Origin of the sequence: Burkholderia sp. AU30280, assembly GCF_020420125.1 — a bacterium.
Taxonomy (GTDB): Bacteria; Pseudomonadota; Gammaproteobacteria; order Burkholderiales; family Burkholderiaceae; genus Burkholderia.
Window position 1 is genome coordinate 57,672 of sequence record NZ_JAIZRY010000007.1, and the last position, 55,821, is coordinate 113,492.

A 55,821-nucleotide genomic window follows, 5' to 3' on the forward strand; every position below is an offset into this window, starting at 1 on the left:
CGCACGCGGAACAGATCACGCGGCACATCTGCGTGGAGGGGTGGAGCGCGATCGGCCGCTGGGGCGGCACGCCGTTCGGCGCGTTTCTCGCACGCGCCGGCGCCGATACGCAGGCGAAGTACGTCGGCTTCAAGTGCGCGGACGATTACTACGAGAGCATCGACATGCCGACCGCGCTGCATCCGCAGACGCTGCTCGCGTTCGACTACGACGGCCAGCGGTTGCCGCCGGAATTCGGCTTCCCGATGAAGCTCAGGATGCCGACCAAGCTCGGTTACAAGAACCCGAAGCACATCATGGAGATCTTCGTGACCGATACGTTTCCGGGCGGCTACTGGGTTGACCAGGGGTACAACTGGTTCGGCGGGTCGTAGGCGGCGCTGCGCCCGCGCGTCAGAACGTCTCCCAGTCGGCCGGCCCGGCCGCGCCTGCCGTCGCCAGCGCCGGCCGGGCCGCAGCGCGGCGCGGGGCGGGGCGCTGCGGCCGGTGCGCGGCGGCGGAGGCCGCCGCCGGGATCGCGCCGGCCTCGCCGGTTTCGCCCGTTTCGCCGGACAGCCTGAATACGGAGATCGCGCGCTTCTGCTCCGCGGCCTGCTGTTCGAGCGACTGCGCCGCCGCGGACGCTTCCTCGACGAGCGCCGCGTTCTGCTGCGTGACTTCGTCCATCTGGCCGACGGCCACGTTGACCTGTTCGATGCCGCGGCTTTGCTCGTCGGATGCGGCGGCAATCTCCGCGTTGATGTCCGAGACGCGGCGGATCGCCTGCTGAATCTCGCTCATCGTGCGGCCGACTGCCTCGGCCTGCGTCGAACCCTCCCGGACGGTCGTCGCCGAGCGCTGGATCAGGTCCTTGATCTCCTTCGCGGCGCTCGACGCGCGCTGTGCGAGGCTGCGCACCTCGCCGGCGACGACGGCGAAGCCGCGTCCCTGTTCGCCGGCGCGGGCCGCCTCGACGGCCGCGTTCAGCGCGAGGATGTTCGTCTGGAACGCGATGCTCTCGATCAGGCCGGTGATGTCGGCGATCTTCGTCGAGCTCGTGCTGATCTCCGTCATCGTCGCGAGCATCTGCCCGACCGCTTCGCCGCCCCTGTCCGCGATCTGCGATGCGTTCGTCGCGAGCGTCGTCGCCTGGAGCGCGTTCTCCGCGTTCTGTTTGACCGTCGCGGTCAGTTCGTCCATGCTCGCCGCGGTCTGCTCGAGCGACGCGGCCTGTTCCTCGGTACGCGACGACAAATCCATGTTGCCCGCCGCGATCTGTTTCGACGCGACCAGGATCGACTCGCTCGACGTCTTGATGCCGCGCACGATGCCGGCGAGCTGCGTGTCCATCTGGCGCAGCGCGCTCAGCAGGCGGCCGAATTCGTCCGTCGAGCGGGTCTCGAGCCGGTTTTCAAGCCGTCCGTCCGCGATGCGCCGGGCAGCCGTCATCGCGATTTCGAGCGGCTGTGTGATTGCGCGCTGCAAATAGAACCACGCGCCGATCGCCACCGCCACGCCGATGGCAAGCACACCGAACGACACCCACTGCAGCAGGTGGAACGTATCGCTGCCTTGCGCGGCGGCGTCCTTCACCTGCGCCACGTTGATCGCGATGTCCGAATCGACGCTGTCGCTCAGTGCGTTGCCGACCGGGTGCAGCTTGTCGAGTGTCGCACCGACGGCCTCGGCGTTGCCGGCCTCCGCCGCGGCGAGCGCGGTGTCGGCGAGCGAACGGAACGCGGCGAGCTGGCTCGCGATCTGGTCGGCGATCTTGCGCTCGTCGTCCGCGGTCACCTTGGCCGGGTAGTAGTCGTTCCACGCGGCGGTCAGCTTCTTGTCGGATTCGCGCACGCGCTCGACGTCGCGCTTCGCGTCGCTCGGGTTCGTTTGCGCGGCGAGACTGTCGAGCATCACGCGCATCTGCAGCGACGCGCTGTGCGTCGTCGCCAGGTCCTCGACCGGAATGGTGCCGAGCGCGTACATCCCGTCCATGTCCGTGCTCAGCTTCGCGAGTCCGCGGACCCCTGTCAGCCCGATCGCGACCATCACGAGAAAGCACGCGCCGAATGCGAGCGCGATCTTGAATTTGATTGTGCCTGTCAGCTTGCTCATCCACCGTCACCCATGTCGAAACGAGAAACCCGCCATCCCCGAGCGCCAGCCGATATGTCTGACAAATCCATGCTGGGATCAGGGTTATAAAAAGGTAAACGGCAATGTCGATTGTTAACTTGAGGCGCAACGAACCGTTCGCGCACGCGTGACGGCCTGCGTCGAATCCGGCACACGAACGAGGCGGTGCGCCCGGCGTGCGGCGGGCGCGGCGTGCATCGTCGCCGGAGGCACTGTCGTGCGGATGCGTCATTCCCGATGCTTTCAGACAGGTCCGACGTTGCTTTCGAATCCGTGATGCCATAATGCCGAGCGTGCGCAGCCGAAACGGTTGCGCGCGTTTTTTTGTCCCTCTGCCGCCGCTTGCCGGTTCTCTTTCGCCGCCGTTCGCACTGCCATGTCGTTCCGCACGTTCGCTCTGCCTTCCCGGTCCCGCCAGGGCCGTTTGCCGGCATCGCCGGTATCTTTCAGCGGAGCACGCGGCGTGACGTGCGGGCAGGCTGCGCAATGACGCCGCTCGACCGCCTTCTCGACTTCCTCGCCCGCTTCTCGTTCCGGATCCGCCTGCCGCAAAGCCGCGGCGGCCGCGTGGCGCTGGCGCTCGTCTTCATCTATTTCGTCTGGGGTTCGACCTACAGCGGCCTGCATTTCGCGCTGCAGTCGTTCCCGCCGCTGCTGCTGTCGGGGCTGCGCAACCTGCTTGGCGGGATCGGCCTGTTCATCTTCGCGCTGCGGCGCAAGCCCGAATGGCCGACGCTGCTCGAAATCCGCAATGCCGGGATCGTCGGCACGATGCTCGTCGCGCTGTCGTCCGGCACGATCGCGCTCGGGATCAGCTCGGTCAGCAGCGGCTCCGCCGCGGTGATGGTGGCCACGGTGCCGCTGTTCGCGACCGTGATCGCGGCGGTCGCCGGGCGGCCGGTCACGAAAGGCGAGTGGGGCGCCGTCGCGCTCGGGATGGTCGGCATCGTCGTGCTGAACTCGGGCGGCGCGGCCGCGCAGAATTCGGCGCTCGGCACGATCTGCGTGCTGGCCGGCGCATTGTTCTGGGCCGGCGGCGCGCATCTCGCGACGCGGCTCAAGCTGCCGTCCGACCTGTTTCTGTCGACGTCGCTGCAGATCGGCCTCGGCGGCATGATCTCGACGCTCGTTGCCTGGCTGATCGGCGAACGCATCGAGCACGTGATGGCGGGGCCAGTGTTCGCGTTCCTGTACCTGATGGTGTTCTGCACGATGGCCGCGTATGTCGCGTACGGCTACCTGATCCGCCACACGAGCCCGATCATCGCGAGCAGCTGCATGTACGTGAACCCGATCGTCGCGGTTGCGCTCGGTGCGCTGCTGCTTGGCGAGCCGGTGACGATGGCGACCGTGGTCGCGACCGTCGCGATCCTGGGTAGCGTCGGGCTGTCGTTCGTGTTCGATCCGGCGCGCCGGCCCGCGGCACGCGCGGCAGCCGCCAGCTCGGCTGCCGCGGCTGCCGCGTCGACGGCGGAGGCTGCATCGGCGCCCGAGCAGATCGAGATCCCGGATGCGGCGCCGATCCTGGCGCCTTCCGCCGTTCCGATGGCCGTGCCGGTTCCGGCTGCCGTGATGGATCCTGCCGCGGTCGTCGATCCGGCGCCGGCGTTCGCCACGCCGCCGGCCGCCGAACCGGCAGCGCCCCGCGCCGACGCGTGACGCCGCCGTGGCCGGTCGCGCTCAGCCGCGCCGGCCGCCGCGATGGTGGAACCAGCCCCCGAGCGCGGTGAACACCAGCCCGGTTGCGCACATGCCGATCCAGCCGAACGCGTGCCATGCGGCGACGCCGGCCGACGAGCCGAGTGCGCCGCCGATGAAATAGCACACCATGTACACGGTGTTGACGCGGCTGCGCGCGTCGGGCTTCAGCGCATAGATGCGCGACTGGTTCGAGATCTGCGCGGCCTGCACGCCGACGTCCAGCACGACGACGCCGATCACGAGCCCGACGAGGCTCGTGCCCGACAGCGCGAAGATCACGAACGACAGCGCGAGCAGCGCGATCGCGAGCGAGATGATCGCGCGCGGGCCGCGCGTGTCCGCGAAGCGGCCCGCGTACGGTGCCGCGAGCGCGCCTGCCGCACCGACGATCCCGAACAGGCCGGCTGCCTGCGGGCCGAGATGGAACGGCGCGCCGGCGAGCAGCAGCGTGAGCACGGGCCAGAACGCGCTGAATGCCGCGAACAGCGCGGCGCCCGTCAGCGATGCCTCGCGCAGCCCGCGCAACTCGACCGCCAGATGCCACATCGAGCCGAGCAGCTTGCCGTACGACAGCGTCGACGTCGGCGAGCTGCGCGGCAGTCGCAGCACGATCACGGCGGCCAGCGCGACGAGCGCCGCGACCGACGCGGCGAACACCGCGCGCCAGCCGAAATACTCGGCGACGAAGCCGGCAGCCGTCCGCGCGAGCAGGATGCCGAGCAGCAGGCCGCTCATCACGGTGCCGACCGCGTGCCCGCGTTCGGCCGGCGGTGCGATCTCGGCGGCGAACGGCACGGCCTGTTGCGCGATGGTCGCGAGTACGCCGATCGCGAGGCTCGCGACGGCGAGCACGGCCAGCGACGGCGCGGTGGCCGCGACGATCAGCGCGACCGACAGGCCGGCGATCTGCATCAGGATCAGCCCGCGGCGGTCGAAGCGGTCGCCGAGCGGCGCGAGCAGGAACATGCCGGCCGCATAGCCGAGCTGCGTCGCGGTCGGCACGGCGCCGATCCACGAAGCGCCGTCGGGAAACGCCGAGCGGAAGCTGTCGAGCAGCGGCTGGTTGTAGTAGATGTTCGCGACGGACACGCCCGCGATCGTCGCGAGCAGCAACAGCAGGCTGCGCGAATAGTGGGGCGAGGCGGCGTCGGTCGGACGGTCGGTGGAGGCGGTGGACATGGCAGCGCGGACGGAAGTGGGGCGGCGCGGCGCGCGGCGCACGCGTCGGGTGCGCAGGCGGGCAGGGCAGCCGCTCAAGGCTGCCGATCATACCGGAGCGACGTGAATCCTGCCGGACGGGGGCCAATCGGCCCACCCGGCCCACCCGGCGTAACCGGCGTAACCGGCATAACCGGCATAACCGGCATAACCGGCCGGCCGCCGCCCTTCATCGTGCGTGCTTCAACCCGTCAGTCGACCAGCTCGCCCGTCGGTTCATAAAACGGATAAGGTCCGGCCCCTTCATCGACATACACGTGATGCGACGTCATCCCCGTATCGGGCGCATAGCGATGGACCGCGAACGCCGGCGGTTCGAGCCGGAAGGCGGACGGCGCATCGGTCCGCAGGTCGAAAGCGACCTGATGCGCGGGCGACGGCACCGCGGCTGCGATCGTGCCGCCGAAGCGCGTGAACATCGTGCGGTGCACATGGCCGCACAGCACGCGCTCGACGTTCGGATGGCCGCGCAGCAGCGCGTCGAGTTGGGCGGAAGCGGCGGGTGCGAGGCGCAGCTTGTCCATGTGGCCGATTCCCGCCACGAACGGCGGGTGATGCAGCGCGACGATCACGGGCCGGTCGCGCGCGGCGTCGAGCTGTGCGGCGAGCCACGCGAGCCGTGCGTCGCACAGGTCGCCATGGCTGGCGCCGGGAACCTGTGAATCGAGCGCCAGAACGCGCACCGCGCCGACGTCGAGCGCGTACTGCACGAATTCGCCCTCCTGCAGCTCGGCGCGATCGGCGAACGCGCGGCGCAGCCCGGCGCGGTCGTCGTGATTGCCGATCATCAGGTAGTACGGAATCTCGAGGGTCGCGAGCAGCCCGCGCAGGTGGCCGTACTCTTCATCGTGGCCGAAGTCGGTCAGGTCGCCGGTGACGAGCACGGCGTCGGGGCGCGGCTCGAGCGCGTTCAGTCTTGCGATGCAGCGCGCGAGCGCGGCCGCGGTGTCGACGCGCCGGTACGCGAGCTGGCCCGGACGCTTGATGTGGAGATCGCTGATTTGAGCAAGCAGCATCGTCGTTCCTCGGAATCGTCTGATTGTTGTCGCGGCGTCGTGCGCCGCGGTGGGGGGCTGCATGAATGATGCCGGAAGGACGGATTACGCGCCGAGCGCGATCAGGCCTTCCGGTGCGATCGCGAGGCCGACCGCCGTGCCGCGTGCGAGCGCGATGCGGCCCGGCACGTCGATCACGAGCGCGTCGGGGGCCGCATGCTCGATCGTGAGTCGCGTGCGCTCGCCGAGGAACGCGCACGCACTGACCGCGCCGCGCAGCGGCGCATGCGCGAGGTCGGCGAGTTGCGCATCCTCGGGGCGGAAGAACCACTCGTCGGCGGCGTGCGGCGTCGCGATCGCACCGCCCGTGGTCACCAGCGCGCCGTCACGCCATTGCCCGGCGAGCCGGTTCAGCGTGCCGATGAACTGCGCGACGGTGCGGTTTGCCGGGTGGTAGTAAATGTCGCGCGGCGTGCCGATCTGCTCGATGCGGCCCGCGCCCATCACGACGATCCGGTCGCCGAGTTCCATCGCTTCGGCCTGGTCGTGCGTCACGTAGACGGTCGTCACGCCGAGTTCGCGCAGCAGCGCATTCATCTCGCGACGCAGCGTGTCGCGCAGCTTCGCGTCGAGCGCGGTCAACGGCTCGTCGAGCAGCAGCACGCGCGGCCTCACCGCCAGCGCGCGGGCCAGTGCAACGCGCTGGCGCTGGCCGCCCGACAGCTGGTCGATCGGCTTGTCCGCATGCGCGTCGAGCCGCATCATCGCGAGCAGCTCGTCGACGCGTTCGCGCAGCGCGCGCGGCTCGGTCTTGCGGATCTTCAGCCCGTAGCCGACGTTGCCGCGCACCGTCAGGTTCGGAAACAGCGCGTAGTTCTGGAACACCATGCCGACCTGGCGGCGCTCGATCGGCAGCGCGGTCACGTCGTCATTGCCGAACGCGATCGTGCCGCCGGCATCCGGCGTGTCGAGGCCCGCGATCAGGCGCAGCGTCGTGGTCTTGCCGCAGCCGGACGGTCCGAGCAGCACGAGCGTCTCGCCCGCGCCGATTGACAGGTCGAGCGGTTCGAGCACGCGCGTGCCGCGGAACGTCTTCGCGCAGCGGGTCAGGGTGATGGGGGTGGAATCGAGTTTCATGTCTGCGAGAAATTCAGCGCGGGCGCTTCTTGAGCGCGCGCGTGCCGGACGGATCGACGCCGAGCCACTGCATCGCGACGAGCAGCGGCAGTGTCATCAGCAGGAACAGGATCGTGTACGCGCTGCCGACTTCGAGGCGCAGCGATGCATAGGTATCGGCGAGCCCGACGGGCAGTGTCTTGGTGTCGGGCGTATGCAGCATCCACGTGAGGTTGAATTCGCCGATCGACAGCGTGAGCACCGCGAGCGCACCCGCGACGATGCCGGGGCGCAGGTTCGGCAGCACGATCGTGACGAAACGCGTGACGAACGACGCACCGAGGCTGGCCGCGCCTTCCTCGAGCGTGCGCAGGTCGGCGCCGGCCGCGACGGCCGCGACCGCGCGCACCATGAACGGCAGCGTGAACACGACGTGGCCGACCACGATGAACCACGGGCTCATCCGGAACGCGGTGAAGCCGCCGTACACGACCAGCAGCGCGAGCGCCGACGCGAGGCCGGGGAGTGCGACCGGCAGCACGAGCGCCTCTTCGATCGCGCGCGCGACACGGCTCTTGCTGCGCGCGAGCGCATAGCCGGCCGGCACGCCGACGACGAGCACGATCGCGAGCGTGGCGAACGCGACGTAAAGCGACAGCGCGATCGAGCCGTGATACTGCTGCCACACCTGTTCGAGCCAGCGCAGCGTGAGGCCGCTCGACAGGCCGCGGAAATAGTTGACGGTGAGACCCGCGAGCACCGACATCACGACGGGCACGATCAGGAAGGCACACAGCAGCAGCGTGACGCCCCATTGCAGCGCGGCGATCGCGCGCGCGCCGGTGACGTGCGGCGTGCGGCGGGCGACACCGTTCGCCTGCGCGGGAGCGGGAGCGGGGGCCGGCGACGGCGTGGAAGAGCCGGAAAGCGATGGCATGCAGGAATCCTCAGGCCGCGGCGGCGGCGGTGTGGCCGGTGAAGCGGCGCGCGAGCGCAAGCACGGCCCAGGTGACGATGCCGAGCACGATCGACAGGCCGGCCGCCGTCGCGATGTTCGCGTTCAGCGTGAACTCGGTATAGATCGTCATCGGCAGCACGTTCAGGTCGGTGGCGAGCGTAAACGCGGTGCCGAATGCGCCCATCGCGGTCGCGAAGCAGATTGCGCCGGCCGCGATCAGGCCCGGCGCGAGCGCGGGCAGCACGATGTCGACGAAGATGCGCCACGGCGATGCGCCGAGCGAACGCGCGGCTTCCTCGAGCGACGCGTCGAGCTTGGAGGCCGCCGCGATCACGGTGACGATCACGCGCGGAATCGAGAAGTACAGGTAGCCGATGAACAGCCCCGCGACCGAGTACGCGAATACCCACTTGTCGCCGGTGAGCTTTGCGGACAGCATGCCGATCAGCCCCTGCCGACCGGCCAGCATGATCACCATGAAGCCGACGACGACGCCCGGGAACGCGAGCGGAAACGTGAGCAGCGCGAGCAGCACGCGCTTGCCCGCGAATTCGCGGCGCGCGAGCAGGAGGCCCGAGATCGTCGACAGCGCGAGCGTCGCGAGCGTGACGCCCGCGGACAGCGCGACGGTCTCGCCGAGGCTCTTCATGTAGCGCGCATTGCCGAGCAGCGCCGCGTAGTGCGAGAAGAACGCGCCGTCGGCGGACACCTGCACGAGCGCCGCCATCGGCAGTAGCCAGAACGCAGCGAACACCGCGAGTGCCGGCGCGACGAGCGCGACGCGCCAGCGCAGCGGGAAAGTCAGGTCGAGCATTTACTGCATCACCTGCAGGTATTGCTGGCCGAATGCCTGCTGACCGGCCGCCATCTTGCCGAAGTCGACCGATTTGGCCCGTGCGTACTCGCTTGCCGGCAGGAATTTCGATGCGATGTCGGCGCTGAGCGCTTGGGCGCGCACCGGACGCAGGTACGCATTGGCCCACAGCTTCTGGCCTTCGTCCGACAGCACGAAGTCGAGCACCTTCCTGCCGTTCGCGTCGTGCGGTGCGCCTTTCACGAGACTCATCACGTACGGCACCGCGATCGTGCCTTCCTTCGGAATCACGAACTCGACGTTCGCGTTGTCCTTGTACTTCGCGCGATACGCGTCGAAGTCGTAGTCGAGCAGGATCGGAATCTCGCCGGACAGCACGCGCGCATACGCGGTCTGCTTCGGCACGATCGGCGCGTTCGCCTTCAGCTTGCGGAACCAGTCGAGCGCCGGCTTGAAATTGTCGAGGCTGCCGCCGAGCGCCTGGTTGACGGCCACCGCGCCCGCGTAGCCGACGAATGCGCTGGACGGATCGAGATAGCCGACCATGCCCTTGTATTCCGGCTTCAGCAGATCGGCCCACGAGCGCGGCACCGGCTTGCCGTCGAGCGCGTCCTTGTTCACGAAGAAGCCGAGCGTGCCCGAGTGGATCGCGAACCAGTAGCCTTGCGGATCCTTCAGGTTCGCGGGGATATCGTTCCAGTGCGCGGGCTTGTACGGCGCGATCACGCCCTTGTCCTTCGCCTGGAACGCCGACGACACGCCGAGGTACACGACGTCGGCGACCGGGCTCTTCTGCTCGGCGATCAGCTGCGCGATCGCCTGGCCCGAGTTCTTGTTGTCGAACGGCACGCGGATGCCGGTCTTCTGCTTGATCGCCGCGATCTGCGCGGCCCAGTCGGCCCATTCGGGCGGGCAGTTGTAGCAGATCGCCGTTTCGTCGGCGTGGGCGGCGGGTGCGCCGGCGACGAGCGCGGCGCAGGTGAGCGGCGCGGCAAGCGCGCGCAGCAGCGAGGTCAGGCGAAAGGACACGGTAGGTCTCCGGGCGAGGGTGAGGCGCTGGGGTGGCGTGGTGGTGTGCGTATGTCGTGGTGCGGTGCGCGCGTTCAGGCCTTGCGCAATTGCAGGTCGGTGGCTGGCGGCGCGACCGTCGCGCCGTCGCGCACCACGTGCGGCAGGATCAGCGACGTGCGTTCGATCGCTGCGCCGCCGATGCATTCGACGAGGCGCTGCCATGCGTGGCGGCCGATGTCGCGGTTCGGCGTCGCGACGCTCGCGAGCGGCGGCGCGAGCAGTTCGCCGATCGCGATCCCGTCGAAGCCGAGCACCGACAGGTCGTCCGGGATCGAGAAGCCCGCGCGGCGCAGGCCGCGCATCACGACCATCGCGAGCAGGTCGTTGCTGCAGAAGAGGGCGGTCGGGCGCGTCGCTTGCGCGGTGAGGTGTGCGAGCACCGCGTCGGGCAGCTCGGGCGCGGTGAAGTCGACTTCGACCGGCGGCAGCGTGGCGACGCCGCTTTCCTCGAGTGCCTGCGCATAACCGAGATGGCGCTGGCGCGCACGGTCCGACGCGGCGAGCGAGCCGGCCAGCATCAGCACGCGGCGGTGGCCGCGTGCGGTCAGCATCCGCACGCCGTCATATGCGGCACGGCGGTTGTCGACCGATACCGACGGGCGGCGTTGCGTGTCGTTGTGCATCAGCACGTAGTGCGGGCCGTCGCGGTCGAGCATGTCGAGCAGCGGGTGCGTGTCTGCGTCCGCGACGGTGAGGATCAGCCCTTCGACGCGCTGCTCGCGCAGCGTCTCGATCGCGTGACGCTCGCGCGCCGCGTCGTATTCGGTCGTCATCAGGATCAGCTTGAAGCCGGCTGCGGTCGCGCGCTCGTCGATGCCTTGCAGGCAGTCGGCGAACACGGGGTTCGACAACGTCGGCACGACGACCCCGACGAGCCGCGTGCGCTCGCCGCGCAGTTGCCGGCCGAGCGGGCTCGGGCGGAACTGCAGCGTGTCGATCGCGGTGCGGATCGTTTGCAGCGTGGCGGGGCTGACGGTATGCGGTGCGTTGATCGCGCGCGAGACGGTAGCGATCGAGAAGCCCGCGAGGGCAGCGACGTCCTTGATGGTCGAGGTCATGAAATAACGCGATGTAAACGTTTTCGGCCGGAAAATTATCGAAAACGTTTGTGACTCCGCGATGACGCAGGCGACGCTTGTTTCGCAAAAAGCGCGATACAAACGTCTGACGGATAGGGCCGCCGGACGACGCGGCTCGATTGTATCGGGGATGGTGCGGCGCGGGAGGAAATCGCCGGCGGCGGCGTGGCGGCGTCGATTACAAACGATGAATCCGTGGGGCGGCGGGGCGCGTCGCGACGTGGCGCCGCAGAATAAGGGAACGCATGCGCAAGCAATGGTAGAATCCCGTCCGCCCTCTTGCCGGGGTGATGAAATTGGTAAACATAGCGGACTTAAACGATTGAGTGCCCGGTCGGAAACGGTCGGTGCAGAACCCTTCAAATTCGGCGAAACCCCTGATGCGCGCATCGAGGCAACGCCGAGCCAAGCCTCGCGGTATCCGCGAGGAAGGTGTAGAGACTAGACGGGGGGCGCCTAAGGCGCACGGGCAGCAGGCACGCCCGCGCGCGACGGCGAAGGCATAGTCCAGCGCACGAACGGCAACGCGCACGCGACGCCGGCTTTGAAAGAAGCAGTGTGACGAAAATCCGCCGCCTTAACTGGCTTGCCGGTTCGAGTCCGGTCCCCGGCACCACGATCGCGTCCAGCGCGATTCGATGAAGGCACGAAAGCCCGCGAAAAGCCATGCGCTCGCGGGTTTTTTATTGCACGCGGGTATTGCCCGGTGCGGGTGTCATCCAGGCGATTCATGCGCGCTCGCTTGCCGCGTCGCTGCGACGAAAGCAGCGCCATGCAATACTCGGCACGCACGTCCCGCCAATTGACTTCACGCGCATTGTGTTGCGCGCGACCACCCGCCATGACCCAATCGAGCTATCACTTTTACGAACCGTCGCAAGGCCACGGCCTTCCGCATGATCCTCTGAACGCGATCGTGGGTCCGCGCCCGATCGGCTGGATTTCGTCCCGCGGCAACGACGGTACGGTCAACCTCGCACCGTACAGTTTCTTCAACGCATTCAACTACCATCCGCCGATCATCGGCTTTTCGAGTGTCTCCGCGAAGGACAGCCTGCGCAACGCACAGGAGACGGGGGAGTTCGTCTGGAACCTCGCGACTCGCGATCTTGCCCACCGGATGAACCAGACCTGTGCCGCGGTACCGTACGGTGTCGACGAGTTCGAACTCGGCGGCCTGACCGCGATCCCGTCGCGCCTGGTCGACGTACCGCGCGTTGCCGAAAGCGGCGTGAACTTCGAATGCAAGGTGACCGATGTCATTCGGCTGCGTGACCACCGGGGTGTCGAGACGGCGGCTTCGCTGGTATTGGGCGAGGTCGTCGCGGTGCATATCCGCAACGATTTGCTGAAGGACGGGATCTTCGACACCTTTGGCGCGGGCATCATTCTTCGTGCTGGCGGCCCGTCCGCTTATGCCCATGTCCGGCCCGACAGCCGGTTCGACATCGCCCGCCCCGGCGCGTGACGCAGCGCGTGCCGTAACGCACCCCGAATCGCGCGCGACCCGCGCGATCGTCCGCCTCGATCGCATCCACGAAGGCCCCGCAGGAATCCGGAATTCCGCGGGGTCTTTTGCGTTGTATCGTCGGACTTGATCCGGCGGGCCCGCTCCCTCCATGCGTCGTTCGACCCCGATCCCCGCAAGCCGGAGCCATGGGCCGACCGCGCGGCAGCATGGCAAATCTGCTCACCGCGGTCGAGCGGCTTGGTCATCGACGTCCGCCGCCACAGGGCATAAATTTCCAAGGTTGACGTGCCTATCCGCACGCCAGCTCGCGCGCAGGCCGGCAACCGGCCGCGCGTTCCCAATCAGCGTGAGACACAATCGAGCGTGGAGACGACACGATGAGCCTGTCAGAGCCATTGCGTCTGCATGTGCCGGAGCCCACCGGGCGCCCGGGCTGCAAGACGGACTTTTCCTATCTGCATCTATCGCCGGCCGGCGCGGTTCGCCGCCCGCCGATCGACGTTGCCGCGGCGGACACCGCCGATCTCGCCCGCAGCCTCGTGCGCGTGCTCGACGACAGCGGCAAGGCCGTCGGCCCGTGGGCGCCGGATCTCGACGATGCGCGGCTGATCGCCGGCCTGCGCGCGATGCTCAAGACCCGCATTTTCGACGCGCGCATGATGATCGCGCAGCGTCAGAAGAAAATCTCCTTCTACATGTTGAGCCTCGGCGAAGAGGCGATCGGCACCGCGCACACGATGGCGCTGCGCGACGGCGACATGTGCTTCCCGACCTACCGCCAGCAGAGCATCCTGATCGCGCGCGACGTACCGCTCGAACGGATGATCTGCCAGCTGATGTCGAACGAAGGCGACCCGTTGAAAGGCCGCCAGCTCCCCGTGATGTACTCGGACCGCGACGCGGGCTTCTTCTCCATTTCCGGCAACCTCGCGACGCAGTTCATCCAGGCGGTCGGCTGGGCGATGGCGTCGGCGATCAAGGGCGATACGAAGATCGCGTCCGCGTGGATCGGCGACGGCGCGACAGCCGAATCCGACTTCCACACCGCGCTCACGTTCGCACACGTGTATCGCGCGCCGGTCGTGCTGAACGTCGTCAACAACCAGTGGGCGATCTCGACGTTCCAGGCGATCGCGGGCGGCGAAGGCACGACGTTCGCGGGGCGCGGCGTCGGCTGCGGGATCGCGTCGCTGCGCGTCGACGGCAACGACTTCCTCGCGATCTACGCGGCGTCGAGCTGGGCGGCCGAACGCGCGCGCCGCAATCTCGGCCCGACGCTGATCGAGTGGGTGACCTACCGGGCGGGTGCGCATTCGACGTCCGACGATCCGACCAAGTACCGGCCGAGCGACGACTGGTCCCATTTCCCGCTCGGCGATCCGATCGAGCGCTTCAAGCGCCACCTGATCGTCAAGGGCATCTGGTCCGACAGCGCGCACGAAGCGTTGACGGCCGAGCTCGAGGCCGAGGTGATCGCCGCGCAGAAGGAAGCGGAGAAATACGGCACGCTGGCCGATGACAGGATTCCGTCGCCGGCTTCGATGTTCGACGACGTGTACAAGGAGCTGCCCGCGCACCTGCGCCGTCAGCGCCAGGAACTGGGAGCGTGATCATGGCGCAACAAGAGACAGGCACGGCAACGCAGCCGATGACGATGATCCAGGCGCTGCGCTCGGCGATGGACGTGATGCTCGGGCGCGACAGCGACGTGGTCGTGTTCGGGCAGGACGTGGGCTATTTCGGCGGCGTGTTCCGCTGTACCGAAGGATTGCAGAACAAATACGGCAAGTCGCGCGTGTTCGATGCGCCGATCTCCGAAAGCGGGATCGTCGGCGCGGCGGTGGGGATGGGCGCCTACGGGCTGCGCCCGGTGTGCGAGATCCAGTTCGCCGATTATTTCTACCCGGCGTCAGACCAGATCGTGTCGGAAGGCGCGCGGCTGCGCTATCGCTCGGCCGGCCAGTTCATCGCGCCGATGACGATCCGCATGCCCTGCGGCGGCGGCATCTACGGCGGCCAGACGCACAGCCAGAGCCCGGAGGCGATGTTCACGCAGGTGTGCGGGCTGCGCACGGTGATGCCGTCGAACCCGTATGACGCGAAGGGGCTCCTGATCGCATCGATCGAGAACGACGATCCGGTGATCTTCCTCGAGCCGAAACGGCTGTACAACGGGCCGTTCGACGGCCATCACGATCGGCCGGTGACGTCGTGGCTCAAGCATCCGGCAAGCGCGGTGCCCGAGGGCTACTACACGGTGCCGCTCGACACGGCCGCCGTGGTGCGGCCCGGCAACGACGTGACGGTGCTGACCTACGGCACGACGGTGCACGTGTCGCTCGCCGCGGCCGAGGAGACGGGCATCGACGCGGAGGTGATCGACCTGCGCACGCTGTGGCCGCTCGACCTCGACACGATCGTCGCGTCGGTGCGCAAGACCGGGCGCTGCGTCGTGGTGCACGAGGCGACGCGCACCTGCGGTTTCGGTGCGGAACTGGTGTCGCTGGTCCAGGAACATTGCTTCTACCACCTCGAGGCGCCGGTCGAGCGCACGACGGGCTGGGATACGCCGTATCCGCATGCGCAGGAGTGGGCGTACTTTCCGGGCCCGGCCCGGGTCGGTGAAGCGTTGCGACGCGTGATGGAGGCGTGAGATGGGGATTCATGTCATCAAGATGCCGGATATCGGCGAAGGGATTGCCGAGGTCGAGCTGGTGGCCTGGCACGTGGAAGTCGGGCAGACGATCAAGGAAGACCAGCCGCTCGCCGATGTGATGACCGACAAGGCGGCGGTCGAGATTCCGTCGCCCGTGACGGGCAAGGTGATCGAGCTCGGCGGCCGGATCGGCGAGATGATGGCGGTCGGCAGCGAGCTGATCCGCCTCGAGGTCGAAGGGGACGGCAACCTGAAGGCCGGCGCACCGGTGCGGGAATCAAAGGTAGAAACCGTACCGGTCGCGGCGGCGCCGTCGAAGGCCGTGGCCGAGGCGCCGGCGGAATCGTCCGCAAAGCCGGCCGCGAAGCACGCACCGGCGGAACCGCGTCGTGCGAAGCCTGCCGAGCACGCGGCGCACGTGGAACCGCCGCGCGCGGCGCTCGCGCCGGGTGAACGGCCGCTCGCGTCGCCGGCCGTGCGCCAGCGCGCATGGGACATGGGCATCGAGCTGCGCTATGTGCGCGGCAGCGGTGAGGCAGGGCGGATCCTGCATGCGGACCTCGATGCGTATGCGCGCACCGGCAGCGGTGCGGCGCGCGGGTCACGCGCAGCGCAGGCGCATGGCTACGACGAACGCAACGATGAGACGGAAGTACCGGTGATCGGCTTGCGGCGTGCGATCGCGCGCAAGATGCAGGAAGCGAAGCGCCGCATTCCGCACTTCAGCTACGTCGAGGAGATCGACGTCACCGAGCTCGAATCGCTGCGTACGGATCTGAACCGCCGCTACGGCGATACGCGCGGCAAGCTCACGCCGCTGCCGCTGCTGATCCGCGCGATGGTGATCGCGTTGCGCGACTTCCCGCAGATCAACGCGCGTTTCGACGACGAAGCGGGTGTCGTCACGCGCTACGGTGCGGTGCACATGGGTGTTGCGACGCAGACGGACGGTGGCCTCACGGTGCCCGTGCTGCGTCATGCCGAAGCGCGCGACGTGTGGTCGATTTCCGCCGAAATCGCGCGGCTCGCCGAAGCAGTGCGTGCGAACCGCGCGCAGCGCGACGAGCTGAGCGGCTCGACGATCACGATCTCGAGCCTCGGCGCGCTCGGCGGCATCGTGTCGACGCCGGTCATCAATCATCCTGAAGTCGGCATCGTCGGCGTGAACCGCATTGTCGAGCGGCCGATGATCCGCGACGGCGCGATCGTCGCCCGCAAGATGATGAACCTGTCGTCGTCGTTCGACCATCGCGTCGTCGATGGCGCGGACGCGGCCGAATTCATCCAGGCCGTGCGTGCGGTGCTCGAGCGCCCGGCACTGCTGTTCGTGGAGTGAGCGCGATGAAGAATGAACACACCACGCTGCTCGCGATCGGCGGTGGACCGGGTGGCTACGTCGCCGCGATTCGCGCCGGCCAGCTCGGCATTCCGACCGTGCTCGTCGAGCGCGACCGGCTCGGCGGCACGTGCCTGAACATCGGCTGCATTCCTTCGAAGGCGCTGATCCACGTGGCCGACGCATTCGAACAGGCCCGCGGCCACGCGGGCGAGGGCGCGCTCGGGATTCGCGTGCGCACGCCCGAGATCGACATCGCGAAAAGCGTCGCGTGGAAGGACGGTATCGTCGACCGGCTGACGCGCGGCGTCGGCGCGCTGCTCAAGAAGAACGGCGTGCGCGTGCTGCACGGCGATGCGCACGTGGTCGACGGCAAGACCGTCGATGTCGTCGCCGGTGGCCACACGACGCGAATCAGCTGCGAGCACTTGTTGCTTGCGACCGGCTCCGAACCGGTCGCGCTGCCGTCGATGCCGTTCGGCGGCCATGTCGTGTCGTCCACCGAGGCGCTGTCGCCCGAGACGTTGCCGAAGCGGCTGGTCGTCGTCGGGGCCGGTTACATCGGGCTCGAACTCGGGATCGTCTACCGCAAGCTCGGCGTCGACGTCAGTGTCGTCGAAGCGGCGGAGCGCGTGTTGCCTGCATACGATGCCGAACTCGCGCGGCCGGTTGCCGATTCGCTCGCGCGGCTGGGCGTGCGGCTGCTGCTCGGCCACACGGTGCTCGGGCTCGCGGAACACGGCGCGGTGCGCGTGCAGGCCGCCGATGGCGCGGAGCAGACGCTGCAGGCCGATCGCGTGCTGGTCGCGGTCGGCCGCCGGCCGCGGGTCGACGGCTTCGGGCTCGAGTCGCTGCCGCTCGATCGCAACGGCCGCGCACTGTGGATCGACGACGAATGCCGAACCTCGATGCGCAACGTCTGGGCGATCGGCGACGTGGCCGGCGAGCCGATGCTCGCGCATCGCGCGATGGCGCAGGGCGAGATGGTGGCCGAGCTGATCGCCGGCAAGCGCCGCAAGTTCATGCCCGCGTCGATCCCGGCCGTGTGCTTCACCGATCCGGAGATCGTTACGGCGGGCTGGTCGCCGGACGACGCGCGTGCGGCCGATGTCGATTGCGTGAGCGCGTCGTTCCCGTTCGCGGCAAACGGGCGTGCGATGACGCTGCAGGCGACCGACGGCTTCGTGCGCGTCGTCGCGCGGCGCGACAACCACCTGATCGTCGGCTGGCAGGCGGTCGGGCGTGGCGTGTCGGAACTGGCCGCGGCGTTCTCGCAGTCGCTGGAGATGGGCGCGCGGCTGGAGGACATCGGCGGCACGATCCATGCGCACCCGACGCTCGGCGAAGCGCTGCAGGAAGCCGCGCTGCGTGCGCTCGGGCATGCGTTGCACGTCTGACGCGTCCCGCGCACGGCATCGCAGACGTAGCAAAGCCCGTGAGCATCCGGATGCTCACGGGCTTTTTCGTTGCTGTGGCGGGGCGGGCCTGGACCACGTCATGCGCCGGCCCGCATCGCATCACCACGAATGCCCGATGCTGCCGTCGACCATCAGACGAATCAGATGAATCTTACGGAGTGAAATATAGGCGTAATGCAAAGCAGCGAAAAATGAATGCGCTTTCTTTCGTTGGTTGATATTGAGATATCGTGTGAATATCCAAGAAACTTTTGTTTCTAGAGATTAGATGCGATTAAGGATGCTAAATCAATTGTGAAAATGCGACGAATCGAGGCGTGGATGAACTGCGGCCGATGGCGTGCCGCATCAATTTAGCGATCCGGATCGGGCGCGGTCTGTAACTTTTCGAGATGTTGGAAGGTTGTCGGCGCCGGGGCGGCCGACGATCATGTGGGAAGCCGGAAACCGGGCCGTTCCCGGCCCGCCAACGCAGGCTCCACACGGAAGAACCGGACATGAAACTGCTGCTCGTCGGCGCGACCGGACTCGTCGGGCGTCACGTCCTCGAAGTCGCGCTCGCCGATGCGCGGGTCGATCAGGTGATCGTCCTCGCGCGCCGCCCGTTGTCGCCGCATCCGAAGATGCGCGCGCTCGAGGTCGATTTCGACCATCTGCCCGACGCAGCCGACTGGTGGCATGCCGATGCCGTGATCTGCACGCTCGGCACCACGATGCGGGCCGCCGGCTCGCGGGCGGCATTCCGGCGTGTCGACCACGACTATCCGCTCGCGGTCGCGCGGCTCGCACACCGCTACGGCACACCGGTTTACGTGCTGAATTCCGCACTCGGCGCAGATGCGGCGTCGCGCATCTTCTACAACCGCGTGAAGGGCGAGGTCGAGCAGGCGCTCGCCGGCGTCGGGTTCGCGTCGCTCACTTATGTGCGGCCCGGCCTGATCGGCGGCAGCCGCGACGAATTCAGGTTCGGCGAGCGGTTGCTGGTGTCCGTGTTGAACCTGGCCCGCCCCATGTTGCCGGCGAAGTGGCGCGTGAATCACGCGTCGCGGATCGCCCGCGCGATGCTCGATGCGGCAATCGACGCGCGGCCGGGCGTGCAGGTCATCGCGTCGGACCAGCTCGCGTGACGGCACGCGTCGGGCAACGCGCGGCGCGTCATCGCTTCGTAAAACTGTTTCGTCATACCAAGCAATAGCGCGAGCATGGCACCCACGCTGACCTACGATGGAAACATGGCTTCCCATCGTCCGCCGAGCCGTGTGCACTCACTACCGCGCCCCTGACGAAGACCCGGGCATCAGCGAACTGAAGATCGGCATCGGCGATCTGTATCGCCGCGACCCGTGGGCACCCGACGTGTATCCCGACTACGCGGCGCCGGTCGCGCGCGCCAATGGCGACGGCCTGGAAGTCGTCGCGGCCGTGTTCGGCTTCTGGCCGAAATTCATGCAGCCGGAGCGAGTCGACGAGAACGGCCGTCGAAGGAAGAAACTCGACACGATGAACGCGCGCGCGGAAACGGTCGGCTCGTCGCGGCTCTACGGCAATGCGTGGCGCAACGGACAGCGCTGCCTGATTCCGGTGCGCTGGATCGTCGAACCCTGCTACGAAACCGGTCGCAACGTGTGGCAGCGGATCGGCATCGACGGCTGGCAACCATGCTGCGTCGCTGGCATCTGGCGGCGCTACGAAGGCGACGACGGCCGTGAACGCGTGGGCATGGCGATGCTCACGGTCAACGCCGACTCGCACCCGCTGTTCGCGCGGATGCATCGGCCGGGCGAAGAGAAGCGGGGCGTCGTGATGCTGCGTCGCGACGACTACGACGAATGGCTGCATGTGCGTGACGTCGAGGCCGCCCGACGCATGCTGAACCTGCTTCCCGCCGCCGACATGACGGCCGAGCCCGATCAGGCATCGCCCGCACGCAGCTGAGCTTTCATTCATCCGACATTCCGCTTTCGATCAAACCGGTCGAACGTATCCCGATGGTTCGAACAATTTCGAAAATCGGCCGATTTCGGGTAATCACCGATACCTCGCAAGTTGTATATACAAGATCATCCGCTGGCAATGTCGGCACACGTCGTGCCGCTTGCGTGCCCGTGCGCAGACCATGCGTGCGCGGCGCATGCCGGCGATCCACGGCGCCCCGCACCCGCAGAGCCGAAAGGGCGGCTCGCAGATTCCCGTCTCGTTCAAACCATTTGTGATCCTGAGTATTTTGGAGATTTCCCCGTGTCAACGAATCCCAGTGGAAAAGCCGGCGGCCTGATCGAGGTACGTTCGATCGACTTCATTCCCGACGCCGAGCGCCACGGCGGCTTGCTGAGCCAGTTCACGCTGTGGCTGTCGGCCAACATGCAGATCACGGCGATCGTCACGGGCGCACTCGCCGTGGTGCTCGGCGGTGACGTGTTCTGGTCGCTGGTCGCGCTGCTGCTCGGCCAGTTCATCGGCGGCGCGGTGATGGCGCTGCATGGCGCGCAGGGGCCGCAACTCGGGTTGCCGCAGATGATCTCGAGCCGCGTGCAGTTCGGCGTCTATGGCGCGATGATCCCGATCGTGCTCGTGTGCTTGATGTACATCGGCTTTTCCGCGAGCGGCTCGGTGCTGGCCGGGCAGGCCGTCGCGCAGTTGCTGCACGTCGACGACGCGGCCGGCATCCTGCTGTTCGCGGCCGTGATCGTCGTGCTGACCGTGTTCGGCTATCGCGCGATCCATGCCGTCGGCCGGATCGCGAGCGTGGTCGGCATCGCCGCGTTCGTCTACATGTTCACGCAGCTGTTCGCGAACCATGATATCGGCGCGCTGCTGGCGAACAAGCATTTCACGCTCGCAAGCTTCCTGCTGTCGATGTCGCTGTCGGCGTCGTGGCAGATCGCGTTCGGCCCGTACGTCGCCGACTATTCGCGCTACCTGCCGCGCTCGACGTCGTCGGTCGCGACGTTCGTCGCGGTCGGCCTGGGTTCGGTGATCGGCGCGCAGGCGGCGATGGTGTTCGGCGTGTTTGCGGCAGCACTCGCCGGCAGCCAGTTCGCGCACCATGAGGTGTCGTATATCGTCGGCCTCGGTTCGACCGGCGCCGTGGCCGCGCTGCTGTACTTCAGCATCGCGTTCGGCAAGGTGACGGTGACGGCGCTCAACGCATACGGCAGCTTCATGTCGATGGCGACGATCGTCAGCGGCTTCCGCGGCAAGGGTGCCGTGTCGTCGCGCAGCCGCCTCGTCTACATCTTCGGGATGATCTGCGTATCGACGCTCATCGCGCTCGCGGGCCGCCATTCGTTCCTGAAGGAATTCACCGCATTCATCCTGTTCCTGCTCGCGTTCTTCACGCCGTGGAGCGCGATCAATCTGGTCGACTACTACTGCTTCACGCGCTCGCGCTACGACGTGCCGGCGCTGTCCGATCCGGACGGCCGCTACGGCCGATGGAACATGATGGCGATCACGATCTACGTGGTCGGCATCCTCGTGCAGTTGCCGTTCATGTCGACGCACCTCTACACGGGGCCGCTCGTCGACGCACTCGGCGGCACCGACATCTCGTGGATCCTCGGCCTGGTCGTGCCGGCCGTGCTGTATTACATCGGCGCGCGCGCGTCGCGTCGCAGCATTCCCGAACGCCTGATCCTGCCGCTCGAGCGCGGCGAAGTTCACCACTGACGACACGTCGCGCGCATTCGGGCCGGCCGGCGGCCGGCTCGAATGCGGCGCGAGCCGGACGCTGCCTGCGCCGGGCTCCTCCCCAGGTTTCCTTTCCCGCGATGCCGGTGCGGCGCAACTGCCGCGCGCGGTGTCGTTTCATTCTCTGACTATTGAATAGTATGACTAAACAAATGAAAGCCAGCGGGAGCGATTCCCGGGCGCGGAGGGCGCACGCCGGTCTTCGCATGACGGTCGCGGTGGCGTGCGTCGCCGGGCCAGGCGCCGCGTTCGCGCAGGACGGCGTCACGCTGTACGGCGTGATCGACGAGTTCGCGCAGGTCGTGAATACGGGCAACGGCTATACGGCGGCGATCAATTCGGGCGGCCAGTGGGGCAGCCGGTTCGGGCTGAAGGGCGGCGAGGATATCGGCGGCGGGCAGAAGATCGAGTTCGCGCTGGAGAACGGCTTCAACCCGAACGACGGTTCGCTGGCGAGTTCGGGCAGCCTGTTCAACCGGCAGGCGTGGGTTGGCATCGCGGGGCAGTGGGGCAAGGTGCGCGCGGGCCGCCAGAATTCGCCGTTGTTCAACGACCAGGGCGGCCAGGATGCGTTCGGCGGCGTCACGCAGGCGTCCGGCATGGACAACCTGACCGTGTTCGCGTTCCGCACCAGCAACACGCTGTCGTACCAGAGCCCGGAGATCGCGGGCTTCCAGGGCGGGCTGTACTTCGGGTTCGGCGATGCGGGCGGCGTGCGCTCGGCGGGCTCCAGCCAGCAGTTCGACCTGACCTACGAACACGGGCCGTTCGGCGCGTTCGTCGCGGGCCAGTGGCTGAAGAACGCGACGGCGAGCACCACCGATCGCACGATCATGGCCGGCGCGTCGTACGAGATCGGCAAGGCAACCGTGTACGGCGGCTTCTCCGCGGTGAAGTGGGCCGATCTTGGCATCGATTCGCGCGTGTACGGGCTGTCGGTCAAATACCAGTTCAATCCGGCCAACTACGTGGCGCTCGGCTACGCGTATCTGCACGACCAGTCGTCGCAGGGCAACAATGCGGACCAGCTCGGGCTGATGTACGAATACGACCTGTCGAAGCGCACGAGCTTCTACGGCGCGCTGTCGTACCTGCGCAACCGCAACCAGGCCGGCTATACGCTCGCCGGCGCGGCGAACCCCGGCCTGCCGCTCGCGTATCCGGGTGCGAATGCGCGCGGTGTGCAGCTCGGCATCGTGCATCGCTTCTGACGTCGTCGACGCGCCGGGCCGTGTGCGCCCGGCGCTTTCCCCGGGCGCGTTCGCGCCGTCATTTCCCCAGCCGCTCCGCGAGCGAATAGCGCTGCATGCAGCGCTCCATCGCGTCGAGAAACGCCTGCTCGGCCGCGTTCATCTTGCGGTCGCGATGCCACAGCAGGAACACGTCGACATCGACGAGCCCGTCGTCGGGCGGCAGCCGCCACAGCCGCTGCTGCGCGATGTCGTCGCGCACGATGTGCTCGGGCAGGCAGCCGATCCCGTAGCCGGCGAAGATCAGCCGCCGCACTTCCTCGAGGCTCGGCGACGACGCGACGATGCGCCCCGTGAAGCCTCTCTGGTCGCGAAACACGGTGAGCGGCGACAGGCTGTCGCCGATCTGGTCGCTCGTGAACGACACGAAATTCTCGGCGAGCAGATCGTCCATCCGCAGTTGCGTCTGCCCGAACAGCCGGTGGTGGCGGCCGCAGTAGATCGCATAGCGCTGGCGCAGGAAGCAGCGCATCTCCAGCTTGTCGTGCGGCGTGCGGCACAGGCCGAGCCCGGCCGTGGCCGTCTTCTGCAGCAGTGAAGACAGAATGTCCGACGAGCGCATCACCTCGATCTGCAGGTCGATGCGCGGATACGCGCGATGGAATTCCGCGAGGAATTCGTCGTAGACGGGCGACTCGATGCGGCTTACCGTCAGCAGCCGGATCGAACCGGTCAGGTCGGCCGTGCTGTCGTCGATTTCGGTTTCGAGACGCGAGATACCGCCGTAGATGTCGCTCGCGATCCGGTAGACGGCTTCGCCGGCAGGCGTCGGTGCGAAGTGCGTGCCGCGCCGCTCGATCAGCTTGCGTTCGAGGGTGTCCTCGAGCCGCCGCAATGCCTGACTCACGGCCGGCTGCGTCACGTGCAGGCGCGCGGCCGCGCGGCTTACGCTGCGCTCCTGGATGATCACCAGATACGTGCGCAGCAGGTTCCAGTCGAGGCGGTCGTTCAGGAACGGGGCAAGGTCGGGGCGCATCGGGTCTCCGGGCGAGGCGTCCAGATGGACATTAGTTGAATTTATACAGCGAATAATAACTTGAAATTTGACTAATGATTTGCGGTCGCCGATAAAGGAGGGGCGCCGCAGCGTGCGGCGCAAGGCCGCGACAGACGGCCGTCACACGATATTGCGCGCCGCCCCGCGGTGGCGCGCGCCAGGAGCCCCCATGACCCAGTCCCTTCCTTCCGCCCGCCAGCCGGGGCGTGCCGCGACGGCCGCGTTCATCGGCACGATGATCGAGTGGTACGACTTCTACATCTACGCAACCGCCGCCGCGCTCGTGTTCGGCGAACTCTATTTCCCGTCGCATGATCGCTTCGTCAGCACGATGGCGTCGTTCGCGACGTTCGCGGTCGGCTTCTTCGCGCGGCCGCTCGGCGGTGTGATCTTCGGCCATCTCGGCGATCGCATCGGCCGCAAGAAGGCGCTGATGACGACGCTGATGATGATGGGCGTCGCGACCGTCTGCGTCGGGCTGCTGCCTGATTATTCGAAGGTCGGCATGCTCGCGCCGGTGCTGCTCGTCGCGCTGCGCGTGGTGCAGGGGATCGCGGTGGGCGGCGAATGGGGCGGCGCGGTGCTGATGGCGGGCGAGCATGCGCCGCAGGGGCGCCGCACGTTCTTCGCGTCGTTCGCGCAGCTCGGCAGCCCGGCCGGGCTGATCCTGTCGCTGATCGCGTTTCGCGCGGTCACGTCGATGGACAAGGCCGACTTCCTCGCGTGGGGCTGGCGCCTGCCGTTTCTCGCGAGTTCGGTGCTGCTCGTGGTCGGCATCCTGATCCGGCTCGGCGTGAACGAGTCGCCGGAATTCGCGCGCGTGAAGGAAACCAACCGCACGGTGAAGCTGCCGGTCGCGGAAGTGTTCCGCTCCGCGTCGGGGCTCGTGGCGCTCTGCATCGGCGCAAACACGATCGGCATCGCGGGCGTCTATTTCACGAACACCTTCATGATCGCGTATACGACGCAGTACGTCGGCGTCTCGCGATCGCTGATCCTCGACAGCCTGTTCGCGGTCGCGATCATCCAGTTCGTCGCGCAGCCGATCGCCGCATGGATCGCCGAGCGCATCGGCGGCGCACGCTTCCTGAAGCTCGCGGCGCTGTTCGCGATGCTGTCGCCGTATCCGATGTTCATGCTCGTGCAGGGCGGCACGTCCGCCTCGCTGATCGCAGGCATCGCGCTCGCGGTGGTCTGCATGGCCGGCTTCTATTCGGTGATCGCGGGGTTCGTGAGCGACGTGTTCCCCGCGCACGTGCGCTATTCGGCGATCTCGCTCGCTTACCAGATCTGCGGCGCGATCGCGGGCGGGCTGACGCCGCTCGTCGGCACGTGGCTCGCACATCGCTTCGCGGGCCAGTGGTGGCCGCTCGCGGTCTTCTACACGTGTCTCGCCGGCATCTCGCTGCTCTGCATCGTCGCGCTCGACGCACGCCGCGCGGCAAGGCCTGCCGCCGCCGAAGCGCTTGGCTCGCAGTGAACCTCGACGAACGAATTCATCCGGAGTGCACATGAAAGACCTGCTGGAAATCGACGGCGCCCGTTTGTGGCGGAGCCTGGCGGATATGGCGCGCGTCGGCGCGACGCCGCGCGGCGGCGTGCGGCGCCTCGCGCTTACCGAAGACGACCGTCGCGGGCGCGACCTGTTCGCGCAGTGGTGCCGCGACGCCGGGATGACGGTGAGCGTCGACGCAGTCGGCAACCTGTTTGCGCGGCGCGACGGCGCCGATGCGCAGGCCGCTCCGGTGCTGATCGGCAGCCATCTCGACACGCAGCCCGAAGGCGGCCGCTTCGACGGCGTCTATGGCGTGCTCGCCGCGCTCGAACTCGTGCGCACGCTGAACGACGCGGGCATCGCGACCGCCAAGCCGCTGGAGATCGTGTCCTGGACCAACGAGGAGGGCGCGCGCTTCGCGCCGGCGATGCTCGGCTCGGCCGTGTTCACCGGCGCGTTGGCGCTCGACGATGCGCTCGCGAAGCAGGACGCCGACGGCGTCACGCTCGGCGCGGCACTGGACGCATGCGGCTATCGCGGCACGCGTGCGACCGGCGGCCCGGTCGATGCGTACTTCGAAGCCCATATCGAACAGGGCCCCGTGCTCGAGGCGAACGGCACGACGATCGGCATCGTCACGGGCGGGCAGGCGATCCGCTGGCTCGACGTGACGGTGACGGGCGTGGCCGCGCATGCGGGCACGACGCCGATGCCGTATCGCAAGGATGCCTATTTTGCGAGTACGCAGATGGCGCTCGAACTCGAACGGATCGTCACCGGCTATGCACCGCGCGGGCTCGCGACGATCGGGCAGGTCGGCATCCGAAATGCATCGCGCAACACCATTGCCGGCGAGCTGACGTTCACGGTCGACCTCCGCCATCACGACGATGCGCAAGTCGATGCAATGGAGCGCGAATTACGCGATGCATGCACGCGTGTGGCCGCCGCGCGGGGCGTGCGGGTCGCGATCGACACCTGCTGGCGCAGCCCGGCGACGCCGTTCGATCGCGACTGCGTCGAGCAGGTCGCGCAGGCGGCCGCCGCGTTCGGCTATACGCACGAGCGGATCGTCAGCGGTGCCGGGCACGACGCGATCCTGCTCGCGCGCCGGGTCCCGACCGCGATGGTGTTCATTCCGTGCGTCGACGGCCTGTCGCACAACGAAGCCGAGGATGCGCTGCCTGCCGACGTGACGCGCGGCGCGAACGTGCTGCTTCATGCGGTGCTCGCGCGCGCCGGCGTGGCGGCGGGCGTTGCCGCGGCCGCCGCCACGCAGGATGCATGACGCGGCGAATCGATAAACCGACGAGGGCGAACGATGAAAACCTATTTCCATCCCGAGCAGTTGCTGCACCATCCGCGCAGCTACCTGTCGCGTGGCCGGATGCGTGAACCGCAGGAAGTGCCCGAGCGCGCGGCGCGACTCGTCGCGGCTGTCCGGTCACTCGACTTCGACGTGCGCGAGCCGGCGGACCGCGGCACCGCACCGATCGCGGCCGTGCACGACATGAACTACCTGCGCTTTCTGGAAGAAGCGCACCGCGACTGGAAGCAGATGCCCGACGACTGGGGCGACGAAGTGATGTCGAACGTGTTCGTGCGCGACCCGAACCCGCTGCGCGGCGTGCTCGCGAAAGCCGCGCGCTACCTCGCCGACGGCAGCTGCCCGGTTGGTGCGAACACGTGGCGCGCCGCGTACTGGTCCGCGCAGGGCGCGCTTGCGGCCGCGGCCGACGTCAACGACGGCGCACGCGAGGCGTACGCGCTGTGCCGGCCGCCCGGCCATCACGCACGTCGCGACGCGGCCGGCGGCTTCTGCTACCTGAACAATGCGGCGATCGCCGCGCAGTCGCTGCTCGGCCGCCACCGCCGGGTCGCGATCCTCGACACCGACATGCATCACGGGCAGGGTGTGCAGGAGATCTTCTACGGCCGCGACGACGTGCTGTACGTGTCGATCCACGGCGACCCGACCAACTTCTACCCGGTCGTCGCGGGCTATGAGGAAGAGACGGGCACGGGGGCCGGCGACGGATTCAACCTCAATCTGCCGATGCCGCACGGTGCGCCGGAGTCGGCGTTCTTCGAGCGGCTCGACGACGCGTTGCGCGCGCTCGCCCGGTTCCAGCCCGATGCACTCGTGCTCGCGCTCGGCTTCGATATCTACAAGGACGATCCGCAATCGCAGGTGGCCGTCACGACCGACGGCTTCGGGCGGCTCGGCGGCGCGATCGGCGCACTCGGGTTGCCGACGGTGATCGTGCAGGAGGGCGGTTATCACCTCGACAGCCTCGACGCGAACGCGCGTGCATTTTTCGGCGGATTCGCCGCCGCGCGCTGACGCTTCCGGACGGCTGGCAGGTCCGAAGCTCACATTGGTCGCATTGATGTTGCAGTTGTCGACGGCGTTCGCCGTCGCACTGAACGGGAAGGTGCCGCTCGACGTCGTCAGCGACGCGCAGGCCGGCGCGCCGAGCAGGTAGAGCCCGGTGTTGAGCGGCGTCATGGTGCCGCCGACTGTCTGTGAACAGGTGGCGGGCATGCCCCCCGAGCGAACGTCGCACCGTCGCTGAAAACCCTTTTCAGACAAGGCACACGGGCAAAAAAACCCCGATCACAGGGGGACCGTGACCGGGGCGGAAACGCATCCTCTCTTTGGCACGAGGGCTGGATGCGCGCGAAGTATATTTCGAACCATGACAATTCGAACCGGCGTTAAACGGCCGTTTTGGGTGTCAATTTAAAAACACCGGCGCTGCGACGTCCGGCGTCATCGTTTTGAAAGAATTTTCGCGGCAAAGATGCGGCTGTTTAGCGTGTTTCAGCAGCCAAGGCGACGGTTTGACGGAACGGGGTCGCCCGTCGTTCGGGCGCCGCGGATCGTGTCGCTCAAGTACCGGGCGAGGTCGCCGTATCGGCTGCCCGCTCAGCCCGGTTGGCGCGCTTCGCCGGCGGCATCGCGCACGGCTTCGAGAAATCGCGCGACGACGGGCGATGGCGGCATTGCCGCGCCGTCGAACACGAACTCGATGTCGAAGCGGCTGGCGAGCTCGTCGAGCGCGACGAGCCGGACCGTGCGCGGGCAGGTCGGCGACGCGCTTTCCGGCACGAATGCACAGCCCATCCCGGCTGCGACGAGGCCGATCAACGTCGGAATGTCGCTGCCGACCTGCGCGATGCGTGGCGTGAAGCCGGCCTGCCGGCATTGCGCCATCAGGAACCGGTGGTGCGCAGCGGAGCGCTGCGCGTCGAACCAGACGAACGGCTCGTTCGCGACGTCGGCCAGCGTGCGCGGCGCGGTGAAGCGTCCACCCGGCGGCGCGGGCATCGCGAGCACGAAGCGGTCGCTCAGCAGCCGTACGCCCGACAGGTGCGGCGCCTCATCTTGACGCCACGCCATGATCCCGCCGTCGAGCTGGCCGCGCATCAGCGCGTTCGCCTGTTCGGCCGACAGCATCGGCGCGATCGACAGCTTCACGTCCGGGCACGCGTCGCGAAACGCCTTGAGGACGTTCGCGACGACGGGCAACGGCAGGCAGTTCGGCAACGCACCGAGCCGCAACTCGCCCAGCTGACCGGCCGCGCTGCGCAGTGCGCGCTCACGGCTGTCCTGCAGTGTCGCGAGCAGGCCGGTCGCATCCTGCAGGAAGCTGGCGCCGGCCGCCGTGAGCGTGACGCCCGTTGCGCGGCGCACCAGCAGCGGCGTACCGATCGCGTCCTCGAGTTCGCGGATCTGTCGCGACAGCGCGGGCTGGACGATGCCGGCCGCGCGGGCGCCGGCCATCACGCTGCCGGCTTGCGCGACGGCCACGAAGTAGCGCAGGTGACGCAGCTCGATCTTGCGCATGCAGTATTCGTTCCGGTTCGTCGATATACCTGTGGAGCATAGCAAACGCCATCCGATGGTATTGGAAAGCATGGGGGGCGTGCCGTACGATGGCCGTCATTGCCGCTCGCAATTGCGCGTCGCGTGCGTTCCCTCCGTTCCCATTGGTCCCGTCCCATGCCGCTTCATATCCCGACCCCTTATCTCCGCTCGCAAATCGCGTCCCGCCGGCTCGGCAAGGCCATCCGGCTGAAGCTCGATGCGCTGCAGCCGTCGGGCTCGTTCAAGCTGCGCGGCATCGGCGCCGTCTGCGAAGCACGACATGCGGCCGGCGCGCGGCGCTTCGTGTCGTCGTCGGGCGGCAACGCGGGCATCGCGGTCGCGTATTGCGGCCGCGAACTCGGCGTGCCGGTGCTCGTCGTCGTACCCGAAAGCGCGTCGGCCCGTGCGCGCGAGCTGATTCGCGTCGAGGGTGCGGAGCTCATCGTGCACGGCGCGAGCTGGGCCGAGGCGAACGCGTTCGCGCAGTCGGCGCTCGGCGAGCACGATGCGTTCGTGCATCCGTTCGACGATCCCGTGCTGTGGCAGGGCCACGCGACGATGATCGACGAGATGGCGGCGGCCGGCCCCAAGCCCGACGCGATCGTGCTCGCGGTCGGCGGCGGCGGGCTGTTGTGTGGCGTGCTCGAAGGGCTCGCGCGCAACGGCTGGCACGACGTGCCGGTGGTCGCGGCCGAAACGGAAGGCGCCGACTGCTATGCGCGCTCGCTGGCGCAGGGGCATGGGGTCGAATTGCCGGCGATCACGAGCATCGCGACGTCGCTCGGCGCGAAGCGTCCGTGCGATGCGGCGGTCGAATGGGCAGCGCGACACGAGATTCACCCGGTCGTCGTGTCGGATGCCGATGCGGTGGCCGCGTCACTGCGATTTCTCGACGAGCACCGGATCGTCGTCGAACCCGCGTGCGGTGCCGCGCTGGCCGCGCTCGAGCGGCCGGTGCCCGTGCTCGCGTCGGCGAAGGATATCGCCGTGATCGTCTGCGGCGGCGTGACGGCGACCGTCGAGCAACTGCAGACGCTGCGCACAACGTTGCGGTAGGCGGGGCGGTCGGCGCAAGCGGGCTGGTCAGGGGCGGCTGGACGGCGATCGACGATGGGTATCGCCGAGATCGTCTGCGGTGGCGTGATGGCGATCGCCGAGCAACTGCAGACGCTGTGCGCGCCGTTGCGGTATGCGTGGTGGAGGCGCAGGCCGGCCGATGGCCGGACGGCCGTCGATCTCCGTGAATGACGGAATCGGCCGGGCGTGTCCGACGCAAGGCATCGGCACGACCGGCAGCCAGCCGGCGGCGTGGAAATTCCCGTGACGAATGACGGGCAAGGGGGCGTATCGTCGCGCTGCGCCGGTTGCGGCCCGGAGCGACGATACTGGCGGTCGATCAGTTTGTGGCCGGTGCGCTCGCGCCGGACGGGGCGGACGATGCGACGGGGTTGGCGGCGGCAGGCGCGGGCGACGTGCTCGACGGTGCCGATGCCGATACGGGGGGCGAAGCGGTGGACGCGGGCGCAGGCGCGACCGGTGCCGGTGTTGCAGCGGCCGGCGCCGAAGCGGCGGGCGCCGACGCCGCTGCGGCAGGGTGCGACGCCGGGCCGGAAGCGGACGCAGGCGCGGAAGCCGGCACGGGAGCCGAAGCCGGCGTGGATGCCGATCCGGACGCCGGTGCGGGCGTCGACGCGGCGGCCGATGCAGGCGCCACACCCGAAGCCGGTACCGACCCCGAACCAGACGCCGCTAGCGGCGCGGCGGCACGCATCGCCGCCGGCGCGACCACGGCCGAAGCCGCGGCCGGCACGGCGTTCGCGCCCGACTCGGGCGCCACGACCGGCAACGAAAGCGGCACCGGCGCCGCGGGCGGCGTCGGCACGACTGGGGTCGTCATCTTCATCGGCTCGCCCTGCGGCGTCGGCGCGGGTTCGGGCAGCGGCGTGACGGGCTCCTTCTCGGCGGCCTTGACGGTCGCGCGGTCACGGCGGGCCGGGTCGATCTTCAGGAAATGCTCGACGAGATTGAAGAAGCGCTCATAGAACACGCCGGCGGGAATCGTTTCGCTGGCGGTCTTGACGAGCGCGTCGTCGCTCGACCCGATCGGCAGCGACAGCGAGCCGAACACGCTGAGGCCGACGCTGGCCGACGTGTTCGACTTCTTCAGCGTGTAGCGATCCTGCACCGCATTCACGTACGCGATGCTCGACGAGCCGTCCGCGTTCGCGTCCGCGCACACGACGTGAAACTCGATCACGACGTGCATGTCGTTGTTCGGCTGGAAATTCTTGCTGCCGTCGACCGCATCGCTGCGCGACGACGACACCACATAGCCCTGGCTCAGCAGCGCGCGCCGCGCGGCCTCGCAGGCCGCGTCGGATTTCGAGTGGAACGTATGCGCGTACGGGCTGCTGGTCGCGTCGAACTGTTCCTGCTGGTAGATCGGCTTGGGCGGCGACGAGCACGCCGCCAGCACGGTCGCGGCCGCGAGCGCGCACGAAACGGAAAACAGGCGAAATCGGTTGTGCATGGCGTCTTTCAGAAGGCTTGGCGAGAGGTCGCGCAACGGCGGTGCCTGGAAGAAGCGCGCGGCAATCTCGTAAGGCCGGGGCGCCATTATAGTTTCGTTTGATGTCGCGCTCGCTTCAGTCGGCCGGGGTGCCGCGTGCGGCGGCCAGCAATCGCGACGTCAGCGGATGGTGTTCGCCGCGCCGCGAGCGGATCGCGTGGATCTCCTCGGTCACGTCGCCCGCGCGCCCGAGCCGCCGCAAGCCGCGCAGCAGCGACGCGTCGTTCGCGCCGAGTTCGCTCAGCGGAAACACGCCGAGGCCGCGCGCCGCGAACACGGCCATCAGCGCGCTGTCCTCGAATTCCCCGGCCACGCGCGGCACGATCCGTTCGCCTTCCAGCCACACGTCGAGGCGCGCGCGCAGCGCCGAATGCGCGGTCGGCAGCAGTACGGGCAGGTCGGCAAGGCACTGCGGAAAGTGCTGCCGCGCGGCCGGCGTGACGAGCGCGGCGGGGCCATACCAGTCGACCGGCGACGCGACGAGCCGCTCGCTCGTCACGCGCAGGTTCGAGCCGGACGGCGCGCCCTGGCCGGCCAGCACCAGATCGAGATGATGCAGCGCCAGCTCCGCGAGTAGCGCATCGTGCTCGCCCTCGTGGCACAGCAGCCGCAGCGTGGGTGTATCCAGCACGGGCGCGAGGGTCGCGTGCGCGGCGAGCTTGGAGATGCCGTCCGCGAGGCCGACCGCGAGCCGCACGGTCGGCTGGCTGGCCGCCGCGCGCACTTCGTCGGGAATCAGCCGCCCCATCTCGAAGATCACCTCCGCGCGCGCAAACGCGGCCTGGCCGGCGTCGGTCATCGTGACGCCGCGCCCGGCCGGGCGCAGCAACTGGTGCCCGAGCGCTTTCTCGAGCTCGCGCACCTGCGCACTGATGGTCTGCACGGCCATGTCGAGCCGCGCGGCCGCGCGCGCAAAGCCGCCTTCCTTCACGACGACCCAGAAATAGTACAGATGTCGGAAATTGAGCATCGGAGCGTAATTTCGTAAAAACCGAACTTAAAGTCAGATTCTCTCTGATTTTTCCGAAGTTCGGGGCGGCATATCATCTGGCTTTCCACTTTCGTATCGGCCCATTTCATGGACTACCTGCTGACGCTTGCCGTCGACCCCGCCGTCTGGGCTGCACTTCTGACGCTCGTCGTGATGGAAGTCGTGCTCGGCATCGACAACCTGATCTTCATCTCGATCCTCAGCAACAAGCTGCCCGAGGCGCAGCGCGCCCGCACGCAGCGCCTCGGCATCGCGCTCGCGCTGGTGATGCGCCTCGCGCTGCTCGGCAGCGTCGCGTGGATCGCGAGCCTCACAGAACCCGTGTTCACGCTGTTCGACCATGCATTCTCGTGGCGCGACATGATCCTGCTGTCGGGCGGCCTGTTCCTCGTGTGGAAGGCGACCACCGAGATCCATCACCACGTGTCGCACGACGGTGAAGGCGAGGGCGGTGCCGGCGGCGCGGCCGGCCTGACGATGTGGGCCGCGATCGGCCAGATCGTGATGCTCGACATCGTGTTCTCGATCGACAGCATCGTGACCGCGATCGGCATGACCGAGCACGTGCCGATCATGTTCGTCGCGGTGATCGTCGCCGTCGCCGTGATGCTGTTTGCCGCGCAGCCGCTCGCACGCTTCATCGACCGCAACCCGACCATCGTGATGCTCGCGCTGTCGTTCCTGGTCGTGATCGGCATGACGCTGATCGCCGAAGGGTTCGGTTCGCACGTGCCGAAGGGCTATATCTACGCGGCCATGGCGTTCTCGGCTTTCGTCGAGGGCATGAACATGCTGGCGCGGCGCGCGAAGGCGAAGCGCTCGGCACCGACGGAAGGCCGCTGAGCCATCGCGTGTGGCGCCGGCCGCTGCGGCGACCGGCGTCACGCGCCTCATAGGGAATCCAGACGACATTCGCACGGAAAGGAGAGACGCGATGAAATGCCCAGTCTGCAAGACGCCCGACCTGCTGATGGCCGAGCGCCAGTCGATCGAGATCGACTATTGTCCGACCTGCCGCGGCGTGTGGCTCGATCGCGGCGAACTCGACAAGCTGATCGCACGCGAGACCGGCGACGCGCCGCTGCGTCGCGACGAGACACCCGTGCGGCACGATGCGCAGGCGCCGCGCAGCCACGACGGCGGGTGGGGGCGCGACGGTCGTTCGCATGACAGCCGCAGCAGACCCGATGGCCGCTCGCACGACGAGCGCTACAAGCACGACGGCCAGCGTCGCCGGAAGTCGGTGTTCGACCTGTTCGACTTCGACTGATTGCACCGCATGTCGTAAAAAAGCCCCGCCGGGAGCGTACCCGGCGGGGCTTTTTCATGCGTGCGGGTGATCGCCCGCGTTGGTGCTTATGCGTGACCGGCCGTCACGTTGATGCGGCGCGGACGCGTTTCCTCGCGGCGCGGAATCGTCAGCGTCAACACGCCGTCGCGCAGGTTCGCATCGATCCTCGACGTGTCGAGGTCCGGGCTCAGCACGAAGCTGCGCGCATAGCGCGTCGCGCGGATTTCGGCATGCCGCACGCGCAGGTCGGCCGGCGTATCCAGGTGCGTGTCGGCTTCAATCGTCAGCGTGTTGTCGTGCACCTTCACGTCGAGGTTTTCGCGCGGCACGCCGGGCAGATCGGCCCGCAGCGTGACGCCGAGATGATTCTCGACGACGTCGACGGCCGGCGTGATTGCAGGCCGGCGGGCTGCGTCGGCGGCAGCGGCAGCGGGGTGAACGGTGTTCGTCTGGCGCTCGGCCAGGGTCGGGTTCGCATTCATGTCGGTATCCTGACTATTATTGAACGGTGATCGCACGCGGCTTCGATGCCTCGCGCCGGCCGACGCGAATCAGCAGGCAGCCGTTTTCGTAGCGGGCGCTGACCTGCTCGGGATCCGCGTCCCGCGGCAGTTCGACGACGCGGCGGAATGCGCCGTGAAAGCGTTCCTGCGCATAAGTGCGCAGATCGTCGCCTTCGCCGCGCGGCGCAGGCTTGCGCTCGCCGCTGATCGTCAGCAGGTCCTTGTCGATCGATACGTCGAAGTCGGCCGCGGCCATGCCGGGCGCGAACGCGACGATCTCGATGGCGCCGTCGGTGGCGCCGACGTTGAGCGCGGGAAAGGCACCGGGCCGCACCGCGCGAATGCCGGCTGGACGTTCGCCCAGCAGATTCGCTACTTGCCGCTGCACGCGGGCAAATTCGTCGAACAGGTCGCTGCCGAAATGAATACCGCTCATGTTGGTCCTCCTGAACAGGGAACACGGGAGACGTGACGGCGCGACGCCTGCGGCGGGCGCGACGCGGGAGCTCCACTGGGTGAAACGGGGGCGGTGCGTTGAACGGTGCACTGCCCGACGACGCGTAATTAGTGGCAGCCGAAGCGCATTTCAAGAGGGAATCTGCAATTTGCGTCAACGCAGGCCCGCGCGATTCGGTGCGACAATCGCCGCGATCTATTGGCAGGCCAACGACACGGGACAATCATGGACATTCGACGCATCGCGATCGTCGGCGCCGGCGTGATCGGCGCGAGCTGGACCGCTTTCTATCTGACGCAGGGCTTCGACGTCGTGGCGACCGATCCGGCGCCGCAAGCCGACACGCGGCTGCGCGACGCGCTGGCCGCGTTTCTCGGCGACCGGGCCGCCGAACTTTCCGCGCGGCTGTCGTTCGACGCCGATCTCGTGCGCGCGCTCGACGGCGCCGATTTCGTGCAGGAGAACGGCCCGGAACGGCTCGACCTGAAGCGTGCGCTGTACCGGCAGATGGACGACGTGCTGCCCGCGCACGTGCCGATCGCGTCGAGTTCGTCGGGCCTGAAGATGTCGGACATCCAGACCGCATGCGACAAGCATCCGGAACGCTGCCTGATCGCGCATCCGTTCAATCCGCCGCACCTGATTCCGCTCGTCGAGCTGGTCGGCGGCGCTGCCACCAGCCAGGACGTGATCGCGCGCGCGAAGGCGTTCTACGATGCGCTCGGCAAGCAGACTATCGTCCTCAACAAGGAGATGACCGGCCACGTCGCGAACCGGCTCGCGGCCGCGCTGTTCCGCGAGGTGTATCACCTCGTCGGCGAAGGCGTCGTGAGCGTTGCCGACGCGGACAAGGCCGTCGCATGGGGGCCCGGCCTGCGCTGGGGGCTGATGGGACAGTGCCTGACCTATCATCTCGGCGGCGGCGCGGGTGGAATCGCGCACTTTCTCGAACACCTGTCGGGGCCGATCACGAGCTGGTGGGACGACCTCGGCACGCCTTCGTTCGATCCGGACGTCGATCGCCGGCTGAACGACGAATTGCGCGCGATCCAGGGCGAGCGCTCGATGCAGGAACTGGCGGCCGAACGTGACCGCCTGCTCGTCGAGCTGATCGACGCGCGGCGCCGCAGCTTCCTGCCGTGATCGCGCCGCAGTCTGCTACTGCTGCGCGGCGGTTTGTGAGGACGGCGGCGTCTGCGCGAGCCATGCCGGGTTCGCGGCCTGCACGAGTTCGCGGTTGCGCGCGCGTGTCGCGGCGTTCGGCGGGTAGTTGCTGTCGTTCGTCGGCAGTTGACCGTCGAGATAGGCCTGCTTGAGTTGCGCGATGACTTCCGCGCGGGTCAGCCCCTGCGCGGGCGCCGCGGCGTCGGACGTCTGGGCAAAGGCGGGGGACAGCAGGGCGGCGGCGGCGGTCGCGACGGCGAATCGCAAGACATTCATGGCGTGCTCCGATCAAGGGGATGGGACACCGGATGCGCGCGGCGGGTGGCCGTGCGTTCCGATGGGTCCCATTGTCGCGAGCGGGTGCTGCGCGGACGATGACGCGTTCCGGGCAAAGCTGTCAGTTGGGGGCGCGGCCCCCCGTGTGCGTGTCGCGCCCGGTGCGGTTACAACCCCGACGCGGCGGCAATCAGCGTCGCTTCGAGCGCGAGCGTCGAACGTGACGCGGCTGCCGGCCGGTCGATCACGTATTCGAGTTCGCCGAGTTCGGGCAGCCCCGCGTCGAGCCGCGCAAGCCCGGTCGGGATCACGTAGCCGGCGAACGCGCTGACGCCGAGCCCCGCGCTCGCAGCGGCGCGCAATACCGCGACGCTGCTGCTCACTACCGCGATCCGGTACGGCCGCCCGACGGCTTCGAGCGATTCGAGCACGCGGCGGCGCGACACGCTAGGCTCCGGATGCATCGCGAGCGGCAGCACGGCCTCGTGACCGGTGATCCGCGAATCGGGGCCCGTGCACCAGTACAGCGGCTCGCTGCGGATCACGCGGCCGCGCCGGCTGCCGGCGATGCGCTTCGCGAACACGAGATCGTGCCGTCCTTCGTCGAGCGCGTCGAACAGGTCGCCCGACAGCCCGGTCGAGATCGCAAGCTCGACTTCCGGATTGCGCTGCACGAAGCTCGCGAGCGCGGCGGTCAGGTGCGCCGACGCGAAATCCTCCGACATCGCGAGCCGCACCTTGCCCGACAGCGGCGGCCCGCATACCGACGTGACGGCTTCGTCCATCAGCTCGAGGATGCGCACCGCGTAGCGGAACAGCGCGTCGCCGTGCTGCGACAGGTGCACGTTGCGCGTGTCGCGCTCGAACAGCGGCCGGTCGAGCAGCTCCTCGAGGCGGCGGATGTGCTGGCTGACGGTCGACTGCGACAGGTTCACGCGCTCGGACGCGGCGGTGAAGCTGCCGGACTGGGCGACGGCGACGAAGCTGCGCAGCAGCTCGGGCGGTAACGGACGCATTGCTAAATCCACTGAATCGGTTTCGACAACTTCATAAATGGCCGGGTATTGCGGCGCTAGTATCGGATCACGCCCCGGTGCGGCCCGCGCAAACGGGGCGAACCGGATGCGTAGCCCGTGTCGGGCCGGCGGCTGCGTCAGTCAGTCTACGGCATCCGGTGTCCGGCCCGAAACCGCATCATCCCATCGACCGCCCGAGAACGCGCCCGCACGACGGGCCGCCGGGCCGCGGCGCACCGCCGCAGGAGACAGTCCGCGCACGGGATCGACGTGCGGGCCCGCTTTCTGCACGCGTCAGGCGCCCGTCACGAAGAGACTGGAGACGACTCATGATCATCTACGGAACCGCGCTGCTGGCGTTCTGCCACCTGGCCGGACTGTTCCTCGGCGACCTGCTCGGCAGCGCGATCGGCGTGAAGACCAACGTCGGCGGGGTCGGCATTGCGATGCTGCTGCTGATCTGCCTGCGCCTCTGGCTGCACCGGCGCGGCTGGCTGCCGAAGGAGACCGAGGCCGGCGTCGGCTTCTGGGGCGCGATGTACATCCCGGTCGTCGTCGCGATGGCCGCGAACCAGAACGTCGTCGCCGCGCTGAAGGGCGGCCCGGTCGCGCTGCTGGCCGCCGTCGGCGCGGTCGCGATCTGCGCATGCTGCATCGCGGTACTCGTGCGCACCGGGCGCGACGACACGGCCTTCGCGGGCGTGCCGCAATTCGAAGAACAGTGACGGAGGCCGCCATGCTGCAGATGCTCGAAAAAACCGTCGCCCACAACGGGCTCGTCGCGTCGTTCGCGCTGGTCGGCCTGATCATGTGGCTGTCGTCGATCGCGTCGCGCAAGCTCACGTTCGGCCGCGTGCACGGCTCCGCGATCGCGATCGTGATCGGCCTCGCGCTGGCTTACGTCGGCGGCGCATTCACCGGCGGCGAGAAGGGGATCGCCGACGTGCCGCTGTTCGCGGGCGTCGGCCTGATGGGCGGCGCGATGCTGCGCGATTTCGCGATCGTCGCGACCGCGTTCGAAGTGCAGCCCGCCGAGGCGCGCAAGGCCGGGCTCGTCGGCGTCGTGTCGCTGCTGCTCGGCACCGTGCTGCCTTTCATCGTCGGCGCGTGCATCGCGCGCGCATTCGGCTACACCGACGCGGTCAGCATGACGACCATCGGCGCGGGCGCCGTCACCTACATCGTCGGCCCCGTCACGGGCGCGGCGATCGGCGCAAGCTCCGACGTGATCGCGCTCAGCATCGCGACGGGGCTCGTGAAGGCGATCATCGTGATGGTCGGCACGCCGGTTGCGGCCAGCTTCATGGGCCTGAAGACGCCGCGTTCCGCGATGATCTTCGGCGGCCTCGCCGGCACCGTCAGCGGCGTGAGCGCGGGGCTCGCGGCGACCGACCGCCGGCTCGTCCCGTACGGCGCGCTGGTCGCGACGTTCCATACGGGCGTCGGCTGCCTGCTCGGCCCGTCGGTGCTGTTCTTCACGACGCGCGCGCTGGTCGGTGCATAGGTCCGCGCGACGCGGCCCGCGTGCGGGCCGCATCCATCGCGGCGTCCTCTGAGTCGCATTCGTCAACATCATCAATCGGCGGCGGCGCCAGGCTTAGAATGCCGCTGAACCATCGAAGCGGGAGAACAGTTCATGACGGGATGGAATCACGCGCGGCAGGCGCGCGATGCACGGCTCGCGGCCGGCGCGGCTTACGCGCAGGGCAAGCGGGTCGACGCGCGCGACACCGTGGCGTTGCTCGAAGCGGTGCTGCGGCCCGGCGACCGCGTCTGCCTCGAAGGCGACAACCAGAAGCAGGCCGACCTGCTCGCGACGGCGCTCGCCGACGTCGACAGCGCGAAGATCCACGACCTGCACATGGTGCAGTCGGGCGTCGTGCTGCCCGAGCATCTCGACGTGTTCGAGCGCGGCATCGCGAAGCGTCTCGACTTCGCCTACTCGGGCCCGCAGTCGCAGCGGATCGCGAAGCTGCTGTTCGGCGGCAAGATCGCGCTCGGCGCGGTGCACACCTATCTCGAACTGTTCGCACGCTACTTCATCGACCTCACGCCGCAGGTCGCGCTGATCGCCGCGGTCAGCGCCGATCGCGACGGCAACCTGTACACGGGCCCGAACACCGAGGACACGCCGACCGTCGTCGAGGCCACCGCGTTCAAGGACGGCATCGTGATCGCGCAGGTCGACCGCATCGTCGACAAGGTGCCGCGCGTCGACATCCCGGGCGACCGCGTGCATTTCGTCGTCGAGGCCGGCCGGCCGTTCTACGTCGAGCCGCTGTTCACGCGCGATCCGGCCGCGATCACCGAAACGCAGATCCTCACCGCGATGCTCGCGATCAAGGGCATCTACGAGCCGTACGGCATCAAGCGCCTGAACCACGGGATCGGCTTCAACACGGCCGCGATCGAGCTGCTGCTGCCGACCTACGGCGAGAAGCTCGGGTTGAAGGGCAAGGTCTGTTCGCACTGGGCGCTCAATCCGCACCCGACGCTGATTCCCGCGATCGAGTCGGGCTGGGTCGAGCAGATCCACTGCTTCGGCTCGGAAGTCGGGATGGACGACTACATCCGCGCGCGCTCCGACATCTGGTTCACGGGCCCCGACGGGGCGCTGCGCTCGAACCGCGCGTTCTGCCAGACCGCCGGCCTCTATGCGTGCGACATGTTCATCGGCTCGACGCTGCAGATCGACCTGTCCGGCCATTCGTCGACGGTCACGGCCGAACGCATTGCCGGTTTCGGCGGCGCGCCGAACATGGGCAGCGACGCGCGCGGCCGGCGCCATCCGAGCGAGCCGTGGCTGAAGGCCGGCGCGGAAGCCGACCCCGACACGCCGGCGGCGCTCAGGCGCGGCCGCAAGCTCGTCGTGCAGATCGGCGAGACGTTCGGCGACAAGAACGTGCCGATGTTCGTCGAGAAGCTCGACGCGCTGAAGCTCGCCGACAAGCTGCAGCTCGACCTCGCGCCGATCATGGTCTACGGCGACGACGTCACGCACATCGTCACCGAGGAGGGGATCGCGAACCTGCTGATGTGCCGCGACAAGGACGAACGCGAGCACGCGATCCGCGGCGTCGCCGGCTATACGGAGATCGGCCGCGGCCGCGACCGCAAGATGGTCGAGCGGCTGCGCGAGCGCGGCGTGATCCGTCGCCCGGAAGATCTCGGCATCGATCCGCTCGACGCCGATCGCCGCTGGCTCGCCGCGCGTTCGATCAAGGATCTCGTGCACTGGTCGGGCGGGCTCTATGCGCCGCCGGCCCGGTTCCGCAACTGGTGAGGAAGAGGGCATGGAACAGTTGAACTATCGCTTCACCGCGCGCGAGCGCGCGAAGGGCGAGCAGGCCGCGGCGCTCGTCGGCGTGGTCGCATCGGGCAATCTCGAAGTGCTCGTCGAGCGCGTGTTGCCGGGCAACGAATGCGAGATCGACATCCGCACGGCGGCGGTCGGTTTCGGCGCGGTGTGGCAGGCGGTCGTGACGGATTTCGTCGAGCGGCGCACGCCGGGCGGCCTGAAGCTGTCGATCAACGACGGCGGCGCGCGGCCCGACATGGTGTCGCTGCGGCTCGCGCAGGCCGTGCGAGCGATCGAGGGAGATGCATGATGAACGACGCGATCCACGACGCGCCCGCGTTCGTCGCGAATGGCGCGAGCTGGTACGAGGCGTCGGCGCGGCAGCGCATCGACGGCCTGCTTGACGCGGGCAGCTTCGGCGAATTCCTCGGCCCGGCCGAGCGCGTGACGAGTCCGCACCTGCCGCTGTTCGACCTGCCGCAGCAGTTCGACGACGGGATGGTGGTCGGCCACGGCCGGCTCGACGGCCGGCCGGTGTTCGTTGCCGCGCAGGAAGGCCGCTTCATGGGCGGTGCGTTCGGCGAAGTGCACGGCGCGAAGCTCACCGGGCTGCTGCGTGCCGCGCGCGAAACCGGCAAGCCGGTGTTGATCCTGTTCGATACGGGTGGCGTGCGGCTGCAGGAAGCGAACGCGGGCGAACTCGCGATCGCCGAGATCATGCGTGCGCTCGTCGAAGCGCGCGCGGCCGGTGTGCCGGTGATCGGGCTGATCGGCGGACGCGCGGGCTGCTATGGCGGCGGCGGGTTGCTCGCCGCGTGCTGCTCGGCGCTCGCGGTGTCGGAGCAGGGCCGCATCAGCGTGTCCGGCCCCGAGGTGATCGAGACCAATCGCGGCGTCGAGGAATTCGATGCAAAGGACCGCGCGCTGATCTGGCGCACGATGGGCGGCAAGCACCGGCGGCTGATCGGCGGCGCGGACCGCTACGTGGCCGACACGCCCGACGCGTTCCGTGCGGCGGCGCTCGAGCTGATCGGCCGTGCGCCGAAGTTCGATGCGGCGATGCTGCGCGCGGAACAGGCGCGCCTCGAAGCGCGCGTCGAACGGTTCGGCGCATGCGCGGATGCGCTCGACGTGTGGCGCGCGCTCGGTGCGGACGCGCCGGAAGCGATTCCCGGGATGCCCGACGATGCGTTCGCGAAACTCGCCGACCAACTGCAGGAGCCGCAGCATGACGCTCGATGAAGTCCTGAACTCACTGTTTCCAAAGGGCCATTCGATCGCCCTTGACGGCGGCCTGCTGGCCGGCCACGCGGAACTCGCCGGCACGCGCGTCGACGTGATCGGCGTCGCCGAGCGTTTGCCGTTCGGCATCGACGAGGCGCTGACGCTTGCATCGTGCGTGCTCGACACGATTGCGCGCGGCGGCGACACACCGATCCTCGTGCTCGTCGACAGCGACAGCCAGCGGATGAGCAAGCGCGACGAACTGCTCGGCCTGAACGAAGGGCTGTCGCATCTCGCGAAGTGCCTGATGCACGCGGATCTCGCCGGGCACCGGACGATCGGCGTGCTGTACGGCCACACGGCCGCGGGCGCGTTCATCGCGACCGCGCTCGCGACCCGCACGCTGCTGGCGGTGCCGGGCGCCGAGCCGGAGGTGATGGACCTGCCGTCGATGTCGCGCGTGACCAAGCTGCCGATCGACGTGCTGAAGGAGATGGCGCGCTCGACGCCGGTGTTCGCGCCGGGGCTCGACAATCTCGTGAAGATGGGCGCCGTCGACGCCGTGCTCGATCCGGCCCGTGCGCTCGACGCACAGGTCGGCGAATGGCTCGGCAAGCCGGCCGACCGCGTCGACCGGCGCGCCGCGCGCGGCCGCCCGGTTGCCGCCGATGTGGCCCAGCGCGTCGAGGCGCTCGCGCGTGCCGCACGCTGAGCTGCCGCTGCGCCGCCACACGCTCGTCACGCTGACGGCGGCGGGGTGGGGCGCGGCATTCGCGCGTGATCCCGCGCTCGCGGCCGATCCGCTCGTGCGTGCGTGGGCCGAACGCGGCTGGCCGCTGATCGTGCGCCGCGCGTCGCCCGACGAGGCCGATGCCGGCTGCGTGCCGCTCGGCCTGCCGCTGCCGCCTTCCGCGGGCAAGCGGCGCCTCGCGCTGAACGCGGCTGCCGACGCGCTTGCGACGGTCGGGCCGCTACCCGCGTTGTCCGACGTGCTCGCCGCCGCGCCCGACGCATGGCGCTCGGCGTTGCGCGAACTCGATACGCTTGGCGCGCGTTGCGGCGTGCAGGGCCGCGTGTTTGGCAGCCTTGCATGGCAGGCGTTGACGGGCGAGCCCTATCTGGGGGCGTCGTCCGATCTCGACATCGTGTTCCCGCTGCCGGATCCCACATCGCTCGCGTCGCTGCTCGACGGCCTCGCGGCGATCGACGCGCGCGCGCCGATGCGCATCGACGGCGAATTGCTGCGCGACGACGGCGCGGGCGTCAACTGGCGCGAACTGCAGGCGCGGCAGCCTGAAGTCGCGGTCAAGACCGCGATCGCCGTCGAACTGATGCCGGCCGACGCATTCACCGGAGGGGCGCGATGAGCGCATGGGCTGCCTGCCGCGTACCGGCGCCGTCCGAAGCCGAGCGCATCGCCGAACTGGCCGAGCGCAGCCTCGTGTTCGAAATCGAGACCTATCCGAAGCCGGGGCTCGTCAGTCACGTCGACACCGGCAGTCACACCGACATGGATGCCGCGACGTTCGCGCGCAGCGCCGCCGCGTTGCGGCCGTACTTCGCCGAGTTGGCCGACGCGGGCGCACGCGATGCGGACATGGCCGTGCTGCGCAAGATCGGCCTGCGTGCCGAGCACGCGATGCTCGCCGCGACCGGCGGCGTCAATACGCATCGCGGCGCGATCTTCGGGCTCGGACTGCTGTGTGCGGCGGCGGGCCGGCGCGCGGTGCCGGGAACCATGCCGGCCGGGATGACGCTCGGCGCATTCGTCTCCCGCCGCTGGGGCGCCGATATCCTCGGCGGCCCGCGCTGGCCGGACAGCCACGGCGAACGCGCGAGTCGCCGCTACGGCGTCGGCGGCGCGCGTCGCGAGGCGGCCGGTGGTTTCACGACCGTCTACGCGGTCGGGCTGCCCGCGCTGCGCCGCGCGCAGCGCGACCTGCCTGGTGATCCGGAAGCCGCGCGCGTCGATGCGTGCTTCTCGCTGATCGCCGCGCTCGACGATACGAACCTGCTGCACCGGGGCGGGCAGGCCGGTCTCGACTTCGCGCGGGCGACCGCACGCGCATTCGTGGCGCGCGGCGGCGTGCGCGCGCGCGATTGGCGGCTGCGGGCGGCTGCCGCGCATCGTGCGTTCGTTGCACGGCGGTTGAGCCCGGGCGGCGCGGCCGACCTGCTCGCGATGAGCGTCTTCGTCGATGCGCTCGAAGTCGACGAAGGTGCGCGATGACGCTGGCCATCCTCTGTTCGGGACAGGGCGCGCAGCGCGCCGACATGTTCGAGCTGACCGGCACCGCGCCGCAGGCCGACGCGTTGTTCGCGCACGCCGGCCGGCTCCTCGGCGACGATCCGCGCGCCTGGGTCCGGCAGGCCGGGCCGGATGCGCTGCGCGAGAACCGTGCCGCGCAGATTCTCTGTACGGTCCAGGCGCTCGCCGCCGCCGCGCTGCTCGACGCTCTGTGGCCGCGCCGACGGTGCGTCGCCGGCTACAGCGTCGGCGAAGTCGCGTCGTGGAGCGTCGCGGGGATGATCGAGCCGGACGCCGCGCTCGACCTGGCCGATGCGCGTGCGCGCGCCATGGACGCCGCGAGCGGCGGCGACGAGCGGATGGTGTTCGTACGCGGCCTGACGCGCGCGCAGCTCGCGTGGCTGTGCGACGGCCGCGACGCGGCGATCGCGATTGCGAACCCGGGCGACGCGTTCGTGGTCGCGGGGCGGCAGGCCGATGTCGATGCGGTGGCCGACGATGCGTCGCGTGCCGGCGCACTGCGTGTCGCGCCCGTCTGCGTGCGGATCGCGTCGCACACGCGCCGGCTCGCCGCGGCCGTGCCGGTGTTTCGCGCGTCGCTCGCCGCGACGCACGTGCGGCGGCCGCTGCCCGGCACGCGGCTGGTTTCGGGGATCGATGGTGCATCGGTGCTCGACGTCGACGCGGGCCTCGACAAGCTTGCGCGGCAGATCGCGGAGCCGGTCGAGTGGGCGGCCTGTCTTGCCGCCTGCGTGGAGGCGGGGGCGACCGCGTTCCTCGAGCTGGGGCCCGGCCGCGCGCTGGCCGAGATGGCCGGCGGCGCCTATCCGGCGCTGCCGGCGCGCAGCCTCGCGGATTTCCGTTCCGTCGACGGCGTGGCGAGCTGGCTCGCACGCGTCGCGGCGGGCTGACCGACGGCGTGATAACGGGCCTGTAACCCGTTCGTCGGGGGCGGGTTTTGCGCTGTGTGTTGCGCCGGCGCAGCAGCCTCGCAGCCGGTGCTTGCCACGCGGTCTGGCGTCGCTAAAATGGCGCCCGCCATGAGACCAGCCGCCTTCCTTCTCGCCGCGCTTTGCTGCGCGGCGAGCGCCCACGCCAGCCAGATTCCGTCCGATGCCGCATCGGTCGGCACATACTTTTCGTATGACAATGCAGCGGCCGACGCAACCGTCGACCTGATCGGGCAGGCGCATCGCCGTGTGTTGCTGGCCGGCTATGCGCACGTGCCGCCGGCGGTCGCGAGCGCGCTGCGCGCGGCCCGCGCGCGCGGGGTCGAGGTGCGTGTCGTGCTCGTGCGTTCGCCGCGCGCGGGCCGGTACAGCGGCGCGGGCTATCTGAAATCCTCGGGTATCGACGTGGCGATCGATTCGCGGCATGGCGATCCTGCGCCGCGCTTCGTGATCGTCGACGACAGCGTCGCGCTGACGACGCTGTCCGAAGGCGCGGCCGCGCATGCGGAAACGGTGAACGTGTTCCAGCGTGCCCCCGAGCTCGCGCAATCCTATGCGCAGTCGTTCTGGCGGCTGTACCGGCAGGCCGGCGGCCTCTGACCCATACCCTCGGCGCCGCGCGCGCCGGTGTGACCCTGCTTGCATCGGCGCGGCCGATGAATCATGCTCGCTGACAGGCGCCGGCGCGGGTTTCGCGCATCCGGCGCAACGGCAGGGAGCCGATCGTGTTCGAGTGTTTTGCCGATCGCGCCGATGCCGGCCGCCAGCTGGCCGGCGCATTGCGCGATTACGCGGGGCGTAGCGATGTCGTCGTGCTGGCGTTGCCGCGCGGCGGCGTGCCCGTCGCGTATCCGGTCGCGTGTGCGCTGCATGCGCCGCTCGACGTGCTGGTCGTGCGCAAGCTCGGCGTGCCGTACGATCCCGAGCTCGCGATGGGCGCGATCGCGACGGGCGGTGCGATTCATCTGCAGCGTTCGGTGCTCCGTTCGATGCACGTGTCCGACGAACAGCTCGCCGACGTGATCGCGCGCGAGACAGCCGAACTGCATCGGCGCGAAGCGCTGTATCGCGGTGCCGCGCCGCCCCTGCCGGTCGAAGGGCGTATCGCGATCGTCGTCGACGACGGTGTCGCGACCGGCGCGTCGATGCGCGTCGCGCTGCAGACGTTGCGCGAGCGTCACCCGGCGCGGATCGTGGCGGCTGTCCCGGTCGCGCCGGCGGGCGCGCGCCATGTGTTCGACGATCTGGCCGATGCGTTCGTCACGGTGTCGCTGCCGCAGCCGTTCTTCGGGATCAGCCAGTTCTATGCGCGCTTCGAGCAGACGAGCGACGACGAGGTACGGGCTTTGCTCGACGCGGCGCGGCCCTGACGCGGCATCACGTCCGCCTGATGCGGCGCGGGCGAGGGCGGCGGGTTTCGGCCCATACGAACACGCGCTGCAGCATCGGATGCACGTCGCCGTGCCAGCGCGCCCCCGTAAACAGCCCGTAGTGATCGCAGTCGTCGATGTCGATCCGGTAGCGTTCGTCGTCGGCGAGGCCGCTACACAGGTCGAGCGCCGCGTGGGTCTGGCCGGCGCCCGTCACCTTGTCGCATGCGCCTTCGACGGTCAGCAGCACGACGCCGCGCAACGCCGCCGGCTCGACGCGCCGGCCGCCCACGTCCCAGGTGCCGAGCGCGAGGCTCATGCGCTGGAACACGATGTCGACCATATCGAGGAAATACTCGGCCGGCATGTCGAGCAGCGCCGTGTATTCGAGCAGCGCACGCCGCGCGCCGGCGAGTCCGCTCATGTCGAAGCGCGACGCGGCCAGCGCGTACGCTTCGATCAGCGACAGGAAGTGTTGCGGGTACACGAGCGCGATCTCGCCCTGTTGCAGATAGGTCGGAAATACGTGGCGACCATGCCCCGCGAAACCGGGTGGCACGATGTCGATCAGGTGACGGCGGCACCAGTCGAGCGAATGAGCGGCAGCGGCGGTGCCGAGCGCACTCGGATTCCGGCGTGCGTCGAGCGGGCCGCCGATCAGCGTGACGCTCGCGGGCGGCGGGAGGCCGCGCGCCGCGCGCAGCGCGAGCGCGCCGAGCACCGGCACGGTCGCCTGGCACACGGCGACGACATGCAGCGGCCGGTCGTCGTGCGCGAGCCCGTCGACGAAGCCGTCGAGCGTCGCGACATACTCGTCGAGCCCGAAGCGGCCCGACGCGAGCGGCACGTCGCGCGCATTGCGCCAGTCCGTCACGCAGACGTCGCCGTCCGCGAGCAGCGTCTCGACGGTTTCCCGCATCATCACGGCCGCATGCCCGGCCAGCGGCGCGCACAGCAGCACCGTGCGCCGTGCATCGGCGTGCGTGAAGCGCCGCAGGTCACAAAACGGCGTGCGTGCGACGACGCGCTCGCCGACGCCCGGCCATCCGATGTCGAAGTGCGGGGGCCCGTCCGGCGGCCCGAGCAGCGGCTCGAACAGGTCGTCGTAGCACGACGACGCGGCGTGCGGCAGCGTGGCCGCGGGCCACGCGTCGAACGCGTGCCGCGTCGCCGTGCGCCAGGCGCGCATCCATTCCCGCTGCTGCTCGACGAGGGCATACCACATGGCGAACCTTGGGGCGGAAGGGGCGTGAACTTGCATTATGGTCACTGTGGCCGGACAACGTGAGTCCCGCGCGTGTCCGGCTGATGCGCATCAAGCGCGGGGGCGCCAGGGCTGGCCGCGTTCGTTCCGTCATTTCGGCAAACTCGCTCGTGGCGCCGGTACCCGCCCGTTGCTCCCGGGAACGGGCCCTAGTCGATGCCGCGCGACGCTGCTACAGTCGTCGCTCCCATTCCCCTTAAGCGGAGCGTTCGCGATGAAGCTGATCGGCATGCTGGATTCCCCGTTCGTGCGTCGGGTCGCCATTTCGGCGAAGCTGCTCGACCTGCCGTTCGAACACGAGTCGATCTCGGTGTTCCGTCATTTCGAGCAGTTCAGGGCGATCAACCCGGTCGTCAAGGCGCCGACGCTCGTGACCGGCGACGGCGCGACGCTGCTCGATTCGTCGCTGATCGTCGACTATCTCGATCACCTGGTCGCGCCCGAGCGGCGCTTGCTGCCCGATACCGCCGATGCACGGTTGCGCGCACTCGTGCCGGTCGGCTTCGCGCTGGCGGCCGCCGAGAAGACCGTGCAGGTCGTCTACGAGCAGGCGCTGCGTCCGGCCGACAAGCAGCATGCGCCGTGGCTCGAGCGCGTGCTGAGCCAGATCGAGGGCGCGTACGGCGCACTGGAGCCGCTCGTCGCGGCCGCGAACGGCTGGTTCGGCGGCGCGCGCCTGCTGCAGTCCGACGTGACGGTCGCGGTCGCGTGGCGCTTCACGCAGTTCATGGCGGCCGACTACCCCGTGCTCGCGCGGATCGATCCGACCCGTTATCCGGCACTGGCCGCGCATTCGGCGCGGGCGGAAGCGCTGCCGGCGTTCGTCGAAACGCCGCTCGTCTAAGCCCGGCGACCCGTGGCGGCGCGAGGCCGCCCCGCGCCGTTGCCTGCCGCCAGCTCGGCCCCGCCCGGCCAGCCTTTGCCGATTGTTCTCGGCGGCTGACAAGTGACTTCGCATTCGCGCCGTTTATCCGGAAGCGGCCGGTCCCTAGAATCCACTCCATCGAATCACGCATTGCCAGATGGAGCAGATGATGAAAGCCCTGATCGAATCGAGCCTGTACCACCCGTCCGTCGTGTTGCCGCTTGCCGCGCTGACGCAGTTGATGGTCGAGCGCGATTTCAATCTCGGCCAGATCGGGCTGATCGTCGCGGCACGCGGTGCGCAGGCGGCGGTGTCACGCTCGCGTGCGCTGTTGTTCTGCCGTCACTGCGAAGCTCAAGCGTGAGGGTGCTCGCGGCTGAAGGATGAAAAAAAGCCCGGCCGGCGCAAGCCGGTCGGGCGGATCGGATTCGATCGGGCCCCGGCTTCGGCCGGGGCTTTTTCATGGGCGACGCTCAGGCGCGTGCGGGCGACACGACGCCGTAGATCTCCGATTCCTCGTCCTCGCGCATCTGGCGCACGAGCTGTTGGGCTTCTCGGCGCGACGCGACGGCCGGCGGCGAGCCCTTGAGCGGCTGGCGCGCGGTTTCGGCAAGCGCGACCACCGACACGATGCCGATCACGGCGGCGCCCATCATGTAGTACGCGGGCATCATCAGGTTGTGCGTGACATCGACCAGCCACGCGGTCACGAGCGGGGTCGTGCCGCCGAACAGCGACACCGACACGTTGAAGCCGATCGCGAGCGCACCGTAGCGGATCTCGGTCGGGAACAGCGCCGGCAGCGCCGACGGCATCACGCCGGTGAAGCACGACAGCAGCACGCCGAGGATCAGCAGGCCGCCGAACACCGACACCGTGGTGCCCGCATGGATCAGCATCATCGACGGGATCGACAGCGCGAGCAGGCCGACGCAGCCGGCGAGCATCACGGGCTTGCGGCCGATCCGGTCGGACAGGCGGCCGGCGGCGAGCGTCAGCGGCATCATCAGCACCATCACGATCAGCACGAGCACGAGGCTGTGCGATTCGTCGAAGTGCAGCGTCGACGACATGAAGCTCGGCAGGTACGACAGCACCATGTAGTCGGTCACGTTGAAGATCAGCACGAGGCCGACGCACAGCAGCAGTGCGCGCCAGTTGCGCATCAGCGTTTCGCGGAAGCGCGCCTTCGGCACGGCCTTGTCCTGCGCTTCGCGCTCTTCTGCCTGGCGCTTGAACGCGGGCGTTTCCTCGAGCCTCATCCGGATGTAGAGACCGATCAGGCCGAGCGGGCCGGCGATCAGGAACGGCACGCGCCAGCCCCACGACAGCAGCGCTTCCTGCGACAGCGACGCGGTGAGCAGCGCGACGACGCCCGCACCCATCACGTAACCGATCAGCGTGCCGAACTCGAGGAAGCTGCCCATGAAGCCGCGGCGCTTGTCGGTCGAGAATTCGGCGATGAAGGTGGCCGCGCCGCCGTACTCGCCGCCGGTCGAGAAGCCCTGGACGAGGCGGGCGACGAGCAGCAGCACGGGCGCCATGATGCCGATCGATGCGTAGCTGGGGATCAGGCCGATTGCGAACGTGCCGACGGCCATCATGATCATCGTGGCGGCGAGCACGCGCTGGCGGCCGATGCGGTCGCCGAGCGGGCCGAACACCATGCCGCCGAGCGGGCGCACGAGGAACGCGGCCGCGAACGTGCCGAAGGTTGCAAGCAGCTGCGCGGACGGGCTGCTGGACGGGAAGAACACCTTGCCGAGCGTGACGGCGATGTAGCTGTAGACGCCGAAGTCGAACCATTCCATCGCATTGCCGATGGCCATCGCGCTGACGGCGCGCTTGAGGAGGCTCTGGTCGACGACGGTGATGTCGTCCGCGACGAGCGGGGCTTCGCCGGACGACGAAGCGGAGGAAGAGGCAGCGGTCGGGCTGACGTGTGTTGCGGTCAAGGTCATGCACTCCTTTGACTGCGCCGAACGGACGGGCCGTCCGACACGGTTTGCCGGCGAGCGCGGTGTCGCGTGCGTCGCGTCGGGGCAGGCCATTAAGCACTTACAGCACAAAAGGCGGTAAAGGGCCGTAAGGGGCTGCTTCGACGCGGGCCTGATGGGCCGTCGCGACAGTGCGCTCATGAAGAATGGGCCGCGTGATGCAGGCGGCAGATGCCGGTGCGGACGATGTCCGGCGTTCCGGCAAGCGCCCCGGAGGGGCAACGAAACGAGAAAAGCGGGCCTGTCGGGCGGGCTTTCCTGTGGGTGCAATTTCGGTCGAAGGGCCGATCCACCACGCGCGGACGGACTTCTCTCGAAATCGAGTAGACAGAGATTGAATGTTGAAACAGGCGACATGATAGCACGATGGCGGATGATCGTGCAAATTGCCGGGAAACGTCCGTCTGGCGGGGCGTCCGGCGAGGGTGGCTCGGGTATGATCGGCGGCGCGCGGCGGGGCCGTGCCGTCCCTGGTGACGGGGGCCGAATTCACGAGGAACCGGATGACCGAACTGATGAGGATCGCGGCCCTGTTTGCCGCCACCGCGCTGGCCGAAATCGTCGGCTGTTACCTGCCGTGGCTCGTGCTGAAGGAGGGCCGGCCGGTGGGGTTGCTGGTGCCGGCCGCGCTGTCGCTCGCGCTGTTCGCGTGGCTGCTGACGCTGCATCCGAGTGCGGCGGGGCGCACTTATGCCGCGTACGGCGGCGTGTATATCGCGGTGGCGCTGGTGTGGCTGCGGGTGGTCGACGGCGTCGCGCTGACCCGCTGGGACGTGGCCGGCGCGGCGCTCGCGCTCGGCGGGATGGCGGTCATCGCGCTGCAGCCGCGCGCGTGAGCGCGGCCGCGGCGCGTGCCGTCTGCCGTCTGCTTCAAGCCGTTTCGGCGGCGTCCGCGTCGGCGGACCGGCGCCACACGCAGGTGCCCTTGACCGACTTGTCGAGCTCGTCGAGTTGCGCCAGGTGCGCGGCCAGTTCGTCGTCGCTCGCGGCCACCACGGCCAGGTCGAGCGCGGCGAGCGACACGCGCTGGCCGTTCGCTGCGCCGCCGTCGGCGCCTGCGTCGTCGAGCATGTCGATCACGAGGCTGTCCTGGCCGCGCGTCATCGCGAGATACACCTCGGCGAGCAGCTCCGAGTCGAGCAGCGCGCCGTGCAGCGTGCGGTGCGCGTTGCTGATGCCGAAGCGGTCGCACAGCGCGTCGAGCGAGTTGCGCTTGCCGGGGAACATCTGCTTGGCCTGCACCAGCGTGTCGATCACGCCGCCGCAATGTTCGGTGAACGGCGGCAGGCCGAGCCGCGCGAATTCGGCGTCGAGGAAGCCGAGGTCGAACGGCGCGTTGTGGATGATCAGCTCGGCGTCCTTCACGAAGTCGAGGATCTGGCTCGCGACTTCCGCGAATTTCGGCTTGTCGCTCAGGAATTCGGTCGTGAGCCCGTGCACCGCCAGTGCGCCCGGATCGCTGTCGCGCTCGGGGTTCACGTAGAAGTGCAGGTTGTTGCCGGTAAGCCGCCGGTTCAGCAGCTCGACGCAGCCGATTTCGATGAGGCGGTCGCCCGTGCGGGCGTTCAGGCCGGTGGTTTCGGTATCGAGGATGATCTGGCGCATGTCGGGGAAAGCAAAGGAAACAGGGGAGTGGCCGGCGTTCAGGCCGTGAGCGATTCGACGCCGCGATTCGCGAGTGCGTCCGCGCGCTCGTTTTCGGGATGGCCCGCGTGGCCCTTGACCCAGCGCCACTCGACCTCGTGCTGCGCGACGAGCGCGTCGAGCCGCTTCCACAGGTCGGCGTTCTTCACGGGTGTCTTGGCCGCGGTGACCCAGCCTTTCTTCTTCCAGCCGTGGATCCACTCGCTGATGCCTTTCTGCACATATTGCGAGTCGGTATGCACGATCACCTGGCAAGGCCGCTTCAGCGCCTCGAGTGCGGCGATCACGCCCATCAGCTCCATGCGGTTGTTGGTCGTGTTGGGCTCGCCGCCGAACAGCTCCTTCTCCTTGTCGCCGTAGCGCATCAGTGCGCCCCAGCCGCCGGGGCCGGGGTTGCCCTTGCAGGCGCCGTCGGTATAGATGTCGATCGTATCGGTTGTCATGAATGTTCTTGGTGGGTAGTCGGGGAGGCCGCCGGCGTCAGGCCTGGTGCGAGCACGGGCTTCTTCATCTTGATCTGGCCGACGAGGCGCATGCCGCGCACGCGCTTGACGGCCGTCACCATGTAGACGGCGCCGAAGATCGGCCACCAGCGGTCGCCGGCGGCCTCCATGAAGCCGTAGCGCGCCAGCCACTGGTCGGTGACGAGCGGCGGCCGGTAACAGCCGAAGCGGCCGCGTTCGAGGTCGAAGCCGAGCAGCTTGATCCAGTCCTTGAGCCGGATGAACGCGATCTGGTCGCGCGTGGCCGGCACGAACGGACGGTTTGCCATGCGCCCGAACGATTGCCGCATGCCCCACAGGCTGAGCGAATTGAAGCCGGTGATCACGAGCTGGCCTTCCGGCATCAGCACGCGCTCGGCCTCGCGCAGCAGGCGGTGCGGATCGGACGTGAATTCGAGCGTGTGCGGCATCACGATCAGGTCGACGCTCTGCGACTCGAACGGCAGGTCGAGCAGGTCGCACCAGGTCGTGCTGCGGCCGTCGGGCGCGTGCTCGGGCGCATGCGCTTCGCGGGCCCATGGATACTGATAGGGCGCGCTCGCGCCGCTCGCCGGATCGAGCACGAGGCCGCGATACGGCATGCGGTTCTCGCGCAGCGCGTCGAGCTGCGGCAGGCCGAGCTGCAGTGCGTGGAACCCGAAGACGTCGGACACGATCCGGTCGAGCTGCGCCTGCTCCCAGCCCAGCACGTAGCGGCCGGGCGGTGAGTCGGTCCAGGCGGGCCAGTCTATAATTTGACGGTCAGACATAACGATGATTGCGCGCCCATGAACGAGCTGGAATACGTGCCGGTTCCGGCATTCGAAGACAACTATATCTGGCTCGTCTCGGACGGCCGCGATGCGATCGCCGTCGATCCGGGTGAAGCCGCGCCGGTGCGCCGGGTTCTAGCCGAGCGAGGCTGGCGGTTGACCGCTATTTTACTCACGCACCATCACGCCGACCACGTCGGCGGTGTCGCGGCACTGCGCGATGGCCAACCGGACGATGTTCCGCTCGCCGTTTACGGCCCCGCTGCCGAGGCGATCGGCGTGGTCACGCGACCGCTTTCGGGCGGCGCGCGCGTGACGCTCGACGCGCCGGCCGTCGCGTTCGACGTGCTCGACGTGCCGGGCCATACGCGCGGCCACATCGCCTATTTCCAGGCGGCCGGGCAGGGCAACGCGGCGCCGCACGTGTTCTGCGGCGACACGCTGTTCTCGTGCGGTTGCGGGCGCCTGTTCGAAGGCACGCCCGCGCAGATGCTCGCATCGCTCGACGCGCTCGCGGCACTGCCGGGCGACACGCACGTGCATTGCGCGCACGAATACACGCTGTCCAACATCCGCTTCGCGCTCGCGTGCGAACCCGGCAATGCGGCGCTCGCCACGTGGCGCGACGACGCGCAGGCGCTGCGCGCGCGCGGCGTGCCGACACTCCCCACTACGATCGCGCACGAGCGTGCCGTTAACCCGTTCATGCGTGCGGACAGCGATGCGATCCGCGCGACGCTCGAGGCCGAGTTGCACGAAACAGTGCCGGATCGTCTGACGGCGTTCACGCTGATGCGCGAGTGGAAAAACCGGTTCCGATGATGATTTCCGGAGGACTCCAAAGCTCATGCGGTGCCTGTAAAAATTGCTCCAAATGTAGGATTTCGCTGAGTTTTCGGTGTTTTTATTGACGTGAAGCACGCACTTCCGTAGTATCGCCTGCAATTTCCAGCCGTCGGAAGCAGAGAATTTCATGCGACTTATATTGAGTGCGATGGTGGTTCTGCTGCTCGCCGCTTGTGCGAGCCAGGCCCCTGTCGCCAACAACGCCGCCGATCCGCAGGCGACGTCCACCTACCTCCGTAAATCAGCCACCGCCAAAGAAACTGTCGACGTCGACAAGCAATCCGTCGGCGATCTGACCAGTGCGGATTCCGATCTCTGGGGTCGCATCCGCCGCGGTTTCCAGATGCCCGACCTGCAGACCGACCTCGTCGACATGCAGACCACGTGGTATACGCAGCGCCCGGATTACGTGCAGCGCATGACCGAGCGCTCGCAGAAGTACCTGTACCACATCGTCGAGGAACTCGAGGCGCGTCACATGCCGACCGAGCTCGCGCTGTTGCCGTTCATCGAGTCCGCGTACAACCCGCAGGCGCTGTCGGTCGCGAAGGCGGCCGGCATGTGGCAGTTCATGCCCGGCACGGGTCGCACGTACAACCTGAAGCGCAACATGTGGCAGGACGAGCGCCGTGACGTGCTCGCGTCGACGAGCGCCGCGCTCGACTACCTGTCGCGCCTGCATGACATGTTCGGCGACTGGTATCTCGCGCTGGCCGCATACAACTGGGGCGAGGGCAACGTGCAGCGCGCGATCGCGCGCAACCAGGCGGCCGGCCTGCCGACTGACTACCTGAGCCTGCGCATGCCGAACGAGACGCGCAACTACGTGCCGAAGCTGCAGGCGGTGAAGAACATCATCGCGAATCCGCAGCAGTATGGCCTGGCCCTGCCGGACATCCCGAACCACCCGTATTTCGTGACGGTCACGACGTCGCGCGACATCGACGTGGCGGTGGCGGCGAAGCTCGCGAACCTGTCGCTCGACGAATTCCGCTCGCTGAACCCGTCGTTCTCGAAGCCGGTGATCCTCGGCGCGACCGAGCCGCAGATCCTGCTGCCGTTCGACAACGCGTCGGCGTTCGAGAAGAACCTGAAGGCGTACAACGGCCAGCTCTCGTCGTGGACCACCTATACGGTCAGCGAACGTGCGCGGCCGGCCGCGATTGCGGAGAAGATCGGCGTGGACGCCGATACGCTGATGTCGATCAACAAGATTCCGGCCGGCATGCGCCTGAAGCCCGGCTCGACGATCGTCGTGCCGCGCGGCAATGACGACGACGAGGACATCAGCGCCGACGTCGCCGAAAACGGCGTGCTCGCGATGGAACCCGATGTGCCCGACACG

At 68.5% G+C, this 55,821-nt stretch carries 56 protein-coding genes (2 of these 56 running past the window's edge); 35 read left to right on the forward strand and 21 right to left on the reverse strand.

The genetic code is table 11. From position 1 onward, the window contains the following. A protein-coding gene (locus LGN17_RS17365) for a molybdopterin-dependent oxidoreductase (protein WP_226197889.1) crosses the window boundary here: on the forward strand, positions 1-374 show its 3' end. Its footprint begins 415 nt before the window's first position; only the last 374 of its 789 coding nucleotides appear in the window; its start codon lies off the left edge, out of view; it ends in the stop codon at positions 372-374. 19 nt (positions 375-393) lie between these two features. On the opposite strand, the gene LGN17_RS36730 is transcribed toward LGN17_RS17365, so the two are convergent. After that, positions 394-2,091, reverse strand: a complete 1,698-nt coding sequence (locus LGN17_RS36730; RefSeq protein ID WP_319000835.1) for a methyl-accepting chemotaxis protein — start codon at positions 2,089-2,091, stop codon at positions 394-396. Between the two features lie 507 nt (positions 2,092-2,598). Between LGN17_RS36730 and LGN17_RS17380 the strand changes: the two genes are divergently transcribed. Then, on the forward strand, positions 2,599-3,771 hold the full coding sequence (locus tag LGN17_RS17380; RefSeq protein ID WP_226197890.1) for an EamA family transporter: 1,173 nt from the start codon (positions 2,599-2,601) through the stop codon (positions 3,769-3,771). Between the two features lie 21 nt (positions 3,772-3,792). Here LGN17_RS17380 and LGN17_RS17385 read toward each other — a convergent pair whose 3' ends face one another. The 7 genes from LGN17_RS17385 to LGN17_RS17415 form a co-directional block, all read right to left on the reverse strand. After that, complete coding sequence (locus LGN17_RS17385; protein ID WP_226197891.1) at positions 3,793-4,992, reverse strand: MFS transporter; 1,200 nt, start codon at positions 4,990-4,992, stop codon at positions 3,793-3,795. Positions 4,993-5,222: 230 nt separating this feature from the next. Next, complete coding sequence (locus LGN17_RS17390) at positions 5,223-6,047, reverse strand: phosphodiesterase (RefSeq protein ID WP_226197892.1); 825 nt, start codon at positions 6,045-6,047, stop codon at positions 5,223-5,225. Between the two features lie 84 nt (positions 6,048-6,131). Then, complete coding sequence (locus tag LGN17_RS17395; RefSeq protein ID WP_226197893.1) at positions 6,132-7,163, reverse strand: ABC transporter ATP-binding protein; 1,032 nt, start codon at positions 7,161-7,163, stop codon at positions 6,132-6,134. A gap of 13 nt (positions 7,164-7,176) precedes the next feature. Beyond that, positions 7,177-8,079: an ABC transporter permease gene (locus LGN17_RS17400; RefSeq protein WP_226197894.1), complete on the reverse strand. Its 903-nt coding sequence runs from the start codon at positions 8,077-8,079 to the stop codon at positions 7,177-7,179. A gap of 10 nt (positions 8,080-8,089) precedes the next feature. After that, on the reverse strand, positions 8,090-8,914 hold the full coding sequence (locus tag LGN17_RS17405) for an ABC transporter permease (RefSeq protein ID WP_174915200.1): 825 nt from the start codon (positions 8,912-8,914) through the stop codon (positions 8,090-8,092). Next, positions 8,915-9,943: an ABC transporter substrate-binding protein gene (locus LGN17_RS17410; protein ID WP_226197895.1), complete on the reverse strand. Its 1,029-nt coding sequence runs from the start codon at positions 9,941-9,943 to the stop codon at positions 8,915-8,917. Between the two features lie 74 nt (positions 9,944-10,017). After that, positions 10,018-11,043, reverse strand: coding sequence for a substrate-binding domain-containing protein (locus LGN17_RS17415; RefSeq protein ID WP_175951814.1), 1,026 nt, complete (start codon positions 11,041-11,043; stop codon positions 10,018-10,020). An 862-nt stretch (positions 11,044-11,905) separates the two neighbouring features. Between LGN17_RS17415 and LGN17_RS17420 the strand changes: the two genes are divergently transcribed. From LGN17_RS17420 to LGN17_RS17460, 9 genes are all read left to right on the forward strand, one after another. After that, a complete protein-coding gene (locus LGN17_RS17420) occupies positions 11,906-12,532 on the forward strand; it encodes a flavin reductase family protein (RefSeq protein ID WP_226198148.1) in 627 nt (208 codons plus the stop codon). A gap of 380 nt (positions 12,533-12,912) precedes the next feature. Beyond that, a complete protein-coding gene (locus tag LGN17_RS17425; RefSeq protein WP_175951816.1) occupies positions 12,913-14,145 on the forward strand; it encodes a 3-methyl-2-oxobutanoate dehydrogenase (2-methylpropanoyl-transferring) subunit alpha in 1,233 nt (410 codons plus the stop codon). A gap of 2 nt (positions 14,146-14,147) precedes the next feature. After that, positions 14,148-15,188, forward strand: coding sequence for an alpha-ketoacid dehydrogenase subunit beta (locus tag LGN17_RS17430; RefSeq protein ID WP_089483685.1), 1,041 nt, complete (start codon positions 14,148-14,150; stop codon positions 15,186-15,188). Position 15,189: 1 nt separating this feature from the next. Further along, a complete protein-coding gene (locus tag LGN17_RS17435) occupies positions 15,190-16,527 on the forward strand; it encodes a dihydrolipoamide acetyltransferase family protein (protein WP_226197896.1) in 1,338 nt (445 codons plus the stop codon). 5 nt (positions 16,528-16,532) lie between these two features. Then, positions 16,533-17,924: a dihydrolipoyl dehydrogenase gene (gene lpdA, locus LGN17_RS17440; RefSeq protein ID WP_226197897.1), complete on the forward strand. Its 1,392-nt coding sequence runs from the start codon at positions 16,533-16,535 to the stop codon at positions 17,922-17,924. A gap of 518 nt (positions 17,925-18,442) precedes the next feature. After that, complete coding sequence (locus LGN17_RS17445) at positions 18,443-19,072, forward strand: NAD-dependent epimerase/dehydratase family protein (RefSeq protein ID WP_226197898.1); 630 nt, start codon at positions 18,443-18,445, stop codon at positions 19,070-19,072. A gap of 130 nt (positions 19,073-19,202) precedes the next feature. Next, positions 19,203-19,880 (forward strand): SOS response-associated peptidase family protein, encoded by a 678-nt coding sequence (locus tag LGN17_RS17450; protein WP_226197899.1) that lies wholly within the window; start codon positions 19,203-19,205, stop codon positions 19,878-19,880. Between the two features lie 303 nt (positions 19,881-20,183). After that, positions 20,184-21,614: a purine-cytosine permease family protein gene (locus LGN17_RS17455; protein ID WP_226197900.1), complete on the forward strand. Its 1,431-nt coding sequence runs from the start codon at positions 20,184-20,186 to the stop codon at positions 21,612-21,614. A 161-nt stretch (positions 21,615-21,775) separates the two neighbouring features. Next, complete coding sequence (locus tag LGN17_RS17460; protein WP_226197901.1) at positions 21,776-22,846, forward strand: porin; 1,071 nt, start codon at positions 21,776-21,778, stop codon at positions 22,844-22,846. Positions 22,847-22,904: 58 nt separating this feature from the next. On the opposite strand, the gene LGN17_RS17465 is transcribed toward LGN17_RS17460, so the two are convergent. Continuing rightward, on the reverse strand, positions 22,905-23,861 hold the full coding sequence (locus LGN17_RS17465; protein ID WP_175958135.1) for a LysR family transcriptional regulator: 957 nt from the start codon (positions 23,859-23,861) through the stop codon (positions 22,905-22,907). A 190-nt stretch (positions 23,862-24,051) separates the two neighbouring features. Between LGN17_RS17465 and LGN17_RS17470 the strand changes: the two genes are divergently transcribed. From LGN17_RS17470 to LGN17_RS17480, 3 genes are read left to right on the forward strand one after another with little or no spacing between them, the layout of a single operon-like run. After that, complete coding sequence (locus tag LGN17_RS17470) at positions 24,052-25,362, forward strand: MFS transporter (RefSeq protein WP_226197902.1); 1,311 nt, start codon at positions 24,052-24,054, stop codon at positions 25,360-25,362. Positions 25,363-25,393: 31 nt separating this feature from the next. Next, the gene (locus LGN17_RS17475) at positions 25,394-26,665 is read left to right on the forward strand and encodes a Zn-dependent hydrolase (protein WP_226197903.1); all 1,272 of its coding nucleotides are present in this window, start codon (positions 25,394-25,396) and stop codon (positions 26,663-26,665) included. A 33-nt stretch (positions 26,666-26,698) separates the two neighbouring features. Beyond that, on the forward strand, positions 26,699-27,721 hold the full coding sequence (locus LGN17_RS17480) for a histone deacetylase family protein (protein ID WP_226197904.1): 1,023 nt from the start codon (positions 26,699-26,701) through the stop codon (positions 27,719-27,721). A gap of 585 nt (positions 27,722-28,306) precedes the next feature. Here LGN17_RS17480 and LGN17_RS17485 read toward each other — a convergent pair. After that, positions 28,307-29,227 (reverse strand): LysR family transcriptional regulator, encoded by a 921-nt coding sequence (locus LGN17_RS17485; protein WP_226197905.1) that lies wholly within the window; start codon positions 29,225-29,227, stop codon positions 28,307-28,309. A 156-nt stretch (positions 29,228-29,383) separates the two neighbouring features. On the opposite strand from LGN17_RS17485, the gene LGN17_RS17490 reads away from it, so the two are divergent. Continuing rightward, positions 29,384-30,304, forward strand: coding sequence for a pyridoxal-phosphate dependent enzyme (locus tag LGN17_RS17490; RefSeq protein WP_226197906.1), 921 nt, complete (start codon positions 29,384-29,386; stop codon positions 30,302-30,304). Between the two features lie 54 nt (positions 30,305-30,358). Beyond that, positions 30,359-30,496, forward strand: a complete 138-nt coding sequence (locus tag LGN17_RS17495; protein ID WP_226197907.1) for a hypothetical protein — start codon at positions 30,359-30,361, stop codon at positions 30,494-30,496. 148 nt (positions 30,497-30,644) lie between these two features. Here LGN17_RS17495 and LGN17_RS17500 read toward each other — a convergent pair whose 3' ends face one another. Both LGN17_RS17500 and LGN17_RS17505 read right to left on the reverse strand, forming a co-directional pair. Beyond that, entirely contained in the window at positions 30,645-31,778 is a 1,134-nt protein-coding gene (locus LGN17_RS17500; protein WP_226197908.1) for a DUF2242 domain-containing protein, read from the reverse strand. A gap of 115 nt (positions 31,779-31,893) precedes the next feature. Continuing rightward, on the reverse strand, positions 31,894-32,787 hold the full coding sequence (locus LGN17_RS17505; RefSeq protein ID WP_226197909.1) for a LysR family transcriptional regulator: 894 nt from the start codon (positions 32,785-32,787) through the stop codon (positions 31,894-31,896). A 108-nt stretch (positions 32,788-32,895) separates the two neighbouring features. On the opposite strand from LGN17_RS17505, the gene LGN17_RS17510 reads away from it, so the two are divergent. Then, entirely contained in the window at positions 32,896-33,651 is a 756-nt protein-coding gene (locus tag LGN17_RS17510; RefSeq protein WP_226197910.1) for a TerC family protein, read from the forward strand. Between the two features lie 91 nt (positions 33,652-33,742). Next, the gene (locus LGN17_RS17515; RefSeq protein WP_226197911.1) at positions 33,743-34,078 is read left to right on the forward strand and encodes a zf-TFIIB domain-containing protein; all 336 of its coding nucleotides are present in this window, start codon (positions 33,743-33,745) and stop codon (positions 34,076-34,078) included. An 86-nt stretch (positions 34,079-34,164) separates the two neighbouring features. Here LGN17_RS17515 and LGN17_RS17520 read toward each other — a convergent pair whose 3' ends face one another. Both LGN17_RS17520 and LGN17_RS17525 read right to left on the reverse strand, forming a co-directional pair. Then, positions 34,165-34,581, reverse strand: coding sequence for an Hsp20/alpha crystallin family protein (locus LGN17_RS17520; RefSeq protein ID WP_226197912.1), 417 nt, complete (start codon positions 34,579-34,581; stop codon positions 34,165-34,167). A 16-nt stretch (positions 34,582-34,597) separates the two neighbouring features. Further along, the gene (locus tag LGN17_RS17525; RefSeq protein ID WP_226197913.1) at positions 34,598-35,038 is read right to left on the reverse strand and encodes an Hsp20/alpha crystallin family protein; all 441 of its coding nucleotides are present in this window, start codon (positions 35,036-35,038) and stop codon (positions 34,598-34,600) included. Positions 35,039-35,284: 246 nt separating this feature from the next. Between LGN17_RS17525 and LGN17_RS17530 the strand changes: the two genes are divergently transcribed. After that, positions 35,285-36,202: a 3-hydroxyacyl-CoA dehydrogenase NAD-binding domain-containing protein gene (locus LGN17_RS17530; protein WP_226197914.1), complete on the forward strand. Its 918-nt coding sequence runs from the start codon at positions 35,285-35,287 to the stop codon at positions 36,200-36,202. Between the two features lie 15 nt (positions 36,203-36,217). Here the strand turns inward: LGN17_RS17530 and LGN17_RS17535 are convergent, their stop codons facing one another. Then, a complete protein-coding gene (locus LGN17_RS17535; RefSeq protein WP_226197915.1) occupies positions 36,218-36,499 on the reverse strand; it encodes a DUF4148 domain-containing protein in 282 nt (93 codons plus the stop codon). 167 nt (positions 36,500-36,666) lie between these two features. Further along, positions 36,667-37,515, reverse strand: coding sequence for a LysR substrate-binding domain-containing protein (locus tag LGN17_RS17540; protein WP_226197916.1), 849 nt, complete (start codon positions 37,513-37,515; stop codon positions 36,667-36,669). Between the two features lie 329 nt (positions 37,516-37,844). Between LGN17_RS17540 and madL the strand changes: the two genes are divergently transcribed. The 11 genes from madL (at position 37,845) to LGN17_RS17595 (ending at position 46,605) form a co-directional block, all read left to right on the forward strand. Further along, the gene (gene madL, locus LGN17_RS17545; protein WP_034186756.1) at positions 37,845-38,240 is read left to right on the forward strand and encodes a malonate transporter subunit MadL; all 396 of its coding nucleotides are present in this window, start codon (positions 37,845-37,847) and stop codon (positions 38,238-38,240) included. Positions 38,241-38,251: 11 nt separating this feature from the next. After that, complete coding sequence (madM, locus tag LGN17_RS17550; RefSeq protein WP_226197917.1) at positions 38,252-39,019, forward strand: malonate transporter subunit MadM; 768 nt, start codon at positions 38,252-38,254, stop codon at positions 39,017-39,019. Positions 39,020-39,151: 132 nt separating this feature from the next. Further along, on the forward strand, positions 39,152-40,798 hold the full coding sequence (mdcA, locus tag LGN17_RS17555) for a malonate decarboxylase subunit alpha (protein WP_226197918.1): 1,647 nt from the start codon (positions 39,152-39,154) through the stop codon (positions 40,796-40,798). Between the two features lie 10 nt (positions 40,799-40,808). Further along, the gene (mdcC, locus tag LGN17_RS17560) at positions 40,809-41,123 is read left to right on the forward strand and encodes a malonate decarboxylase acyl carrier protein (RefSeq protein ID WP_027787896.1); all 315 of its coding nucleotides are present in this window, start codon (positions 40,809-40,811) and stop codon (positions 41,121-41,123) included. After that, complete coding sequence (locus tag LGN17_RS17565) at positions 41,120-42,055, forward strand: biotin-independent malonate decarboxylase subunit beta (protein WP_226197919.1); 936 nt, start codon at positions 41,120-41,122, stop codon at positions 42,053-42,055. The genes mdcC and LGN17_RS17565 overlap by 4 nt, the downstream gene beginning before the upstream one ends. After that, positions 42,042-42,749 (forward strand): biotin-independent malonate decarboxylase subunit gamma, encoded by a 708-nt coding sequence (gene mdcE / locus LGN17_RS17570; protein WP_226197920.1) that lies wholly within the window; start codon positions 42,042-42,044, stop codon positions 42,747-42,749. The genes LGN17_RS17565 and mdcE overlap by 14 nt, the downstream gene beginning before the upstream one ends. Further along, positions 42,736-43,404, forward strand: coding sequence for a malonate decarboxylase holo-[acyl-carrier-protein] synthase (mdcG, locus tag LGN17_RS17575; RefSeq protein ID WP_226197921.1), 669 nt, complete (start codon positions 42,736-42,738; stop codon positions 43,402-43,404). The genes mdcE and mdcG overlap by 14 nt, the downstream gene beginning before the upstream one ends. Next, entirely contained in the window at positions 43,401-44,267 is an 867-nt protein-coding gene (gene mdcB, locus LGN17_RS17580) for a triphosphoribosyl-dephospho-CoA synthase MdcB (protein ID WP_226197922.1), read from the forward strand. Before mdcG ends, mdcB begins: the two co-directional genes overlap by 4 nt. After that, positions 44,264-45,196 carry an acyltransferase domain-containing protein gene (locus tag LGN17_RS17585; protein ID WP_226197923.1) on the forward strand — a complete coding sequence of 311 codons (933 nt, stop codon included), beginning with the start codon at positions 44,264-44,266 and terminating at the stop codon, positions 45,194-45,196. Before mdcB ends, LGN17_RS17585 begins: the two co-directional genes overlap by 4 nt. Before the next feature lie 117 nt (positions 45,197-45,313). Beyond that, on the forward strand, positions 45,314-45,835 hold the full coding sequence (locus LGN17_RS17590) for a phospholipase D-like domain-containing protein (protein WP_226197924.1): 522 nt from the start codon (positions 45,314-45,316) through the stop codon (positions 45,833-45,835). 125 nt (positions 45,836-45,960) lie between these two features. Then, positions 45,961-46,605: a phosphoribosyltransferase gene (locus LGN17_RS17595; RefSeq protein WP_226197925.1), complete on the forward strand. Its 645-nt coding sequence runs from the start codon at positions 45,961-45,963 to the stop codon at positions 46,603-46,605. Between the two features lie 7 nt (positions 46,606-46,612). Here the strand turns inward: LGN17_RS17595 and LGN17_RS17600 are convergent, their stop codons facing one another. Beyond that, positions 46,613-47,830: a polyhydroxyalkanoate depolymerase gene (locus LGN17_RS17600; RefSeq protein WP_226197926.1), complete on the reverse strand. Its 1,218-nt coding sequence runs from the start codon at positions 47,828-47,830 to the stop codon at positions 46,613-46,615. 253 nt (positions 47,831-48,083) lie between these two features. On the opposite strand from LGN17_RS17600, the gene LGN17_RS17605 reads away from it, so the two are divergent. Beyond that, positions 48,084-48,713 (forward strand): glutathione S-transferase family protein, encoded by a 630-nt coding sequence (locus LGN17_RS17605; RefSeq protein WP_226197927.1) that lies wholly within the window; start codon positions 48,084-48,086, stop codon positions 48,711-48,713. 178 nt (positions 48,714-48,891) lie between these two features. Then, the gene (locus LGN17_RS17610; protein WP_226197928.1) at positions 48,892-49,098 is read left to right on the forward strand and encodes a hypothetical protein; all 207 of its coding nucleotides are present in this window, start codon (positions 48,892-48,894) and stop codon (positions 49,096-49,098) included. Between the two features lie 109 nt (positions 49,099-49,207). On the opposite strand, the gene proP is transcribed toward LGN17_RS17610, so the two are convergent. Further along, positions 49,208-50,695 (reverse strand): glycine betaine/L-proline transporter ProP, encoded by a 1,488-nt coding sequence (gene proP, locus LGN17_RS17615; RefSeq protein ID WP_226197929.1) that lies wholly within the window; start codon positions 50,693-50,695, stop codon positions 49,208-49,210. A gap of 539 nt (positions 50,696-51,234) precedes the next feature. On the opposite strand from proP, the gene LGN17_RS17620 reads away from it, so the two are divergent. Continuing rightward, positions 51,235-51,567 (forward strand): YnfA family protein, encoded by a 333-nt coding sequence (locus LGN17_RS17620; protein WP_226197930.1) that lies wholly within the window; start codon positions 51,235-51,237, stop codon positions 51,565-51,567. A 34-nt stretch (positions 51,568-51,601) separates the two neighbouring features. Here the strand turns inward: LGN17_RS17620 and dnaQ are convergent, their stop codons facing one another. Genes dnaQ through LGN17_RS17635 form a run of 3 tightly spaced genes read right to left on the reverse strand, consistent with a single transcriptional unit; the run spans position 51,602 to position 53,627 of the window. Next, complete coding sequence (dnaQ, locus tag LGN17_RS17625; protein ID WP_175958101.1) at positions 51,602-52,336, reverse strand: DNA polymerase III subunit epsilon; 735 nt, start codon at positions 52,334-52,336, stop codon at positions 51,602-51,604. Positions 52,337-52,374: 38 nt separating this feature from the next. Further along, positions 52,375-52,818 (reverse strand): ribonuclease HI, encoded by a 444-nt coding sequence (rnhA, locus tag LGN17_RS17630; RefSeq protein ID WP_039347704.1) that lies wholly within the window; start codon positions 52,816-52,818, stop codon positions 52,375-52,377. Then, complete coding sequence (locus LGN17_RS17635) at positions 52,815-53,627, reverse strand: class I SAM-dependent methyltransferase (protein WP_226197931.1); 813 nt, start codon at positions 53,625-53,627, stop codon at positions 52,815-52,817. Before LGN17_RS17635 ends, rnhA begins: the two co-directional genes overlap by 4 nt. 18 nt (positions 53,628-53,645) lie before the next feature. Here LGN17_RS17635 and gloB point away from each other — a divergent pair, with 18 nt between their 5' ends. Then, the gene (gloB, locus tag LGN17_RS17640; protein ID WP_226197932.1) at positions 53,646-54,452 is read left to right on the forward strand and encodes a hydroxyacylglutathione hydrolase; all 807 of its coding nucleotides are present in this window, start codon (positions 53,646-53,648) and stop codon (positions 54,450-54,452) included. Positions 54,453-54,603: 151 nt separating this feature from the next. Further along, positions 54,604-55,821 carry the 5' portion of a transglycosylase SLT domain-containing protein gene (locus tag LGN17_RS17645; RefSeq protein WP_226197933.1) on the forward strand. Its footprint extends 357 nt past the window's final position, so 1,218 of the gene's 1,575 nt are visible here — the first part of the coding sequence; it begins with the start codon at positions 54,604-54,606; the stop codon falls past the right edge of the window.

Coding starts and splice junctions, on each gene's coding strand:
- LGN17_RS17610 (WP_226197928.1), top strand. CDS start 48,892: ATGGAGCAGATGATGAAAGCCCTGATCGAATCGAGCCTGTACCACCCG.
- mdcA (WP_226197918.1), top strand. CDS start 39,152: ATGACGGGATGGAATCACGCGCGGCAGGCGCGCGATGCACGGCTCGCG.
- dnaQ (WP_175958101.1), bottom strand. CDS start 52,336: ATGCGCCAGATCATCCTCGATACCGAAACCACCGGCCTGAACGCCCGC.
- LGN17_RS17490 (WP_226197906.1), top strand. CDS start 29,384: ATGCCGCTTCATATCCCGACCCCTTATCTCCGCTCGCAAATCGCGTCC.
- LGN17_RS17605 (WP_226197927.1), top strand. CDS start 48,084: ATGAAGCTGATCGGCATGCTGGATTCCCCGTTCGTGCGTCGGGTCGCC.
- LGN17_RS17420 (WP_226198148.1), top strand. CDS start 11,906: ATGACCCAATCGAGCTATCACTTTTACGAACCGTCGCAAGGCCACGGC.
- LGN17_RS17495 (WP_226197907.1), top strand. CDS start 30,359: ATGGGTATCGCCGAGATCGTCTGCGGTGGCGTGATGGCGATCGCCGAG.
- LGN17_RS17515 (WP_226197911.1), top strand. CDS start 33,743: ATGAAATGCCCAGTCTGCAAGACGCCCGACCTGCTGATGGCCGAGCGC.
- LGN17_RS17405 (WP_174915200.1), bottom strand. CDS start 8,914: ATGCTCGACCTGACTTTCCCGCTGCGCTGGCGCGTCGCGCTCGTCGCG.
- LGN17_RS17510 (WP_226197910.1), top strand. CDS start 32,896: ATGGACTACCTGCTGACGCTTGCCGTCGACCCCGCCGTCTGGGCTGCA.
- LGN17_RS17530 (WP_226197914.1), top strand. CDS start 35,285: ATGGACATTCGACGCATCGCGATCGTCGGCGCCGGCGTGATCGGCGCG.
- mdcB (WP_226197922.1), top strand. CDS start 43,401: ATGAGCGCATGGGCTGCCTGCCGCGTACCGGCGCCGTCCGAAGCCGAG.
- LGN17_RS17460 (WP_226197901.1), top strand. CDS start 21,776: ATGACTAAACAAATGAAAGCCAGCGGGAGCGATTCCCGGGCGCGGAGG.
- LGN17_RS17540 (WP_226197916.1), bottom strand. CDS start 37,515: ATGCGTCCGTTACCGCCCGAGCTGCTGCGCAGCTTCGTCGCCGTCGCC.
- madL (WP_034186756.1), top strand. CDS start 37,845: ATGATCATCTACGGAACCGCGCTGCTGGCGTTCTGCCACCTGGCCGGA.
- LGN17_RS17465 (WP_175958135.1), bottom strand. CDS start 23,861: ATGCGCCCCGACCTTGCCCCGTTCCTGAACGACCGCCTCGACTGGAAC.
- LGN17_RS17535 (WP_226197915.1), bottom strand. CDS start 36,499: ATGAATGTCTTGCGATTCGCCGTCGCGACCGCCGCCGCCGCCCTGCTG.
- LGN17_RS17565 (WP_226197919.1), top strand. CDS start 41,120: ATGATGAACGACGCGATCCACGACGCGCCCGCGTTCGTCGCGAATGGC.
- gloB (WP_226197932.1), top strand. CDS start 53,646: ATGAACGAGCTGGAATACGTGCCGGTTCCGGCATTCGAAGACAACTAT.
- LGN17_RS17500 (WP_226197908.1), bottom strand. CDS start 31,778: ATGCACAACCGATTTCGCCTGTTTTCCGTTTCGTGCGCGCTCGCGGCC.
- LGN17_RS17635 (WP_226197931.1), bottom strand. CDS start 53,627: ATGTCTGACCGTCAAATTATAGACTGGCCCGCCTGGACCGACTCACCG.
- LGN17_RS17600 (WP_226197926.1), bottom strand. CDS start 47,830: ATGTGGTATGCCCTCGTCGAGCAGCAGCGGGAATGGATGCGCGCCTGG.
- LGN17_RS17520 (WP_226197912.1), bottom strand. CDS start 34,581: ATGAATGCGAACCCGACCCTGGCCGAGCGCCAGACGAACACCGTTCAC.
- LGN17_RS17380 (WP_226197890.1), top strand. CDS start 2,599: ATGACGCCGCTCGACCGCCTTCTCGACTTCCTCGCCCGCTTCTCGTTC.
- LGN17_RS17390 (WP_226197892.1), bottom strand. CDS start 6,047: ATGCTGCTTGCTCAAATCAGCGATCTCCACATCAAGCGTCCGGGCCAG.
- proP (WP_226197929.1), bottom strand. CDS start 50,695: ATGACCTTGACCGCAACACACGTCAGCCCGACCGCTGCCTCTTCCTCC.
- LGN17_RS17480 (WP_226197904.1), top strand. CDS start 26,699: ATGAAAACCTATTTCCATCCCGAGCAGTTGCTGCACCATCCGCGCAGC.
- LGN17_RS17385 (WP_226197891.1), bottom strand. CDS start 4,992: ATGTCCACCGCCTCCACCGACCGTCCGACCGACGCCGCCTCGCCCCAC.
- madM (WP_226197917.1), top strand. CDS start 38,252: ATGCTGCAGATGCTCGAAAAAACCGTCGCCCACAACGGGCTCGTCGCG.
- rnhA (WP_039347704.1), bottom strand. CDS start 52,818: ATGACAACCGATACGATCGACATCTATACCGACGGCGCCTGCAAGGGC.
- LGN17_RS17430 (WP_089483685.1), top strand. CDS start 14,148: ATGGCGCAACAAGAGACAGGCACGGCAACGCAGCCGATGACGATGATC.
- LGN17_RS17400 (WP_226197894.1), bottom strand. CDS start 8,079: ATGCCATCGCTTTCCGGCTCTTCCACGCCGTCGCCGGCCCCCGCTCCC.
- lpdA (WP_226197897.1), top strand. CDS start 16,533: ATGAAGAATGAACACACCACGCTGCTCGCGATCGGCGGTGGACCGGGT.
- mdcC (WP_027787896.1), top strand. CDS start 40,809: ATGGAACAGTTGAACTATCGCTTCACCGCGCGCGAGCGCGCGAAGGGC.
- LGN17_RS17415 (WP_175951814.1), bottom strand. CDS start 11,043: ATGACCTCGACCATCAAGGACGTCGCTGCCCTCGCGGGCTTCTCGATC.
- LGN17_RS17395 (WP_226197893.1), bottom strand. CDS start 7,163: ATGAAACTCGATTCCACCCCCATCACCCTGACCCGCTGCGCGAAGACG.
- LGN17_RS17425 (WP_175951816.1), top strand. CDS start 12,913: ATGAGCCTGTCAGAGCCATTGCGTCTGCATGTGCCGGAGCCCACCGGG.
- mdcE (WP_226197920.1), top strand. CDS start 42,042: ATGACGCTCGATGAAGTCCTGAACTCACTGTTTCCAAAGGGCCATTCG.
- LGN17_RS17525 (WP_226197913.1), bottom strand. CDS start 35,038: ATGAGCGGTATTCATTTCGGCAGCGACCTGTTCGACGAATTTGCCCGC.
- LGN17_RS17620 (WP_226197930.1), top strand. CDS start 51,235: ATGACCGAACTGATGAGGATCGCGGCCCTGTTTGCCGCCACCGCGCTG.
- LGN17_RS17485 (WP_226197905.1), bottom strand. CDS start 29,227: ATGCGCAAGATCGAGCTGCGTCACCTGCGCTACTTCGTGGCCGTCGCG.
- LGN17_RS17590 (WP_226197924.1), top strand. CDS start 45,314: ATGGCGCCCGCCATGAGACCAGCCGCCTTCCTTCTCGCCGCGCTTTGC.
- LGN17_RS17470 (WP_226197902.1), top strand. CDS start 24,052: ATGACCCAGTCCCTTCCTTCCGCCCGCCAGCCGGGGCGTGCCGCGACG.
- LGN17_RS17435 (WP_226197896.1), top strand. CDS start 15,190: ATGGGGATTCATGTCATCAAGATGCCGGATATCGGCGAAGGGATTGCC.
- LGN17_RS17585 (WP_226197923.1), top strand. CDS start 44,264: ATGACGCTGGCCATCCTCTGTTCGGGACAGGGCGCGCAGCGCGCCGAC.
- LGN17_RS17445 (WP_226197898.1), top strand. CDS start 18,443: ATGAAACTGCTGCTCGTCGGCGCGACCGGACTCGTCGGGCGTCACGTC.
- LGN17_RS36730 (WP_319000835.1), bottom strand. CDS start 2,091: ATGAGCAAGCTGACAGGCACAATCAAATTCAAGATCGCGCTCGCATTC.
- LGN17_RS17505 (WP_226197909.1), bottom strand. CDS start 32,787: ATGCTCAATTTCCGACATCTGTACTATTTCTGGGTCGTCGTGAAGGAA.
- LGN17_RS17475 (WP_226197903.1), top strand. CDS start 25,394: ATGAAAGACCTGCTGGAAATCGACGGCGCCCGTTTGTGGCGGAGCCTG.